Consider the following 46,501-nt stretch of genomic DNA (forward strand, 5'->3'; position numbering starts at 1 on the left):
GGGGCCGGCTGCGGCTGGCCTCGGGCGCCACGCTGCGCGCCAAGGGCCGGCAGATCGTGCCGGCGGGCGACCGGCTGGTTGTCGAGACGCCCGGTGGCGGTGGCCTCGGCGAGCCCTCGAAACGCGATCCGGCACTGGCGGCGCGCGACCTGTGCGAAGGGCTGGTGTCGCCCGAAGCCTCTGCTGCCCATGCGGGTGCCGCGCCGACCGAAACCGTCAGCGCCTGACTCTTCTTCTCTTTTTTCCGACCCTGTTATTCACATCATGTTTTTCTCGTCCCACTCATTCCCGATTCGCAGCGCCCTCCTCGCCGCGCTGCTTGCCGCAGGCCTGGCCGCGCACGCCGCACCGCCCAACCACAGCGGCACGCTCACGCTGCTGTCGACCAGCGAGCCGACCGCGCTCGTCACCATCGGCAACGTCGCCACGCCCATCCTGAGCGTGAGCGCCAAGGTCACCGAAGGCCTGCTGAAGTACGACTACGACGTCAACCCGCAGCCGCAGCTGGCCACCAAATGGGCGATCAGCCCCGACGGCCTGACCTACACCTTCACGCTGCGCCAGGGTGTGAAGTGGCACGACGGCAAAGACTTCAGCTCGGCCGACGTCGCCTACTCGATCGAGCTGCTGAAGAAGATCCACCCGCGCGGGCGCAACACCTTCGCCAACCTCACCGCCATCGACACGCCCGACAAGTACACCGCCATCCTGCGGCTGTCGAAGCCCGCGCCGTACCTGATCCGCGCGCTGGTGGCCACCGAGACGCCGATCGTGCCCAAGCACATCTACGAAGGCACCGACCCGGCGAACAACCCGAACAACAACGCGCCCATCGGCACCGGCCCGTTCAAGTTCAAGGAGTGGGTGCGCGGCAGCCACATCGTGTACGAGCGCAACACCGACTACTGGGACAAGCCCAAGCCCTTCGTCGACCAGCTCATCGTGCGCTTCGTGACCGACCCGGCAGCAGCAGCGGTGGCCTTCGAGACCGGCACGGTCGACCTGGGTTACCGCACGCCCGTGCCGCTCGCGGACCTGGAGCGCCTGAAGAAGGTGCCCGCGCTGCGCTTCGAGACCAAGGGCAACAGCTACTCGTCAAACGTGACGCGGCTGGAGTTCAACCTGGACAACGAGTACTTCAAGAACGAGAAGGTGCGCCAGGCCGTGGCCCACGCCATCGACCGGAACGTGATCGTGAAGGTCGTGAACTACGGCTACGGACAGGTGAGCTATTCGCCGATCGCGCCCGGCCTCAAGGCCTTCCACGATCCGGCGCCCTCGCCCTACGCTTTCGACGTGAAGAAGGCCAATGCGCTGCTCGACGAAGCGGGCTTCCCGAAGAAGGCCGGCGGCGTGCGCTTCAGCGTACCGCTGGACTTCAACCCCATCGGCGCCGACGGCCCGCGCCTGGCGGACTACCTGCGCTCGGCGCTGGCGCGCATCGGCATTGCCGTGACCGTGCGCGCGCAGGACCCGAGCGCCTTCATCAAGCGCATCTATACCGACCGCGACTTCGCCTTCACCCACAACGGCGCGAGCAACCTGTTCGACCCGACCGTGGGCGTGCAGCGGCTGTACTGGTCGAAGAACTTCATCAAGGGCGTGCCCTTCTCCAACGGCACCCATTACCAGAACCCGGTGGTCGACAAGCTGCTGGAGGACGCGGCCGTGGAGAACGACCCGGCCAAACGGGTGAAGCTCTTCAAGGACTTCCAGGACACCGTGGCGCGCGACGTGCCCGACCTGAACCTCTACCAGCCGGTGTTCATCACCATCGCCAACCAGCGCGTGCATGACCACTCGCTGACGGCGGATGGGGTGGAGTCGAACCTGGCTGACGTGTGGGTGGACGAAGCGAAGAAGTAGCGCCCTTCCTGCATCGGCACGCGCCTGAATGCGCGGCGCCGATGACCCCCATTCAGATCGACCTGCGCATGCAGGGGTCTCGAGGCAACAGTGCGGCTCAGGCCGCCTTGCGCTGCTCCACCCCCGGCACCGCCGCGATCAGGCTGCGCGTGTACGGATGCTGCGGCCGATCCCAGATGTCGCGGTGGCTGCCGGTCTCCACGATCTGGCCCTTGTTCATCACCATCACGCGGTCGGCGATGTAGCGCACCACCGAGAGGTCGTGCGAAATGAAGAGGTACGAGAGGCCGAAGTCTTCCTTCAGCTCGACCAGCAGGTTCAGGATCTGCGCCTGCACCGACACGTCGAGTGCCGACACGGGTTCGTCGAGGACCACCAGCGAGGGCCGCAGCACGAGGGCGCGTGCGATGCCGATGCGCTGCCGCTGCCCCCCCGAGAACTCGTTGGGAAACCGCCGCCCCGCATCGGCCGGCAGGCCCACGCGCTCCAGGATGGCCGCGATGCGGTTGCGCCGCTCCGCGCGGTCGGTCACGCCGTGCACCTTGAGCACCGATTCGAGGATGTCGAACACGTTGCGGCGTGGGTTCAGCGACGCATATGGGTCTTGAAACACCATCTGCACGCGGCGCCGCCATGGCTTGAGCGCTTTCTCGGACAGCGGCGCGATGTCAGTCCCGTCGAACACGATGCGGCCCGACGCTGGATTCACCAGCCGCAGCAGCGTGCGCGACAGCGTGGACTTTCCGCAGCCCGACTCGCCCACCAGCCCCACGGTCTCGCCCGCGCGAATGTCGAAGGACACGCCGTCCACCGCGTGCAGCACGCCGCCGCCGCGCTTGGGGTAGTCGGTGCGCAGTTCCTGCACCGACAGCAACGGTTCGCCGGCCGCGGCGCGCACGGGCAAGGCGCGCACGGTCGAGGTGGGCACACGAACATGCAAGGCGAAGGTGCGCACGCCGGTGACGGGGTCGAGGCGCGTCTGGATCTCGGGCAGGCGCGCATCCGCGTAGTGCAGCGCGCTGCCCGCGTGCAGCGACGCACCCAGCAGGCCCTGGGTGTAGGCGTGCGACGGCGCGGCGAAGAGCTTCGACGTGGGCGCTTCCTCGACCTTCTCGCCGCCGTACATCACCGCCACGCGGTCGGCCCATTGGGCGACCAGGCCAAGGTCGTGCGTGATCAGCAGGAGCGCCATGTCGAGCTCGCGGCGCAGGCCGTCGAGCAGCTCGAGGATCTGCGCCTGGATGGTCACGTCCAGCGCGGTGGTGGGCTCGTCGGCCACGAGCAGGCGCGGCTTGCAGGCCACGGCCATGGCGATCATCACGCGCTGGCGCTGGCCGCCCGAGAGGTTGTGCGGATGATCGTCGATGCGCTGGTGCGGCTCCAGAATGCGCACGAGGTCGAGCAGTTCGATGGCGCGCTTGCGGGCCGCGAGGGCCGAGAGCTTTTCATGCCGGAGCAGGGTTTCCTCGATCTGCGCGCCGATGGTGTGCACCGGGTTCAGCGAGGTCATCGGCTCCTGGAAGATCATCGCGATCTCGCGGCCGCGCACCTCGCGCAATTGCGCCGGCGACAGCGCGAGGATGTCGCGCCCGTCGAAGTGGATGTTGCCGCGCAGCACGGAACCGGGCGCGAGCAGGCGCAGCAGCGCGAGCGCGGTGGTCGACTTGCCGCAGCCCGACTCACCGACGAGCGCAAGCGTCTCGCCGCGTTGCAGCGTGAGGTCGAGCCCGCGAACGGCCTGAATGGGACCGTTCGATCCGTGGAAGAAGACGTCGAGGCCGCGCACATCGAGCAGCGGCGGGGTGGGGGTGACCTGGCCGAGCGTCATCTCATTGCCCCCTCAGCCGCGGGTTGAACGCATCGTTGAGCCCATCGCCCACGAGGTTGAGCGCGAGCACCGTCAGGACGATAGCCGCACCCGGCAACGCCGTGAGGTACCACGCCGTGCGCAGCAGCTCGCGGCCCTGGCCGATCATGCTGCCCCAAGACACCGCATTCGGGTCGCCCATGCCGAGGAAGGACAGCGCCGACTCGATGAGGATCGCGCTGGCCACCAGCACCGAGGTCGTCACGATCACCGGCGGCAGCGCGTTGGGCAGCATCTCCTGGAAGATGATGCGTGCATGGCTGAAGCCCTGGCTGCGGGCGGCCAGAACGAATTCGGTTTCGCGCAGCGCACGGAACTCGGCGCGCACCAGCCGCGCGATCACCGGCCATGAAGCCAGGCCGATGGCGAACACGATCACCGGCACCGAGGGCTGGCCGATGGCGACCACCACGATCACGAACAGGAACGACGGCATCGTCTGGAACAGCTCGGTGATGCGCACCAGCACGTCGTCGATGCGACCGCCGAAATAGCCTGCGGTGGCGCCCACGAGCACGCCGATCACCAGGCTCAGCACCGCCGCCACCACTCCCACCGCGAGCGACACGCGGGCGCCATGCGCAATGCCTGCAATGACGTCGCGGCCCAGCGAATCGCTGCCGAGCGGATACGCCGCGTCCTGGCCGGGCCACAGCAGCGGCGGCGCCACCATGTCGAGCGGGTCGCCAGGGTAGAGCCAGGGTGCCAGCAGCGCCAGCACGAGCATGAACACGAGCAGCGCCACGCCCGCCACGGCGGCCGGGTTGCGCAGGAAGGCGCGCAGCGCGGCGTGGCGGCTGGAGACGGGCCTGGTGTCCACTGCGGCTTGGGCGACCTTGGCAACAGGTGCGGCCGGTACAGCCGGCGGCTCGGGGCGACGGGGCGCGACGGGCGCCGGCGGGTGGGTCGACGGATTCGCAATCGCGGAATCGAGTGTGAAAGGTGTGGACATCGCGCGCTCTGAAAGCCTGGATTTTCGAGAAGAGAAGAGAAACCGAAGGCGCGCCTCAGCGCACCTGGATGCGCGGGTCGAGCCACGCGTGCAGCAGGTCGACCAGCATGTTGGCCACGATGACCAGGAGCGAGGACATCAGCAGCACGCCCAGCAGCACGGTGTAGTCGCGGCCCGCCACCGAATCGAAGGCCAGCCGGCCGAGGCCGGGCCAGCTGAAGACGGTCTCGACCACCACCGCGCCGCCCAGCAGCGTGCCAAAGTGCATCCCGGCCACGGTCGTGACCGGAATCAGCGCGTTGCGCAGGATGTGGCGCAGGTTGACACGCCACGGGTGCAGCCCCTTGGCCTCGGCCGTGCGCACGAAGTCCTGCCTCGCCACCTCGAGCATCGCAGCGCGCGTGAGGCGCGAGAAGATCGCGATGTAGAAGCCCGCCATGGCCAGCGCCGGCAGCACCAGGTGCCGCGCCACATCGACCGCGTGCGTCCAGCCCGTGTAGCCCGCGCCGATGCTCTCGCTGCCGCCCGTGGGCAGCCAGCCCAGGTGCACCGAGAAGAGCACGATGGCCATCAGGCCCAGCCAGAAGCCTGGCGTGGAATACAGCAGCAGCGCCAGCACAGAGAGCGTGCGGTCCTGCCAGCGGCCCACGCGGGTGGCCATGAGCGTTCCCGCCGCGATGCCGGTGGCCAGCGCGAAGGCCAGCGCCGTGACCATCAGCAGCAGCGTGTTGCCCAGGCGCGCGCCGATCAGCGTCGCCACCGGCATGTTGTAGCGCGGCGAAACACCCAGGCTGAGGTGCGCCAGGTTGTTGAGGTAGGCGCCCAGCTGATGCAGCACGGGCAGGTCCAGGCCGAAGTGCGCGCGCAGCTGCGCCATGCTTTCGACGGTGGCGGAGCCCGACTCGGCCGCCACCACGTCGGCGGCGTCGCCCGGAATCCATTGCATCAGCACGAAGTTCAGAAGGATCACGCCGATGACGGTCGGCACGGCCTGCCATGCGGTGCGCACCAGCGTGCCGCCTGCGCTGGGCAGGTTCATGAAGCCACCGCCTCGCTCGGCTTGACCAGGCGGATGCCCACGTCGCCTTCACGCTCCAGTTGCGCCACGAGGCTGATCTCCCAGTCGAGATACTGCTTGAACCCCTCATCGCGCTTGGCCAGGTCGACGTGCGCGTAGGGGCTATACCAGTGGTCGTCGTCGCCGGTGAGCACGCCTTCGGGGCCGGAGGCCGTGGGCAGGCGCGCGTCGACCCAGGCCTGGGTGCCACCCGCAATGGCGCGCACGCTGCGGCCGGTGCGTGCCGCCAGCTCGGCCGCCACGGTGCGTGCAAGCACGCCGTCGGACGACGTGAGCACGATGGCCTGCGACACAGGCAGGTCGGCGATGAACTCCTGCAGCCGGTCGGGCACCGCGAAACGGGCACCCGCGACATGCCGCCGCTCGTAGGCCGCGCGGCGCTCGACGTCGAACACCACCGCGGTGCCGGCCCCCAGGGCCGGGGCCGCCTTGCGCGGCGCGATGTCCGGCGCTGACGCACGCAACGACAGCACGCGCACCGGCTCGGGCCCGAGCACCAGCACGGGCAAGGCGGGCGGCGACAGCACGAATACCTCATGTCCGCCGAGCTGCGCAAGCCATGCGCCGGTGGTCAGCGCGCGCACGCCGTCCCAGTCGGCCAGCACGATGCGCGCGCGCCGGGTGCCCACGTACTCGTCGGTGGCCTGCACCAGCTGGCCGCCCGGCGCCCAGCGCCAGCCTTCGAGGTGGCCGGCTTGGTATTCCTGGCGGGTGCGCACGTCGAAACGGTAGAGCGAGCGTTCGTCGGACTCGACCTCGAAGCGCGTGAGCGTGGCCGCGTCGATACGGCGCACGCCGGCGCGCGCAGCCACGTCCTCGGCGCGTGCGCGGGCGCTCTGCCGCGCCTGCTCGCCCGGCTCGGGCAGCGGCGCGGCGCGGCCATGGGCCAGCTCGCGGCCCGCCAGCAGCCAGGCCATGGTGCCGTCCTTGAGCGACACCACCTTGTTGGGAATGCCCGCGTCGATGAGCGTCTGCGCACCCACGATACTGCGCGTGCGGCCGGCGCAGTTGACCACAACCAGCGTCTCGGGTCGCGGAGCGAGTTCCTGGATGCGGTAGACGAGTTCGGCGCCCGGGAGGCTGTGGGCGAACGGCAGGCTGAAATCGGCGAACTCCTCGGGCGTGCGGCTGTCAACCACCACGATGTCGTCGCCGCGCTCCACGCGCTGGTGCAGTTCGTCGACCGAGATCCATGGCGTGTGCTTCTGGTGCTCGATGACCTCTCCGAAGGCCTTGCTCGGCACGTTGCTGCCGCTGAAGAGCTCGTAGCCCGCAGCCGCCCAGCCTTGCGTGCCGCCGGCCAGCACGGACACATTGCGCCAGCCCAGGCGCACCAGCTTGGCTGCGGCTTCGTGCGCAAGCGATTCGTCGGCATCGGTCAGCACGATGCGGGTGGTGCGGCGTGGCACCAGGCGGTCGATCTGCACCTCCAGACGCCACAGCGGCGCCGAGACGGCCAGCAGAATGTGGTTGCGCACGAAGACGCCGGTTTCGCGCACATCGAGCAGCGCGATTTCGTCACCGTCAGAAAGCGCCGTCTTCAGCGCCTGCGGCGTGATGGCCGGATGGCGGATGTTCTTCGGCGGCGCGAAGTAGCGGAAGCTGCCGCCCTCCTTGCCTTCGAACACCACGCGCTGGTCGAGCAGCTCGAGCGCGCGGCCGTAGAAATGCAGGTGGCGCCCGTCCAGGCCGTCCACGAGCTCGATGGTGTGCACGTCGGTCGGCGAGAGCACCACCGCCGAGCCGGCCGCGACGTCGACGGTGCGCTGGTGGACGAGCGTGTCGTGTGCCGGGTCGCTCGTCTTCTCGCGGCGGAAGAGCGCGTTGCGCTCGTTGCCTTCCACGCCGGCGATCACCGCCCAGGTCGTGTGGTCATGCGGCGGCTGCGCCTTGCCCGCGAGACCGGCCGACAGGTAGAGCGCGAAGCCGCCGTCGGCGTCCTCGGCCAGTCGGTAGACCTGCGAGGGGCGCTGGACATCGACGGGGAAGTGGGCGGCCGGGAACAGCGACCGGTGCTGACCGAGGCTGACCAGCGCGTCGGCGACCGCCTGCAGGGCGTCATCGCTCGCGCCGGCGCCCGGTTGCAGCAGGCCACGGGCCTGGGCCAGGAAGGCGTCGACGACGCGCGCACGGGCGCTGGCAATGTCGTTTCCCGCGGTGTCGACGGGAAGATCGGTGAGGTTCATGGGGGACTTTCGGGGAAAGAAGAAGGCAATCCTGCGGTCAGGGTACGCAGCCGCCCGCGCGCGCCAAACGAAGTTTTTCTTCTACGCATATCCGATTTGCTTCGTTCGCCCGGGCCATCGTGGTGCCACCGACTTCCGCAGCTACCTGGCGCGCGCCCATCCAGACAGCAGGCATCACCCTGCCCTGATCCAGCGCGGGGCCGGTACTGTTCACGCTCAGGCCGCGAGCCGCTGGGTGCCGGCCTGCCAGACGGCACTGGCATAGAGTTCGTCGCCGAAGTCCGGCGGCACGTCGGCACGCGTGCGCGCCTCGTGCAGCGCAAGGTCGGCCAGCAGCAGGTCTTCGCTGATGCGGCGTACCACCGCGGGCACGTAGCCGCGGATGCTCGGCACGTCGCCCAGTGGCAGGCCGGTGCTGGCGAATCCGCCCGGGTTGTAGGTGTGGATGTCGCGCAGCCAGGGTGCGGCGCCTGGGATCTTCTCCAGGTATTCGAGCCCGGCGCCGAGGTAGGGCGCTGCACCCAGTTCATCGTCGCGCTCATGCACGGGCGGCGTGAAGCGGTCGCGCCAGCGCAAGACCTGCTCGGCGATGCCGGCCAGCACCGGCCGCTGCGAGAGCTCGTGGGTGTAGCCGGTGCCGGCGACCACAAAGTCGAAATGGAAGGTCTCGTCGTGCACAGAGGCCACCACCTGGCCGTCGCGCACCTGCGCGCCTTGCCACGGCGCCGCCAGATGCAGGTGGAAGTTCGGAAACCCCAGCGCCCGCTGCACCGAGTCGGCCGGCGGCGTGGTGCCCAGGCGCCGGTAGCGCGCCGCGTGGTGCCAGCGCGTGGCGTCGGGCAGCGCCAGGTAGTTGTCGTACAGGCCCGGGTACCCGCGTACCCGCGCCACCGGCGTGGCGGCCAGGCGGTCGCGGCGCGCGAACAGGTGCACGGCGGCGGCACCGCTTTCGAGCGCGACGGCGGCCGCGTCGAAGGCCGAAGCCGCCGCGCCGATCACGGCCACGGTCTTGCCGGCGAGCACCGCGAAATCGATCGCATGGCCGGTGTGCGCGGCAAGGCCCTTGTCCACGGCGGTGTGCAGCAGATCGGGAATGAAGGGCGCGCCGCTACCGGCCACGCCGTTCGCGAAGATCAGCTTGCGCGCTGTTTCCGTGCGCGGCTGTCCGTCCACTTCGAGGTGCAGCCTGAAACGTTGCACCGCCCCGCCCGGCACGGGTTCGAAGCGCAACAGCCGCGTGCCGTAGCGCACCGTGGTGCCCGTGATGCCACGAAACCAGTCCAGATAGCTTGCCCAGTCGGTGCGCCCGATGCGGTCGATGGCGGCATAGGCTTCTTGGCCGTGTCGCGATTCGTACCAGGCCTGGAAGCCCAGCGCCGAGACCGGGCCTTCGGGCCCCACGAGGTTCTTCAGCGTCCGCAGCTTGTGCATACGCGCACGCGTGAGCCACACGCCGGATTGCGAGGCATCGACCGCCGCATCGATCACGCTCACGCCGCCGATGCCCGCGCGCTGCAGCGCGAAGGCGAAGGCACTGCCGATCTGGCCGCCGCCTACGACAAGCACGTTGTGATCGACGCCTTCGTGCGCGGGTACCCAGTTGGCGGGGGCGGGGCCGAGCAGGCGCAGGGCTTCGCGGGCGGCGTGATCAGGATGAACGGTGGGCAAGGAACTCATGGGCAGCAGTTGTCGGGTGGAGATGTGCGGGTGAAATCGAAAGAAGCATCAGGCCTTCCGGCGCGCAGCGACCTCGTCCCGGCGCGCCGCGCCCTCACGCAGCAACGGCACAAGCGCACGGCCGTAGTCCTGCGCATCGGTGCGCGGGTCGAAGCCGCGGAACAGGAAATTGCTCACTCCCACGTCGTAGTAGGCGAGCAGCGCCTCGGCCACCTGCTCGGGCGTGCCGACGATGGCGGTGGTGTTGCCGGGCGCATTGGTGGCCGCGGCCACGCCCATGAAGAGACGCTCGTCGAGCACCTCGCCCTTCTTCACCAGGGCGAGCAGCCGGCGCGAGCCTTCGTTCTCCGCGGTTTCCGACGGTGGCTCCACGCCTGCGAACACCTTCGACTTTCCGCTCCACAGGCCCACCTCGCGCGTGGTCTGCGCGATCTCGCGGGCCTTCTTCCATGCTGCATCCTCGGTGTCGGCCACGATGGCGCGAATGGAGATGCTGAAGCGCGGCGTGCGCCCGTGGCGGGCCGCTTCCGCGCGTGCGCGCGATACCAGCTCCCGCGTTCCGTCGAGCGTCTCGCCCCACAGCGCATACAGGTCGGCGTGCTTCGCGGCCACTTCAATGGCGGATTCCGAGGCCCCGCCGAAGGACACGGGAACGTGCGGCTTCTGCAGCGGCTTGAGCTCGGAGAAGGCCGATGCGAAGCGGTAGTGCTCGCCCTCGTGGTCGATGGGTGTGTCGCTGGTCCAGATGCGACGCAGGATGTCAAGGTACTCGTCGGTGCGTGCATAGCGGGCGTCGTGCGTGAGGTAGTCGCCGTCGCGCCGCTGCTCGGCATCGCGCCCGCCGGTGATGATGTGCACGCGCAGCCGCCCGCCGGCGAAGTGATCGAGCGTGGCGAGCTTGCGCGCCGCCAGCGTCGGCGACACGAAGCCCGGGCGATGCGCCAGCAGGAACACCAGGCGCTGCGTGACGCCTGCAGCGCGCGCCGCCGTCAGAAAGTTGTCGGCCCAACCCGCGTTGTGCGGCAGCAGCACGCCATCGAAGCCCGCGTCTTCATGGGCCTTGGCGGTGCGTTCGATGTGCGCGATGTCGAAGGCCGGCCCTTCGGCCGGGATCGTCTCCGAGAAGAGACGCGGATACAGGGTGCCGTAAAGCTCGATGGTCATGGGGTTTCCTTGGGCAGGCACTCACCCTCGAAAGCAACAGCGGAGATTGTTCTGGCGTTCGCCACCCATGCGAAGCACGAAATTCGCATACGTTGATCCGGTTTTGTTCTTTGGGTTCTGCGACGGCGAGCGATAGCCTGCGCGCATCCCCTCAGACAGGGAGCCCCCGGACCACGCATTGGAAAGCCTCGCCACCATGTCCCACGTCTTCGACAACCTGCCGCTGCCGACGGCCACGAGTGCCGGTACTGCCAGTACTGGCGGCACCGTCGACACCGCGCCAAGAAAACCCGCGCCACGCGCGCTGTCGCGCAACAAGCTGCTGCTCATCTCCTGGCTGGTTCCCGCTTTCGTGCTCGTGGTGTGGGAACTGGCAGCGCGCGCAGGCTACCTGTCGATCCACGTGCTGCCGGCACCCAGCAAGGTGGCCGCCACCGCGTGGCGGCTCATTCAAGAGGGCCGCCTGATCAGCGACATGGGCACCAGCCTGCTGCGCGCGGCCACCGGCTTCGTGATCGGCGGCTCGATCGGCTTTGCGCTGGGCACGATAGTGGGCTTCTCTCGGCTGGCCGAAGCGCTGCTCGACCGCAGCATCCAGATGATCCGCGCCATTCCCTTCCTTGCCATGCTGCCGCTGGTGATCGTCTGGTTCGGCGTGGACGAAGGCGGGAAGATCTTCCTTGTTTCGCTGGGTGTGATGTTCCCCATATACATCAACACCGTGCTCGGCATCCGCCAGGTCGACCCGAAGCTGGTGGAGCTCGGCCGGGTCACCGGGCTGAGCAACGCCACGCTGATCCGCCGCATCGTACTGCCGGGCGCGCTGCCCTCGATCCTCGCGGGCGTGCGCTATGCGCTGGCCGTTGCGTGGCTGGCGCTGGTGATCGCCGAGACCATCGCCACCAGTTCGGGCATCGGCTACCTGGCGCTGGATGCGCGCGAGTTCCTGCGCACCGACGTGATCGTGCTGACCATCGTGGTCTACGCGACCATCGGCGTCGCATCCGACGCGGTGGCGCGCCTGCTCGAACGGCGGCTGCTCGCCTGGCACCCCAACTACGCGGCGGGAGGCCGAAAATGAGCGCGCACGAACGACAGGCACCGCACCTGCACGAAGCGCCCGCCGTGGTCGTGCGCGGCTTGCGCCGCCGCTACGGCGAGCGCACCGTGATCGGCGGGCTCGACCTGCGCATCGCACGCGGCGAATTCGTCGCCCTGCTCGGCGAAAGCGGCTGCGGCAAAACCACCCTGCTGCGGGCGCTCGCCGGGCTGGACGCGATCGACGGCGGCCGCATCGATGGTCCGAGTCAGCCGGCCGTGGTGTTCCAGGAGCACCGGCTGCTGCCCTGGGAATCGCTCTGGCGCAACGTATCGCTTGGCCTGGACGACCGCACCGGCAAGACGCTGGCGCAGGCCGCGCTCGCTGAGGTCGGGCTCGGCGACCGCCTCGAGGACTGGCCGCGCAACCTGTCGGGCGGGCAGGCGCAGCGCGTGGCCTTGGCGCGCGCGCTGGTGCGCGAACCCCGGCTGCTGCTGCTCGACGAACCCTTTGCCGCGCTCGACGCGCTCACCCGCATTCGCATGCACGGCCTGGTGAAGGAACTGGTGCACCGGCACCGACCCGGCGTGCTGCTGGTCACCCACGACGTGGACGAAGCCATTGCGCTCGCCGACCGCGTGCTCGTGATGCGCGACGGCGCGATCGCGAGCGAATACAAGGTGTCGCCCCAAGCCAATGCCCGGCGCACCCATCCAGATGCCGCGGCCCTGCGCGAGGCCCTGCTGGCCGAACTGGGCGTGGCGGCCGAGAGCGCCGACGTCTGATCCGCCCGTTGCTTCTCTCCTTTACCGAGCTCTCCCCTTTTCATTGTCAGGCCTCTCTCCCATGACCGCTTCGTTCTCCGCAGCCTCGCGCCGCAGCTTCCTGCAAACCGCCTTGGTCGGCGCGGGTACCCTCGCCTCGGGCCTGGTCCAGGCTCAAGCCACCGGCAGCGCCAAGCCCACGCGCAACACCGACACCGTGCGCCTCACCTGGGGCCGCGGCGGCCTGCCCGCGCTGGCCAAGAACCGCGGCGAGTTCGAGAAGCTGCTGGCCAAGGACGGCATCAAGGTGCAGTGGATCGGCCCTTTCCCCAACCATGCGCCGTCGCTGCAGGCCGTCACCGGCGGCAGCGCCGACTTCGGCTTCGGCGGCAGCACCACGCCTGCGCTGGCGGCGATGCTCGCGGGCTCACCGCTGGTGTTCACGCAGTTCGCCATCGTCGAGCCGCGCAGCACCGCGATCATCGCCAAGGACGGCTCGGGCATCGACAAGGTGCCGGACCTGGTGGGCAAATCGGTGGCGGTGAACCGCTCGGGCCTCGGCGAGTTCCTGCTCGTGGCGGCGCTCGAGAAGCACAACATCGACCGCAGCAAGGTGAAGTTCGTGTACCTCAATCCGCCCGACGCCGGGCCGGCCTTCGCACAGGGAAAGATCGACGCCTGGTCGATGTGGAGCCCGGGCGTGGACATCGCGCGCAGCGAGTACAAGGCGCACGACGTCTTCTTCGAAGGCCGCGACCTCGACTTCGTGATCGACTTCAATTCCTACGTGACGCACCGCAAGTTCTCGGAAGAAAACGCGGCCATCGTGCGCGCGGTGAACGCGGCCTATTCGGCCGAGGCCAAGTGGGTCACCGAGCACCCCGTGGAGGCCGAGACGCTGAATCAGCAGGACGCGGGCTACAGCGACGCGGTGCGCGACACGCTCGTGAAACTCAAGCGGCGCTGGGACGTGCACGGCGTGCAGGACACGAAGTTCATCCAGGAATTCCAGAAAGCGGCCGATTGGCTGTCGGACCGCAAGATCTTGCCGGAAAAGGCCAAGGTCACCGACTACCTGGCGCGCATCTGAACGCGCGCCTGAACATCTGACGCCTTGCACATGGGTCTCACATCGACGCACTGGGGCGTGTATCGACCCATTGTCGAGGGCGGCCGGCTCACCGGCATGCGACCGGCCGCATGGGACACCGACCCCTCACCTATCGGCCAATCGATACCGGGCGCCATCGATTCCCCGACGCGCGTGCGGCGGCCCGCGGTGCGCCGCGGCTTTCTCGATGCGGCCACGCGCCATTCGAGCCGCACGCAGCGCGGCCTGGAGCCGTTCGTCGAAGTGCCATGGGACGAAGCGCTCGACCTGGTCGCGCAGGAGTTGCATCGGTGCAAAGATGCCCACGGCAACCGCGCGATCTTCGGCGGCAGCTACGGCTGGTCGAGCGCGGGGCGCTTCCACCATGCGCAGAGCCAGCTCCACCGCTTCCTGAACGGCTTCGGTGGCTACGTGTACAGCAAGGACAGCTACAGCCTCGGCGCGGGCCGCGTGCTGCTGCCGCACATCGTCGACGACATGGATGCGCTGCTGCAGAACCATACCGCGTGGGACGTCTTGGAACAGCACTGCGAACTGTTCGTCGCGTTCGGTGGCCTGCCGCTTCGCAATACGCAGGTGAGTCCAGGAGGGGCGAGCGACCATGGCGTCGGGCGCGCGCTGCGGCAAATGGCCGCGGCGGGCCGCACCGCATTCATCAACGTCAGCCCGATGCGCGGCGACCTCGACGCCGTGCCCGGCGCGGAGTGGCTGCCAGTGCGTCCCGGCACCGACACGGCGCTGATGCTGGGCCTGGCCTTCGTGCTGATCGACGAGCGGCTGCACGACGAGGCCTTCTGCCGCAGCCACGCGGTAGGCTTCGACGAGGTGCGCGACTACATCCTCGGCACGTCGGACGGCGTTCCCAAGACGCCCGCTTGGGCCGCGGAACGCACTGGCATCGAGGCAGGCGCCATCGCGGCGCTGGCACGGCGCATGGCCGCGCATCGCACCACGATCAACTGCACCTACTCGCTTCAACGAGCACGCCACGGCGAGCAACCGTTCTGGATGACGGTGACGCTCGCGGCGCTGCTCGGCCAGATCGGCCTCCCCGGCGGCGGCTTCGGCCTGGGCTACGGCTGCATGAACTACGTCGGCAGCGGGTACGGCAGCTTCTCGGGCGCTCGACTGCCGCAGGGCACCAACGCCGTGAAAGACTTCATTCCGGTGGCGCGCATCGCCGATATGCTGCTGCACCCCGGTACCTCCTTCGACTACAACGGCGGCCGGCACCGGTATCCCGACGTGCGCTTCGTCTACTGGGCGGGTGGCAACGTGTTCCATCACCACCAGGACCTGAACCGCACCATCGAGGCGTGGCGCAGGCCCGAGACCATCGTGACGCACGAGCAGTACTGGACCGCCCAGGCGAAGTATTCCGACATCGTGCTGCCCGCCACCACTGTGCTGGAGCGCGACGACATCGGCAGCGCGGGCGGCGAGCGCTTCATGATCGCGATGCACGCGGCGATCGCCCCTGTGGGCGAGGCGCGCGACGACTACACGGTGTTCGCGCAACTTGCCGCACGGCTCGGGTTCGCCGAGACGTACACCGAAGGCCGTGATGCGCGGCAGTGGCTTCGGCACCTCTACGAAGCCTCGCGCCCCCGGGCGGAGGCCGAGGGCATCGTGCTGCCGGCGTTCGACGATTTCTGGCAGGCCGGACAGCTCGACGTGTCCCGCGCGAAGACAATGCCGGCCGACCCCGTGGTGCTGCTGGCGGCCTACCGATCCGATCCGCGGGCCCATGCGCTGCCCACGCCCTCGGGTCGCATCGAACTCCATTCGAAGCGCATCGCGGCTTTCGGCTACGACGACTGCGCGGGCCACGCGCGCTGGTACGAGCCAGACGCCTCCTCCTGGCCGATCCACCTGCTGTCGAACCAGCCGGCCACGCGACTGCACAGCCAGTACGACCACGGCCGCGTCAGCCGCGCGGCGAAGATCGCGGGGCGCGAGCCGATCACGCTGAACGCGCAGGACGCGCGGCGGCGCGGCATCGCCGAAGGCGACGTGGTGCGCGTGTTCAATGCGCTGGGCGCGTTCCTCGCGGGCGCGGTGCTGTCCGACGGCGTGCTCCCCGGCGTGGCGCAGATCGCCACCGGCGCCTGGTATGACCCGCTCGATGCCCACACGCCGGGCAGCCTGGAGAAGCACGGCAATCCGAACGTGGTGGCACCGGACATCGCAAGCTCGCGCCTCGGTCAGGGGTGCGCCGCGCAGAGCGCCCGCGTGGAGGTGGCGCTGTGGACCAGCCCGCTGCCGCCCGTGACCGCCTTCGAGCCGCCCGCGTTCGCGGTGCTCGACAGCGAGGCGGTGGCATAGGCTGCCCCTGTCCGCAAGCACGCACGCGCATGCCGCATATGCATGCGCGCTTTTCTTCGTTGCTGCGCGCCCAGGTGCTTCCTACGATTGGCGCTTCCCAACCAGTCCTGCGCTCCGCCCCCGGAGCCCGACACCATGCCCATCGAGACGCCCTCTTCCAGCCTCGGCGCCCGCGCTCTGCCTTCACGCCGCCTGGCGCTCAAGACCCTTGCTTCGCTTGGCGCCGCAGGCGGCCTCGGGGGCCTCTTGCTGGCAGGCTGCTCGCCCGGCGACAACCAGGGTGCTGCTGCCGGCGGCCCGGCGGTGGTCAAGAAAACCGGCGACAAGGTCGCCTTCAAGTATCCCGACAATCCCTCGTTCGACCTGATCTACCTGGCCGACCAACTCGGCTACTTCGAGGGCACGAACACGTACCCGCAGTACGTCGGCAAGATCGCGGCGCCACAGATCATTCCGCTGGTGGGCACGGGCGAGATCGACTTCGGCAGCCGCATGGTGCCGCTGGTGATCTCGGCCATCGCCTCGGGCGCTGACCTGAAGGTGATGGCTGCCGGCGGCAAGACGCTGCAGGAGGCGCCGCACATGAAATACTTCGTGCGCAAGGATTCGGGAATCCGCAAACCGAAGGACCTCGAAGGCAAGACCATCGGCTTCAACAGCTTCGGCGCCTGCGCCGAGTTCGTCACCAAGAAGTACCTGCGCCAGCATGACGTGGACGTGAGCAAGATCAACTTCGTGGTCATTCCTGACGAGCAGGCGGAGCAGACGCTGGTGACGCGCAACACCGACCTGGCCATCATCCACGCCCCTTTCTCGGGCCGGGCCGAGAACGCGGACCAGTTGCTGCGGCTGTGGAGCGATTTCGACCTTGACGGCGGGCTCGGCGGCATGGCGCCCTACAGCGCCCACGGCCGCTTCATCCGCGAGCACCCCGAGTCCGTGCGCGACGTGGTCACCGCGCTGGCGAAGGCGGGCAACTGGGTCAATGCCAACCCGGAAGAGGCGCGCAAGCTGGTGGCCAAGCGCATCGGCATGGACCTGAAGAACGTTGATCGCTATGCCTATGTGGAGGACCTGGTGGTGACCGAGCCGCCGATCCAGTACTACGTCGACATCCTGCAATCCGAAGGGAAGATTCCTGCCGGCAAGGTGTCCGTGAAGGAGGTCTACACGAACGAGTTCAACCCCTTCGCGCAACAGCAGCAACAGCAACCGGCGAAGACCTGACGCGATGGGCATCAAGATCTCGGCCCGCGAGGTGCGGATGGACTATGCGGCGCGAGGCGCCAGCGAACGCGTGTCCGTGCTCGAGGGCTTCGACCTCGATGTGCGCGAGGGCGAATTCCTGTCGGTACTCGGCCCGTCCGGGTGCGGCAAGTCGACCTTCCTGGGCATCCTTGCCGGGCTGACCGAACGCACCGGCGGGCGCATCACGATCGACGGCCAGCCGATCGCCGGCATCAACCGCAACCAGGGCGTGGTGTTCCAGGGCTATGCGCTCTTTCCATGGCTGTCGGTGCTCGACAACATCGCCGTGGGCCTCGAGATTCGCGGCCTGGGCAAGGCGGCGCGGCGGCGCACCGCACAGGAGTACCTGGAGTTGGTCGGCCTGCACGGGTTTGGCGAGCGCTACCCGCACGAGATCTCCGGCGGCATGAAGCAGCGCGTGGCCATTGCCCGCTCGCTCGCCTACGAACCCGATGTGCTCTTGATGGACGAGCCCTTCGCCGCGCTCGACGCGCAGACACGCGAAGTGCTTCAGGGCGAACTGCTGCGCATCTGGGAGCAGCACCGCAAGACCATCGTCTTCATCACGCACAGCCTGGAAGAAGCGGTGTACCTCTCGGACCGGGTGGCGGTGATGACGCAGCGGCCGGGCCGCATCAAGGACATCATCGACATTCCGCTCGCTCGGCCACGCTCGGCCGAGCTGCGCCACACGGCGGAGTTTGCCGCCCTGCGGCATCGCGCCTGGGAGGTGCTGAAGGATGAGGTCCAGCTCGGCCTGCGGCCGAAGTCCCTGCAAGGGGTGGTGTCGTGAGCGCGGTGCTCGACGCGCCGGTGGTTCGCCCACCCAGCCGCATCTTCCGCATCGCGCGTAGCGCCGGCCGCTGGGCCGAGCGCGGCATCGGCATCGTGCTCTTCCTGTTGCTGTGGGAGGCCCTGCCCCGCCTGGGCATCGTGAGCGACGCGTACCTGAGCCCGCCGTCGGCCGTGTTGACCAGCATCGGCCAACTGCTGGACAACGGACAGTTGTGGAAACACGTCGCGGCCAGTCTGCAGCGTTCGCTGTGGGGACTGGTGCTCGCCAGCAGCGCGGGCGTGGTGCTGGGCCTGCTGATTGGCGGCTTCAGGCGCCTGGCCGCCATCGTCGATCCGGTGCTGCAGCTCTTTCGCCAGACCTCGGCCTTCGCGCTCTTCCCGGTGTTCATCCTGTTCCTGGGCATCGGCGAGCTCTCGAAGGTGGCGATCATCTTCTGGGCCTCGTTCTGGCCCGTGCTGCTGAGCACCGTGAGTGGCGTGAAGCAGGTCGACCGGCTGCTGGTGAACTCGGCGTTGTCAATGGGCGCGTCACGCGGCTTCATCTTCTTCAAGGTGGTGCTGCCGGCCTCGCTGCCGTCGATCTTCACGGGCGTGCGGCTGGCCGGCGCGTACAGCATCACCGCGCTGGTGGCGGCCGAGATGATCGGCGCGCACTCCGGCCTGGGCTTTCTCACGCTGAATTCGCAGGAGACCTTCCAGATTCCGACCATGTATGCGGGCATCCTGATGCTGGCGGTGCTCGGCCTGCTGCTGAACTATTTGCTCGCGCTGTTGGAGCGCCGGCTGCTGCGCTGGCGCAAGGGGTTGAGTCTCGATGAATGAACACAAGCAGCATGCGCAGACACGGACCCGGGCCGCCGCCGGCACGGTTCTGGCGGTGACCGTCGCCCTGGCCGCGCTCGGCAGCATCGGCGGCTCGTGGTCGTTCGCGGACCCTACCGACCCGGGCTTGCCCGCATCGCCGACATGGCTGCGGCGGCTGCTGGAGACCGCACCGCCGCTTGCCCATCTGCCGAAAGGGCCCGTGCTGAACCGTGCGGTGGCAAGCGGTGTATTGGTCGTCGGCGTGCGACGCTATCCGCGCCCCGCCCCGCCAGAAGCACCCACGCCGCCCGAGCCTGACGCCTTCGACGCCACGCTCGCGCGCCAGCTTGCGGACGCCCTCGGCGTGAAGCTCAGGCTGGTCGGCCTGGCACCTGATGAGCGGGAAGCCGCATTGCGCGACAGACGTATCGACTTGTTGATTGCCGGCGTGGCGAAGGAGGAAGCGCCGCAGCAGGGCATCGCTGCGGCGCCAGGCAGCTACGACACGGGCCGCGGCCTCTTGGTGGCCCTGCGGCGCGGCCGGCTGCAGGACGAGGCCGGCCTGCGCGGCGCTTCGGTCTGCGTCGGCGAAGGCTCCGGCTACGCGGGCGCGGTGGCGCAACGCTACGGCGCACAGCCGCGCAGCTACCCGTCGTCGGTGCATGCGGCCTCGGCCTTCATGGCGGGCGAATGCTCGGCACTGGCCGAAGACAGTGAAGTGCTGGAACGGCTCATGCGCAACGAGGAGTGGCGATTCTACAAACCACTGGTCCAGGGCCTGCAAGCGCGCTCGGACGCATCGGTGCGACTGGCCGATGGCGATGCGCTGTCGCGCGACTACGTGGCCACGGCGCTGCGCCAGTGGCGTGCCGACGGCACCCTGGCAAAGGCGCGCGTTGCGCGCGCGGGCAATCTGCAGTTCGAGATCACGCTGCTCAAGGACGGGCTGGTCTGTCACTCCTGAGCGGATGGTGACATTCAGGCGTCGTTCACGCGCCACTGCGCGAGTTCGAAGTCGCGGCTCACGAGATTTTCGGTCAGCAGGAACTTCTTGACCTCATCGAGCAGCGCCATCCCTTCGGCGGGGTAGGCCGGTTCAGGGAACTGCGACAGTGGGTGCGAGACTTTCACCACCTCCAGCGGGAAGCCGCTGACCTCCGCGTGGAAGGCGTAGTAGGCCGCGCTGTCTCGGCGGATCTCCTGCAACGCGGTGCGACGCGCGCGGGTCCATGCGGCGGCGAGCCCTGGCGCAGCCGCGAGCACCTTGTTCGAGGCCACGATCACCGAGGTGCCACGCAGCGTGGGATGCCGCTCGGCCTCGTCGATCACGGGGTAGCCGCGCGAGGCCAGCAGCGGTCCCACGTCGATCTGCGCCGCAAAGGCGGCAATGGATGCCTGGTCGAGCGCCGCTTCACCGTCGCGCGGGAACATGTGGATCACCTTGACCGACTTCTGCAGTCCGTTCTCCTTCAGCAGGCCCAGCACGTAGCGGTGCATGTAGGAGCCGCGGGCCACGCCGATGGACTGGCCTTCGAGCTCCTTCACGCTGCGCACGCCGTTGCGCGGCGTGAGCAGCCAGACGTTCATGCCTACCGCGTCGAAGCCGATGAGCTGGCTTTCGAGGCCGCGCGAGCGCGCGACGATAGCGGGCGTATCGCCGTAGATGCCGACGTCGAGCGCGCCCGCGAGAAAGGCCTCGTTCAGGTCCGGCCCGTTCGGGAAGTTGCGGGTCGTCACGTCCTTGAAGCCCAGCGACGCAAGTTCGCGCTGCAGATGGCCTTGCCGCAAGGCCCAGCCGGTGGCATTCGCGGGCTTCTTGCCGGGGCCGATGTAGCCCAGGCGCAGCGGCTGGCCGGCGCCCTGGGCGATGGAAAAAGCGGGTAGTGCACCGGCGGCGGCCGCAGCCGCGGCGCCAAGCAACAACCGGCGGCGGCCAGAAAGATCGGACATCGAAAGACCTACAGAAAAAGAAGGGGGGAAGGAATGGATCAGTGCGCGCGACGCAGCAGTTCGAAGCTCGCATCGGAGGAAGCGGTCGACTGGCGCCCTTTGCCCCATCCGATGGCACTGCGGTAGCTGCCCATGAGGGCTTCGGCAGCGGCATCGCGCTCTTCGGCGGTTGCGCTGCGGTCGGCGATGGGGGCGACGTACAGCGCATCTTCCGGGCAGTACAGCTCGCACATGAAGCAGGTCTGGCAGTCGTCCTGCCGCGCGATGCGGGGCGGCCCACCGGGGACAGCCTCGAACACATTGGTCGGGCAGGCGTTCACGCAGATGTTGCAGGCGGTACAGCGTTCGGCGCTGATGACTTCGATCATGCGACCACCTCATCGCGCACAGCGTGGTGCTGAACCCACACCTCGTCGAGTCCGCCGCTGAGCAGGCGATGGCGTTGCGCGGGGTCGAGCCCGCCGTGCTCGCGTCGCCGGTGCATGCCGCGCGTTTCGGTGCGCTGTAGTGCGCTGCGATACATCCAGCGCGAAGTGGCGAGCATGGCGGCCGCCTCGCGCGCGCGCACGGCCTCGGTGGCCGTGGCTACCGGTGCGCTGGTGCGCAGCCGCGCCCACAGCGCGTCCAGCCGGCCGAGGGAATCGCGCAACACGTCACCCTCGCGGAACCAGTTGCGCTCGTAAGGAAAGACCTCGGCTTGCACCGCGCGAATTGCCTCCTGGCTGTCGAACGGCGTGACGCCGCGCGATGACAGCGCAACGCCTCCCGCGCGCCAGGCCGTGCGATGCGCCCGGGCGCGCGCATTGCGACCGAACGCCGCCGCACCCGCACCGGCCCAGAAGCCCGAGGACAGCGCCCACGCCGCGTTATGACTCCCGCCGCCCGTGAAGCCGCCGCAGATCAGCTCCCGCGTGGCCGCATCGCCCGCCGCATAGAGACCGGGCACCGAGGTCGCGCAGGAGCCATCCACCAGATGCAGACCGCCCGTGCCGCGCACCGTGCCTTCGAGCCGCAGCGTCACCGGGAAATGCTGCGTGAACGGGTCGATGCCCTGTCGGTCGAAGGACACGAAGAAGTTCGGCTGGGCCGTGCGCATCCATGCGCGGATCTGCGCGTCGGCGCGGTCCAGGCAGGCGAACACGGGCTGCGACTGAAGGGTCTGCGCGATCACGCCGCGCCCCTTCGAAGAGCCGGCGCCTTCGATTGCCGCGCCATCGGCCGTGTAGAAGGTGGCCCAGTTGTAGAACAGCGACTTGGTGACCGACGAAAAGGCCGGGCCCAACCCGTAGGCGTTGGAGAACTCCATGCCGGAGAGGGCGGCGCCCACTTCGGCCGCCATCAGGTGGCCGTCGCCGGTGAGCACGTTGCAGCCGAGCGCGCGGCTCAGGAAGGCGCAGCCGCCGGTCGCGATGACCACAGCGCCAGCGCGCACCACCCAGGATTCGCCGCTCTGGCGGTTCACGCCGGTGGCGCCGCAGACGGTCCCATGGGCGTCCACCAGCAGTTCGAGAGCGGGGCTATGGTCGAGGATGCGCGCGCCCGATTCCTTCACGCGCTTGCGCATCAGGCGCATATATTCGGGGCCTTGCAGCGATGTGCAGCGCAACGCGCCCTGGTCGTCGACTGGAAACGGGTAGCCCCAGTCCTTGAGCCGCTCGACGTTGTCCCAGGTCTGCTCGAGCACGCGGTCCATCCATGCGTGCTCGGCCAATTGGCCGCCCATGGCGAAACGGCTCGCCTTGGCCTCCTCGCGCGCCTTGCCCTCGGGCGACACGTGCCACAGGCCGGTGCCTGAAGGTGCCGTAGCCCCGGATGTGCCGCAGAAGCCCTTGTCGACAAGCACGACGCGCGCGCCCTGCGCCGCCGCGCTCACCGCGGCCCAGGCTCCGGCAGGTCCGCCGCCGATCACGAGCACGTCAGCCTGGTGCTGGATGGAGCCGTCAGCCCCTGACAAAGCCTGCCGTTCGAGATCTCTGGCGCCCATGGTCGATTGCCCCGCAATGCAAAGAGAGCGACCGTACCAACGCGCGGTGTCGGACACAAAGAAGAAAAACGCGAATCGATATGCAGCCGCGGGGGGCCGCTCAGGCGCGGTCCCAGCGCATTCAACCATCGCGCGATCCAGTACAGCAGATGGCCGAAGGCCCCGCGCGCGAGCATCAGCCAGTGCGGAGCCATCGCCAGGGCGTCTGATTCGGCGACGGCGCCAGCGTATATCCATAGGCGCATTTCTTCTTTGGTCGCTCATCAGCGCACGGCCCACACTCGGCCTAGACATGAACTTTCAGCAATTGCGATCCGTGCGCGAGACCGTGCGCAGCGGCTTCAACCTGACCGAGGCGGCACAGACGCTGCATGCCTCGCAGTCCGGCGTGAGTCGGCAGATCCGCGAGCTCGAACAGGAGCTCGGCATCGCACTCTTCGTGCGCGCGGGCAAGCGGCTGACCGGTCTCACCCCGCCCGGCAACCACCTGCTGCCGTTCATCGAGCGCGTGCTGGCCGAAAGCCGCAACCTGCGCGAGGCGGGACGGAACTATCTCTCGCAGCAGTACGGCGTGCTCTCGCTGGCCACCACGCATTCGCAGGCACGCTACGCATTGCCCGCGGCGGTGCAGGACTTCCGCCGCAGGTTTCCGGGCGTCACGATGCAGTTGCACCAAGGCTCGCCCAAGCAGATCGCGCAGAAGCTGCTGGACGGCGAGGTGGACGTGGGCATCGCCACCGAAGCGCTCAGCGACTACCCTCAGTTGCTGGTGCTTCCCTGCCGATGCTGGAGCCACGTGGTCATTGCACCCACCGGCCATCCGCTCCTGCTGGATGCGCCGCTCACGCTCGAGCGGCTTGCGGCGTGGCCGCTGATCACCTACGACAACGGCCTGACCGGCCGCTCGCGCATCGACGACGCCTTTGCCCGCGAAGGCATCGCCACCGACATCGTTCTCGCCGCCATGGACGCGGATGTCATAAAGACTTACGTCGCGCTCGGGATGGGTGTGGGCATCGTGGCCGACCTGGCCTATGACGGCGCTCGCGACACGCACCTTCGCGCGCTCGACGCGAGCCACCTCTTCGGCGAGAACCAGACCATGCTGGCGGTTCGCCGCGGCGACTACCTGCGCAGCTACGTGTATTCGTTCATCGAAGCGTTCGCGCCGCCCTTGTTGCATCGGCCCTTCGACCGAACGCTGCCTCCACCGACGTCTCACCACTGCGGGTGAACCGGCCGGAAGATCGGTCGCAACAAGTAGCGTCGCGCGATCTCGGCGTAGCCGCGATAGTAGAAGTTGCCGTTGGCGGCCAGCACAGCGGCGCGGTTGCGGCGGAAGTGCCCGGGAATCTCATACCACGGCATCGTTGGCGAGCGATGATGCACATGATGGAGGTTGTTGTAGAGGTAGAGCAGACCGAACAAGGCATTCGACTCGACAATGGCCACGCGTTCGTGTGGCGAATGGCCCCAGCGGTGCTCGGTAAAGGAGCGCAGCGCTCCAAGCATCATGCTCGGGTAGATGAAGTAGAGCAGGTACTCGCCCAGGCTCATGTCGCAGACCCGCGTCACGTACCAGAGAATTGGTGCGACGCTCGCCGCATGCACGAGCCAGATGGCGGCATGCGAAAAGTCACCGGCGGCCAATCGGCCCAACTCCGAGCGCCCCAGTTTGTACAGGCGAAGCCAAGGACCCACCGTCACCCGGAATGCGAGCGTCTGGTTGGTAGCGAGGATCGCCCGCCGCAGAGGGCCGTAGGTACCCCACGCGGACGCTGAGTGGTAGACGCTCTCCGTATCCTTCTGAGGGTGCGTGAGGTGGAAATTGACATGGTGACTGCTGTGACTGCTGTGATACAGCGGATAAGGGAGCCAGAGGTTGAGCGGTGGCCAGACCAGGGCCCATCGCAGTACTTTCGGAATGTGGCGCATGGCGTGGATGGCTTCGTGCTGCAACGAGAAGTGCAGTTGCCCAAGGTAGCCCCCAAGCACGAACAGCAACACGCCGGGCACGGCGGCATGCCAGCGGACCAGCACCGCCCATGCGGCATAAAGCAGAACCGCAAGAACGAGTGTCGGCGCTTCGGAGCGCCGCCACCAACGCACGCGGCCGATGGCGTCTGCGGAAGACGAACGAGCGAGAGTGGTCATCCGGGCATGTGAAGGAATCTGCGCGCAATACTGCCGCCGTCCGACCCATCCGCTTGCTCCCATTGCGCATGAGTACATGCGCAAACCTTTGTTGGTCGCGGCTTGCCGCGAACCTACAGTCGCAGACGCCGGACGGGCTAAACGAACTCGCCTCCTCACGACTGGAGTGGCGACATGGCTGCCGCCCGCTCATTGCCGCCCACGTCCACACACTGCACATGACTTCCTCCCTCCGCCGCTTCCTCCCCGTGCTGCGTGTCTTCGCGTGGGGCGCTGCAGAGGTCTATCGGACGAAGTCGATCCGCGGCATCCCTGCGAACTGATTCGATGACCGGACATTCATCGCTCATTGCGCCGCAGGCGCTCCAGGATCTGCTGCTGGGCCGCCAGGAACTCGCATTGCTCGACGTGCGCGAGGCGCGCGCCTATGTCGGCGGCCACCTGAATCTCGCGCGTCTCGCCCCGCTGTCGACGCTGGAGCTCGAGGTCCGGGCGCTGGTGCCGCGCCTCGGCGCGCCAGTCGTCCTGGTCGACGCCGGGGACTCGAACGGGCCGACCGCGCGCGCGGCGGCACTGCTCCGTCGCCTCGGCTACACGGATGTGCGGGTGCTCTCCGGCGGAACCGCCGCCTGGCAGACCGCAGGGTTCCAGTTGATCGACGGCTATGGGACCCTGGTCAAGGCCTTTGGCGACCGCGTGCGCGAGCACTACGCAACACCGACCCTGAGTGGCGACGCGTTGCGGGAACGCCAGGCCTCGGGCCTCCCCGTGACGCTGATCGATGCGCGGCCAGCCGGGGAATTCGCATTCCTGAGCCTGCCGGGCGCCAGCAACCACGCCGGCACCGAACTCGCGCTGCGCCAGTGGTCCGCCGACGCACACGCCCCAGCCTGGGCGATCAACTGTTTCAGCCGCACGCGCGGCATCATTGGCGCCACCACGCTGCACCTGCTCGGCCATCGCGACGTGCGCTTTGTCGAAGACGGGGTGATGCGATGGGCGCTGGATGGTGCACCGGTCGTGCAGAACGCAGGGCCCGACGTCGACCTTCCCCAGGCCAATGACGAGGAGTTGCACCAGCGGGCCGACGCGCTGATCGTGCGCCACGACTTGCCGGTGCTGCGCCCCGACGCGCTTGTGCGTCTGCGTGCCGAAGCCGACGAGCGGACGCTCTACGTCTTCGACCTGCGCCCGACGGCCGGAGCCGACGATCCTATCGCTGGCGTTCGCGCCGTACCCGGCGGCCAGTTGCTGATGCATTTCGAGAACCTGGTCGGCACCCGCCACGCCCGGATCGTGCTCCTGGACGATCCGCACCGCCTGCGCGCGGCGGTCACAGCCTTCTGGCTGCTCCAGCTCGACCAGGCCGAGGTGCTTATCCTGGACGGTGAACTGCCAGCCGAATGGCGCGCCGAAACCGGTCTTCCTGACGACCCGGTCTCACTCGCCGGGCGCGGCCTGTTGCCGGCCCGGCTGGCCACGCTGCTGCGTGATGAACCCGAACGCATCCACGTCGTCGACGTGGGCCCGAGCGCAGATTTCGAGCGCGCGCACCTTCCGCGCTCGCACTTCCTGCTGCCCTTCACGCTGGAGCCGCTGGCAGCGCTGCTGCATGAAGGGCATCGCATCGTCTTCAGCTCCCCTCAAGGTCGCGCTGCGCGGCTGGTGGCACGCGACGCGCGCGAACGCTGGCCGGACAGCGAGATCGACTGGCTCGCCGGCGGCACGCTGGGCTGGCAGGCGGCGGGACTGCCCGTCGAGCAGGCTTGGGAGCCCTCGCAGATCCTCACGCCCTTCGAGGATGACTGGGGCTCCGTCATGCGCGTGCCGGCGTCGCGCCGTGACCGCGCATGGGCCGACTACCTCGCGTGGGAGCGCGGCCTGAGCGCACGCGTGGCGCGCGACCCCGCCGTCCGGTTTCGATTCTTCTGAGAGACAACTCGATTTGGCACGCCGGGAACTACTGCTCAACGCGTTCGACATGAACACGGTCGGCCACCTCGCCCATGGGCTGTGGCGTCACCCGCGCGATCGGGCCACCGACTACAAGGACATCGCCTACTGGCAGGATTTCGCGCGTACGCTCGAGCGCGGCCTGTTCGACGGCCTCTTCCTGGCCGACGCCTCGGGCGTCTACGACGTGTACGGCGGCAGTGCAGACGCAGCCCTGCGACAGGCAATCCAGCTGCCGGCCAATGATCCGGCCGTCCTGGTACCGGCCATGGCCGCGGTGACCAAGCACCTGGGCTTCGGCATCACGGTCAACCTGAGCCACGAGACGCCCTACCTGTTCGCGCGCCGCATGTCGACCCTCGACCACCTCTCGCGCGGGCGCCTCGGCTGGAACATCGTGACCGGCTTCCTCGACAGCAGCGCGCGCGCCACGGGCAGCTCGGCGCTGACCGGCCACGACGCGCGCTACGAGCGCGCCGACGATTTCATGGACGTCGTCTATCAGCTGTGGGAGGCGAGCTGGGACGACGATGCGGTCGTGGCCGACTCGGTGCGCGGCGTGTACGCGGAGCCCTCGCGCGTGCACAGGGTGAGCCACGACGGCCCGCACTACCGGATCGACGCGATTCACCTGAGCGAGCCGTCGCCGCAGCGCACGCCGCTCCTCTACCAGGCCGGCGCCTCTGCGCGCGGCATCGCCTTCGCGGCCAAGCACGCGGAATGCCTGTTCATCCCCAACCAGGGGCGGGCAGCCACCGCTGGCTTGGTGAAAACGCTGCGCGAACGCATCGCCGAGGCCGGGCGCGACCCCGCCTCCGTGCGCATTCTCACGAGCCTGGAAGTCATCGTCGGGCAGACCAGGACCGAGGCGAACGACAAGCTGGCCGACTACCGTCGCTACGCCGAACCGCGCGCGGCACTGGCCCAGTTCGCGAGCGCCACCGGCATCGACCTGTCGCGCTACGAACCGGACGAGCCGATCCGTCCCATGGGCGGCGACGCGATCCAGTCGGCGCACGATGCGATCACCCGCGGCAGCGCCAGTGGCGCCTGGACGGTCAACCGACTGCTGGCCGAGATGACACTCGGCGGGCGCTTCACACCGATCGTCGGTGCACCCGCACAGGTTGCGACCGAGCTCATCGACTGGGCCGATGCGACCGGCGTCGACGGCTTCAATCTCGTGCGCACCGTGACACCCGAGGGTTTCGCCGACATTGCCGACCTGCTGGTGCCCGAGCTGCAGGCGCGGGGGCGATTCAAGCGCGCCTACGCGCCCGGCACGCTGCGCGAAAAGATGCTGGGTGGCCCCGCCCGGCTCGCCCTCCCGCATCCCGGTGCCGCATGGCGCCGCAACGCGCCGCGCGCCTGACATCGCCACCCACCGCGTCCACTCGAAATCTCAGAAAGACACCGTGTCCGCTCTCCCCTCCCACGCCACGGCCGAAGCGCCGACCGCCACCCTGATCCGCGACGACGCGCATGCGCTCGACGTGGCGCACCAACTCGCGGCCCGCTTCGCTCCCGGAGCTGCCGAGCGCGACCGGCAGCGCACCCTCCCCTTTGCCGAGATCGAACTCTACGCACAGAGCGGCCTCTGGGGCCTCACCGTGCCGCGCGCCTTCGGCGGACCGGCGGTGTCCCACCTGACGCTGTCCGAGGTGACGGCCATCATTTCCGAGGCGGATCCGGCGATCGGCCAGATCCCTCAGAACCACCACTGCCTGGTCGATGCGATCCGATGGGTCGGCACCGCGGAGCAACAGCATTTCTTCTTCGCCGAAGCGCTCGCTGGACGCCGCTTCGGCAATGCGGTGTCGGAGACCGGTACGGCGAATGCTAAGGTGGTCAGGACACGCCTTGCGCGCACTTCCGACGGCCTGCGCCTCAATGGCCGAAAGGCCTATTCGACCGGCGCGCTGTTCGCACATTGGGTACCGGTGGCGGCGCTCGACGACGACGACCGACAGGTGCTCGTGTACGTCGAACGCCACGCACCGGGCCTCACGGTCGAAGACGACTGGAATGGCTTCGGCCAGCGCACGACGGCAAGCGGCACTGTGATCGCCGACAACGTCGCCGTCATGCCGCTGCAGGTCGTGGCACGGCACCGTCTGTTCGAGCCGCCCACGATCCATGGCGCGTTCGCCCAACTGCTGCACTCGGCCTCACGCTGTCGCGCATCGGCGAGCTCGTGATACGGCTGCACGCGGCCGAGCTGCTGCAGGAACGAGCAGCACGTCATCTCGACGCGGCGCGTGACGACCCGACCTCGGTTCGCGTCACCGAAGCGTCGATCGCGGTGGCAGAGGCGAAGGTGTCAACCACGCAAATCGCGCTCGACGCGAGCAGCACGCTGATCGAGCTCGGCGGCACGCAGTCGACGCTGGCCGAGCACAACCTCGACCGCCACTGGCGCAACGCCCGCACCCACACAGTGCACGACCCGCTGCGCTGGAAATTTCACGCCATCGGCGACTTCTGGTTGAACGGGACCGAGCCGCGCCGCCACGCCTCGCTCTGAGCCAGGCCCATCCTTCACCCGCTTGATGGAACATCCCATGCAACGACGTCATCTGCTCCAGGCCGGCTCCGGCGCAGGCATTCTGGCCGCCCTGCCCGCCACCCTTCCTCTCGCCCACGCACAGCCCAGAAAGGAAACCGTGCGCGTGCTTGCCGAAGGAACCCCCAACTCGCGCGACCCGCACGGCGAGGGCGTGAGCCGGGAGTCGCTCGGTACCTTCACCAACATCTACGACCGGCTGATCAACTTAGACCGGGTCAAGCTGCCTTCCGGCGTTTACCGCTACGACTACTCGCGCTTCAAGGGCGAACTGGCCGAGACCTTCGAGCAGTCGACCGACGGCAAGACGCTCACCTTTCACTTGCGTCGCAACGCCACGTTCCACGACGGTTCGCCGGTGACCGCGAACGATGTCAAATGGTCGCTCGACCGGGCCGTCAGCCTGCCGGCCTCCAAGCGCCAGCTGGGCACCGGATCGCTGACCGATCCCGCGCAGTTCATCGTCGTGGATGCACACACGCTGCGCATCACGCTGCCACGCGCGGACCGCTACACGCTGCCCAATCTGGCGCTCAGCTTCGCCTCGGTGCTGAACGCCGAGCTTGCAAGGAAGCATGCGACGGCCACCGATCCGTGGGCGGCCGAGTGGGTGCGCAACAACGCCGCCGGCGGTGGTGCCTACCGGATCGAATCGTGGACGCCGGGCCAACAGGTCGTCTATGCCCGCTTCGACGACTGGAAAAGTGGCACCTTGCCCTACGTGCGCCGCGCGGTGTTCCAGACCGTGCCCACCGCGGCGACACGCTCGGCAGCCCTGCAGCGCGGTGACGCCGACGTGGCGCTGCAGCTGCCGCCCAAGGACATCGACGCGCTCGCCGAGCGCAAGACGCTGCAGGTGGTGTCGGTACCGGTCACCAATTCTTTCCGCTTCATCGCCTTCAACACCCGCGCCAAGCCATTCGACGACGTGCGCGTGCGCCAGGCCGTGGCCTATGCGCTGCCCTACACCAGCCTGTTCCGCGGCGCCAGCTTCGGCCACGGCCAGCCGCTCTTCGGCGCCCCGTCCGCCAAGCCGACGAGCAGCGCGTTTCCGCAACCCTACCCCTACGACACGCAGTTGCAGAAAGCACGCGAACTGCTCGCCGCGGCCGGCTATCCGCAGGGTTTCCAGACCAGCTTCAGCTACAACGTCGGGGACGCCACCATCGGCGAACCGGCAGCGCTGCTGGTGCAGGAGGCCTTGTCCCGGATCGGCATTGCCGTGACCATCGAGAAGGTGGCCGGAGCCCAATGGGGAACCTTGCAGACCGAAAAGAAGCTGCCCTTCTACATCGATACATCCTCGGCCTGGTTCAACGACCCCGACTACTTCTTCCGCATCTTCTTCCAGGGAGACTGGCGCTGGAACTTCGGCTCTTTCGAGAATCCTGAACTCGCCAAGCTGGTCGAGCAGGCGCGCTGGGAGACCGACAAGGCGAAATACGATGCGTTGATCCGCCAGGCGATCCAGATCGTCTTTCGAGAACTGCCGATCGTCCCGTTGTGGCTGCCTTCCTACGACATCGCCCTGCAGCCCGACCTCGCGAACTTCACCTACTACATCCACGGCCAGGTCGACTTCCGGCCGCTCACGCGGACGTGAAGCGGCCTTCTTCGCCATGATCGTGAGGCGCATGCTGGCCACGCTGCCGATCGTGCTCGGCGCCGCGGTGTTCACCTTCCTCCTCACGCGCGTGTTGCCCGGCGATGCAGCCTCATTCCTCGCGTCGGGGCAGGCCACGCCGGCCGAGATCGCACAGCTGCGCCAATCGCTCGGACTCGACCGTCCGCTCCCCGAGCAACTGCTGCACTACCTGGCTCAGCTTGCGCGGGGTGACTGGGGGCAGTCCTTCACCACCGGCCAACCGGTCACGGCCGACCTGCTGCAGCGGCTGCCGGCTTCGCTGGAACTCACCTTCTTCGCCTTCGGGCTGGCACTGATCACCGGGATCCCGCTGGGCGTGGCCGCGGCCMCGCGGCCGGGATCCTGGATCGACCACCTGTGCCGCGCGATCGGCACGGCCGGCAGCTGCGCGCCGACCTTCGTCGTCGGGCTGCTGCTGATCTACACCTTCTACTTCCTGCTGGGCTGGGCGGCCGAGCCGATCGGGCGCATCGACGCGCTGGTAGCGCCACCGCCGACGCGCACCGGCTTCCTGCTGATCGATGCGCTGCTCGCGGGCGACGGCACCGCCTGGCGCTCGGCGCTGTCGCACCTGATGCTGCCCGGCATCTCCATGGCCTTGTTCTCGGTGGCACCACTCGCGCGCATCACGCGCTCGGCGATGCTCTCTGTGCTGGCCAGCGACTTCATGCGCACCGCGCGTGCGCTGGGTCTTCCACGCACTCGCGTGCTCTTCGGCTACGCGCTTCGCAATGCCCTGCTGCCGGTGCTCACGACGCTGGGCATGGTCTTCTCATACATGCTGGGTGCCAACGTGGTGATCGAGAAGCTGTTCGCGTGGCCGGGCGTCGGCAGCTACGCGCTCGATGCGCTCATGGCATCGGATCCAGCCCCGGTGCAGGGCTTCGTGCTGCTGATCGCGACGCTCTTCGCGCTGGTCAACCTGTTGGTCGATCTGGCAGGTGCTGCCGCTGACCCGCGCTTCTCGACCGCGCGATGAAGCCGCTCCGCCATGTCCTCCACCGGCTGAAAAGCGCGCACCGCTGGTTGCCGCTGTTGCCGGCGACGGCATTGCTTCTGCTGGCACTCCTGGGCCCGGCCATCGCGCCGCAGGACCCGTTCGCCACCGACGTGGCAATCGGCCTGCAGCCGCCCTCGGCCGCGCACCGGTTCGGCACCGATCAGCTCGGGCGTGACGTCTTGAGCCGGGTGATCGCGGCCACGCGACTCGACATGGCCATCGCGTTCTCGGCCGTGCTGATCTCCGCCATTGCCGGCACCCTCGTGGGCGCCACCTGTGGCTTCCTGGGCGGCGCGCTGGATCGCTGGGTCGGCCGGCTGGTCGACGTGCTGATGGCCTTCCCGCTCTTCGTGGTGGCCATGGCGCTGGTCGCCGCCCTCGGAAATTCGGTGGCTAGCGTCATCTACGCCACCGCGCTGATCAACCTGCCCTTCTACATTCGGCTCTCGCGCGCCGAAGTAGCGGTCCGGCGCCATGCCGGCTATGTACTGGCCGCACGCCTCGGCGGCGCGGGCGACGCCCGGTTGCTGTTCGGCGTGCTGCTGCCAAACGTCCTGCCGATGCTGGCCGTCCAGGTGTCGCTCAACCTGGGATGGGCGATCCTCAACGGTGCCGGGCTGTCCTTCATCGGCCTGGGCGTACGCCCGCCGACGCCCGAATGGGGCGTGCTGGTGAGCGAAGGCGCTCAGTTCATCCTCACCGGCCAGTGGTGGGTCGCACTCTTCCCTGGCCTGGCGCTGTTTGCGGCGGTCTACGCGTTCACGCTCGCAGGCGATGCGCTGCGCGACCGACTCGACCCGAGGCAACGCACGTGACCGCTTCCGGGGAATTGCTCGAAGTGCGGGGGCTGTCGGTGCGGTTCCGGCGCCGTGACGGCGCACACGTGCATGCGCTGGACAACGTCACTTTCGAGTTGTCCGCGGGCGAGACGCTGGCACTCGTCGGCGAGTCGGGCTCCGGAAAATCCGTCACGGCGCTCGCGCTCGCCGGCCTGCTGGATCCGGCCGCCGAGATCCTGGGTGGCAGCGTGCGGCTGCAGGGCCGCGAACTCCTGGGGGCCGGCGAGCCGGCGCTGAAGTCCGTCCGCGGCAGTTCGATCGCGCTGATCTTCCAGAACCCGCGCTGCTCGCTCAACCCGATCCGTCGGGTCGGAGATCAGATCGCGGATGCACTACAGGCCCGGCGCGCCCGGCCGTCCCGGCAGGCGCATGCGCGCGCGATCGAACTGCTGGCGCAGGTCGGCATCGCCGACCCCGAGGCGCGCTCGCGCGCCTATCCATGGCAGTTGTCCGGTGGCATGTGTCAGCGCGTGATGATTGCGCTGGCCCTCAGCGGCGAGCCGGCTCTGCTGATGGCCGACGAGCCGACCACCGGACTGGACGTGACGACGCAGGCCGCCGTGATGGCGCTGATCGCGGCGCAAGCGCGGGCGCGCCGCATGGCCACGCTGCTGATCACGCACGACCTGGCGCTTGCCTCCGAATATTGCGACCGTGTCGCCGTGATGCATGCGGGCCATCTGGTCGAGGTCGCGCCGGTGCGGCGACTCTTCGATGCACCCGCCCACCCCTATACCCAGCACCTGATCGATGCCACGCCCCGGCACGGCTTGTCGCTGCAGGCATTGCGTCCCGTGCCGGGTGAACTGCCCGACCTCGCGCGCGGCGATCTCCCGGCCTGCCGCTTTGCAGAACGCTGCGAGCGACGCATCGACGGCGACTGCGACCAGCCTCCACCGATGACACGCGTTGCCACCGGACATCAGAGCGCATGCTGGAACCCGCTGTGAGAGAACCGCTGCTCGAAGTGCGCCACTTGCGCAAGAGCTTCCCCGTACCCGGCAAGGCGCCGGCGCGCTGGCTGTCCCGTGCGCGCACGGCACGCCTGCAGGCCGTCGATGACGTGAGTTTCGAGATCGGCCGTGGCGAGGCGCTCGGGCTGGTCGGCGAGTCCGGTTGCGGCAAGTCGACCGTCGCCGGCCTCATCGCCCGCCTCGACGATCCCGACAGCGGCGAGATCCGCTTCAAGGGGGAGGACCTCGCGCGCTGGCCGGCTCGAAAGGCCGCGCATGCGCCATGGCGCACCGACATCCAGATGGTGTTCCAGGATCCAGGCGACAGCCTGGACCCCCGGCTGAACGCCTTCGATGCGATCGCGGCGCCGCTGCGCCGGCTCAAGGGCCTGGCAGGAGACGCACTGCGCCGGCGCGTGCATGCAGCCGCCGAGCACGCCCGCCTGCCTGCCGCGCTGCTGGCGCGGCGGCCGCACCAGCTGTCGGGCGGCCAGGCTGCGCGCGTGGGCATCGCGCGCGCGGTGGCGCTGGAGCCGGCGCTGCTGATCCTGGACGAGCCGACCAGCGCACTCGACGTCTCGATCCAGGTCGGCATCCTGCGCCTGCTCGACGAACTCAGGCGAGAGCTCGGCATCGGCTATCTGTTCGTCTCGCACGATCTGCAGGTGGTGCGACTGCTGTGCCAGCGCGTGCTCGTGATGTACCTGGGTCGCCTCGTCGAGGCCGGTGAAACGGCGCAAGTACTCGACCACCCCGCGCACCCCTACGCTGCGGCGCTGGCATCGGCGGCCCCGCTGTTCCGCGGCCCAGCCGGCGCGCGGCCGGTGCCGCTGGCGGGCGAGCCGCGCAGTCCGATCGATCCCTCGCCCCAGGTCTGTCGCTTCGAGAACCGCTGCCCGTGCGCCGATGCCGAATGCCGGCTCCGCATGCCGCAGCTGCAACCGATCTCCGCGCAGCAGGCGGTGGCCTGCCATTTTCCGCTCTCTCGCGTGCCGCTCTGCTGATCGAGCAGCGCGACGCATGCGCGCGCCTACATCGCGGCGTGCGCCCGCAGCTCGGAGTGGATCCGCGCCGTCAGGTCGACGACTGACTTGCTCCGGCGCAGCAGCAGGTGTCCCGCATCCGTGAGGCTCACCGCGCGCGTGCTGCGGTTGAGCAGTTTCACGCCGACCTGGCTTTCGAGCTCGGTCATGTACTTGCTCACGGTCGACTTGGAAAGTCGAAGCGCCGAGGCAGCCAAGGTGAGGTTGCGGTGCTTCGCGACCTCACGGAAGGCCCGAATGTGTTCGAGAGTGAAGAGGCACTGCGGGGCGGACGGCCGCAACAGATCCAACGGAGGGTTCATGAAGAGCGAGAGACACAGGGAGCCATGGCAGGAGCCGGAATGCTATGCGCGCAGCGGCTGCGATGCCAACTCGCCGAATCCATATGGATATGCGGAAAGCAGCCGCGCAACAGGTGGGTCGCGAGGCGCTCGCGTCGATATGCAGCGCACACCTAAGCAAGCGCAAAAACCTTCCTTGGGCGCCGCAGATCGCCCACTTAACCTGCGGCAGACATTCATGCCACCTCCAAGGAGACTTCTGTGAACGACCGATTGAGCCCTGTGCGCGCATCGCGCTCCGCTGCCCTGAAGGCCGGCCTCCGGCACCCGGTGATCGACACCGACGTGCATGTCAACGACTACGCACCGGCCCTCGAGGACTACATCCAGCACTACGGCGGCAACGCCCTGGTGGATGCCCTGCGCAAGGCATTGGGCGGACGCTTCGTGACGCGCAGCAGCGGCGGCAAGGACTGGTATCAGCAGACGCCCGAGGAGCGCCAGTACCACCGCACGCTGAGAGCGCCGTGGTGGGCTCGTGTGACGCGCAACACCTACGACCTCGCGACCTATACGCTGCCCGCGCTGCTGCACGAGCGGCTGGCCGAGCAGGGCTCCGACTACTCGGTGCTGTTCCCGAACGACGTGCTGTCGCCGGCCGCGGCAGGCAGCGAATTCCGCCAACCGCTGCATCGCGCCATCAACCACTTCCACGCCGACCAGTACCGCGCCTATGCCGACCGCCTCACGCCGGTCGCCGGCATCCCGCTGCACACGCCGCAGGAGGGCATCGAGGAACTGGAGTTCGCGGTCAAGACGCTGGGCCTGAAGGTGATCAACATCGCCGGCGGCGTGCGCCGGCCGATCCGCGCGATCGCGGACAAGTACCCGGCCAAGGAGCACCCCGAGATCGCGAAGCAGACAGGCTACATCGACTTCTATGGCATCGACAGTGAATACGACTACGACCCGTTCTGGGCCAAGGTGGTGGAACTCGGCGTACCGGTGACCACGCACTACGGCAGCCAGGGCTGGACCGGGCGCCAGTCGATCAGCAACTACATGAACAACCACATCGGCCACTTCGCCGACGGCTCGCAGGCCTTCGCCAAGGCGCTGTTCTTCGGTGGCGTGACCCGGCGCTTTCCGGGCCTGCGCGTGGGGCTGCTCGAAGGCGGGGCCGATTGGGGTTCGCACGTCTACACGCACCTGGTCGATCGCTTCGAAAAGCGCAATCGCATCGCGGTGCGCAACGACGATCCGGCAGAAGCCGATGTCGAGCTGCTGGCGTCGCTGTTCGAACGCTATGGCGGCGACCTCATCAAGGGTCGCGCGATCGACAAGTCGACCCTGCTGCGCGACAGCCTCGGCATCTCGGCGCTGCCCCACAGCCGCGAGCCCAACGAAAACGAGATCGACGACTTCGCGCTGTCCGGCATCGAGCGCGTGGAAGACATCCGGGATCGCTGGGTGAACAGTTTCTACTTCGGTTCCGAGGCCGACGACCGGACCGTGGCGGCGGCCTTCAACGACCGCGTCAATCCGCTCGGCGTGAAGATCAACGCCATCTGGTCGTCCGATGTCGGTCACTGGGACGTACCGGAGTTCACCGAGCCGCTGGCCGAAAGCTGGGACCTGGTCGAACAGGGGGTGATCACCTCGGCCGACTTCAAGGCGCTGGTGTTCGACAACCCGCACCGCTTCTATACCGAGGCCAATCCGCGCTTCTTCGAGGGAACGGAGGTCGGGCGCAAGCTGAGCTCGCCCGCTTCGCCGGCCCAGGCCTGACTCCGTTGGATCCCTGTCCGAGGAAAAGAATGATGAACCCCACCCGTTCCCTGCGCCGCTGGGCGTCTTCGCTGGCGAGCCTGGCGCTGCTCGCGCTCGCCGCCCTGCCGGCGCAGGCCGCGCCAGAGGTGATCCGCATCGGCGTGGCAAGCGCGGGCGGCGGCGATCCCGTCACCTTCGGCGGCTCGCCCGGCGGCCTCGTTCGCGTCAACAACTGGCTGGAGGAGGAGTTCAAGTCCTCCGGCATCCAGGTCGAGTGGCTGTTCTTCAAGGGCGCCGGCCCGGCGGTCAACGAGGCGCTGTCGAACAAGCAGATCGACTTCGCCTACCAGGGCGACCTGCCGCAGATCGTCGGGCGCTCCAACGGCCTGAAGACCAAGCTGCTGGCGGTCAGCGGTGCGCGCAACAACCTCTACGTGGTGACGCCCAAAGACTCGCCGGTCCGTTCGATCAAGGACCTGAAGGACCGCAAGGTCTCGATCTTCCGCGGCACCAACGGCCATCTCGTGGCCATCAACGTTCTGGCTGCCAACGGCCTGACGGAACGCGACCTGAAGGTTGTCAACCTCGACGCCGGCAGCGCACAGGCGGCGCTCGTCTCCAATGGCGTGGACGCGGCCTTCGGCGGCTACGAGTGGTTCAAGGTGCGCGACGCGGGACTGGCCAACATCGTCTATTCGACACAGGGACAGGACCCGGCCCTGACCCGCCAGGCCTCGCTGCTGGTGCGCAGCGAATTCGAGGAGGCCAACCCGGCGGAGGTGCAGCGCGTGGTCGACGTGTTCGTGCGCGCCGCCCATTGGGCATCGGAAGAAAAGAACCGCGACGAGCTCTTCAGGATCTGGTCGCGCAGCGGCGTGCCCGTCGCCTCCTGGGCGGCGGAGTTCGACAAGCAGTCGCTCGCAACCCGCAATTCGCCGCTGGTGGACGAGTTCATCCTCGGCCGCTACAAGGCCGTCGTGGCCGATGCGCTCAAGCTCAAGCTGATTCGCCACGCCGTCACCGTGGACGACTGGTTCGACACCCGGTACCTGCGGAACTCGCTCAGGAAGCAGGACCTGGAGAACTACTGGACCGCCTACGACGCCAAGGGCCAGCCGAAGGCCAATCCGCAGCAGTCGGTGGCGGCGGTCAATGGCCGCTGAGCGCGCGGCCATCGCCGCCGGAGGCGGCCTGGATGCGGCGCGGAGCCGCCCGGTCGCGCGGCGCGGGAAGCCGACGCTTGCCGCCGACCCGGGGCCGCGCTGGCGGCGCATGGTCGACGGCCTGCTCCCCTGGCTGCTTCCCGCCGCCCTGCTGGCGCTGTGGACCGTGGGTGCCGAGCAAGGCTGGATCTCGCCGCAGGTCCTGCCCTCGCCGCAGTTCGTCTACGAGACACTGCGCGAACTCGCGATCAGTGGCGATCTCTGGCTCAACGTGAGTGCCAGCCTGCAGCGCGTGCTTGTCGGCTTCGCGGGTGGCGCGCTGCTCGGGCTCCTGCTGGGCTCGGCCATGGGCCTTTCGCGCCGCTTCGAGACCTATGTGCTGCCGACCTTCAATGCACTGGTGCAGATCCCGGTGCTCGGCTGGCTTCCTTTCGTGCTGCTGCTCGTGGGCATCGGCGAGCCGCTCAAGTACATCCTGATCGCCAAGGCCGCGATGGTGCCCGTGGCGCTCAACACCCTGCAGGGCTTCCGGCAGACCCCCACGGCCCTGCGCGAGGTAGGCCGGGCCTATGGCTACAGCCGCCGCCAGCAGGTGCTGGAGATCGTGCTGCCGCATGCGATTCCCACGCTGTTCACGGGCCTGCGCCTGGGCTTCACCAAGGCCTGGCTGTCGCTCGTGGTGGTCGAACTCGTGGCGTCCAGCGAAGGTCTCGGCTACCTGATCGTCTACGGGCGCCAGCTGTTCCAGCTCGATCTCGTGATGGCCGCGGTCATCGTGGTCGGCGCCATCGGCTATGCGATCGACCGGCTGCTCGATGCCGTCGAGCGCGTTGCCAACCGCCGTCGGCCGGGGGCGGCGCGATGAGTGCGCAGGGTGCAGGCCGGATCTCGCGCGATGCCGCCGAACTGGCCACCATCCAGCCGCTGCGCCCGGTCGACACCAGCCGCTGGCGCGGCCTGCTGTTGCCGATCGCCGCCATCGCGCTGTGGTGGCTGGCCTCGCAGCTCGACCTCGTAAACTCGGCGCTGCTGGTGTCGCCCGGCAAGGTCCTCTCGACCGCGTTCGACCAGATCGCCAGCGGGCGCCTCTGGCGCGCCCTGGGCGCCAGCCTGACGCGCGAGGCGACCGGCTTCGCGATCGGCACCGTGCTGGGCCTGTTGCTCGGCGCGCTGTTGGGCCTGTCGCCGCTGTTCAACCGCGTCGTCGGCCCGAGCTTCAACACCTTCAAGCAGATCTCGCTGTTCGCCTGGATCCCGCTGATCTCGGTGTGGTTCGGGCTCGGCGACGTGGCCAAGGTGGCGTTCCTCTCCCTGGCCGCCCTCGTGCCGGTGGTAGTGAATACCTGCGACGGCATCCGCACCACGCCGCCGGGGCTGCTCGAAGTGGCGCGGGTCTACGGCTACACGCGGCGGCAGACCATCCTGCAGGTGGTGCTGCCGGCGGCGCTGCCCGCGATCTTCACCGGCGTCTACCTGGCGCTGATCTATTCGTGGCTCGCCACGATCGGCGCCGAATACCTGCTGGTGGCCGGTCGCGGCATCGGCAACCTGCTGATCGAGGGCAGCGAGCATTTTCAGATGGACCTGGTGATTTTCGGCATGTTCGTGATCGGCCTGGTCGGCTGGCTGATGAACGCCTTCGCGCGCCGGCTGGAACGGCGGCTCTCGCGCTGGACCGGTCGCACCTGAAACTTCTGCAAGGAATATGCATGACTGAGATTGCGACGCCCTCCTCCAAGGAACTCGACATCCGCGGCGTGGGCAAGCGCTATGCGAGCAGCCAGAGCGCCAACGGCGAACTGCAGGTGCTCGAAGGCATCGACCTGCACGTGCCCGCGGGCCGCTTCGTGAGCATCGTCGGCGCCAGCGGCTGCGGCAAATCCACGCTGCTGCGGCTCGTGCTCGGGCTCGACGACCAGTACGAGGGCCAGATCCTGCTCGACGGCCAGCCGATTTCCGGAACCGGTCCCGAGCGCGGCATCGTGTTCCAGGACCACCGCCTCTTTCCCTGGCTTTCGGTGGAGCAGAACATCGCCGTCGGCCTGCGCAATGCGCCGTTCACGGCCGCCGAGAAGCGCGCGCTGGTGGCCGAGCACGTGGCGCTCGTGGGCCTGCAGGGATTCGAGAAGTCCTGGCCGCACCAGATCTCCGGCGGCATGGCGCAGCGCGTGGCGATCGCGCGCGGCCTGGTCAACCGTCCGCGCGTGCTGCTGCTGGACGAGCCCTTCGGTGCACTCGATGCGCTGACCCGCTCGCGTCTGCAGAACGAGCTGCAGCGTATCTGGCAGAAGGAGCGCATCACGATGCTGCTGGTCACGCACGACGTGGAAGAAGCGGTCTTCCTCGGTGACCAGGTGGTGGTGATGCAGCCCTCGCCGGGGCGCATCCGCCGCATCGTCGACATCGATCTTCCGCACCCGCGCAACCGCAGCGACCCGCGCTTCATCCGGCTTCGCGACGACGTGCTCAGCGACTTTCTCGACGTCGAGACAGAGCCCCTGCCCGCGCCGGCGCAGCTCGCGCCCCGCTGGCCGTCCGCCATCGGACCGGCCGGCCTGCAGCTCGCCTGGTGAGCCCTGTCCCCGATGCCTTCGCTCCCTCCCTCCAAGACTCATTTCCTGGACCACAGACCATGACCTCTTCCACGCGCCAGATCAAACTGGGCGCCTTTCTCATGCAGACCGGCCACCACATCGCCGGCTGGCGCCATCCCTACGCGCAGGCCGATGCCGGCAGCAACTTCCGCCACTATGTCGATCTGGCGCGCAAGGCTGAAGCCGCCAAGTTCGATGCGATCTTCCTCGCCGACGCGGTGGCCGTGCGCAGCACCAATCTCCCCTCGCTCTCGCGCACCGCGCGTGCCGACCACTTCGAACCGCTGACGCTGCTGTCCGCACTCGCCGCGGTAACGGATCGCATCGGCCTCATCGCCACCGTCTCCACCTCCTTTAACGAACCTTTCAATGTGGCGCGCAAGTTCGCTTCGCTCGACCAGATCAGCGGCGGGCGTTCGGGCTGGAACCTCGTGACCTCCAGCGGTGGCGCCGAGGCGCAGAACTTCAACCGCGACGAGCATCTCGAGCACGCGCTGCGCTACGAACGCGCAGCCGAGTTCCACGACGTCGTCACGGGGCTGTGGGACAGCTGGGAAGACGACAGCTTCCCGCGCGACCAGGACAGCGGCATCTACCTCGACCCCGACAGGCTGCACGTGCTTGGCCACAAGGGCAAGCATTTCTCGGTGCGCGGGCCGCTCAACGTCTCGCGCTCGCCGCAGGGCCGGCCGGTGGTGGTGCAGGCCGGTGCCTCGGAGGCCGGCAAGGACCTGGCCGCGCGAACGGCGGAGGTCATCTTCGTCGCCCATCAAACCTTCGACGAGGCCAAGGCGTTCCATGCCGACATCAAGGCTCGCGTGCGGCGCCATGGCCGCAGCCCCGATGACGTGAAGATCATGCCCGGCATCTTTCCCGTGGTCGGCCGCACGCAGGCCGAGGCTGACGAGAAGTTCCAGCAGTTGCAGGACCTGGTCCATCCGACGGTCGGCCTGGAGCTCTTGTCCACTGTGGTCGGCGGTTTCGATCTCTCGGGCTACCCGGTGAATGGGCCGCTGCCCGAACTGCCCGAGACCAATGGCCCGAAGAGCCGCCAGCGGCTGCTGGTCGATCTCGCGCGCCGCGACAAGCTCAGCATCCGCGACCTGTACCTGCACATCGCCGGTGCGCGTGGACACCAGCAGGTAGTCGGCACGCCCGAGCGCATCGCCGACCAGCTGCAACAGTGGTTCGAGGAAGGCGGCGCCGACGGCTTCAACATCATGTCGCCGTGGTTCCCCGGCGGCCTGGACGATTTCATCGACGGGGTGTTGCCTGAACTGCGCCGTCGCGGCCTGTTCCGCACCGAGTACCAGGGCCGGACCCTGCGCGAGCACCTGGGGCTGAAGCGGCCGGTGCACCCTGCGCAGGCGGCTGTGGCGGGCTGACCATGAGGCCCGTCAGGGCTTGCGCGCATAAGCAGACTCGAATCCCTTCTATCGCCGAGTCCCGATCGGTCGAACAATCCAGGCCTCCCCGCGCCTGTCGCGTTCCTACCTCGACCCGCCATGACCCACTCTTCGACACTCGACGTCGCCCGGCCAGCCCAACCGGCTTCCGACCCTTCGCGCCAACCGGCGGCCTTTCGCATCGCGCCACTGCAGGCCGCGCTCGGCGCGGAAGTGACAGGCCTCGACGGCACCCGGCCGTTGCCTGCGGCCCAGGTGCTCTCGCTCAAGCAAGCGCTGCTCGAGCACCACATCCTGATCATCAAGGACCAGCGCCTCGAGGACGACGCGTTCGCCCGGCTCGCGAGCTACTTCGGCAGTGTCTTCCACCCGCCGGCCAACGTGCCCGTGCTCGGGTCGGACCCCTATGGCGGCAACACGCCGGACATCGTGCACGTGTCCAACCTTGCCGGCGGCGTGCTCGGCCATGACGAGCTCTCCGCCCATGCCGACCATCACTGGACGCCCACGCCCTCTTCCGGCTCGCTGCTCTATGCAGTCGAGGTTCCTTCGGTCGGCGGCGACACCACCTGGTACAACCTGGCCGACGCCTACGACGAACTCGACGCCGGGACACGGCGCGAAATCGACGGGCTCCGGCTGATCACCTACAACCCCTTCCTGCGCAAGCTCAAGCCGCTCGCATCCGGCTTCCCGCTGTACCGCATACCGGACATCGAGCCGCTGTCGCCGTTCGAGGTGCATCCGCTCGTGCGCACGCACCCGGACAGCGGCCGACGCATCCTGCACCTGGGCGCGCGCACCGAGGTCGAGATCGTCGGCGTCGATCCGCAGTACGGCGCGGCGCTGATTGCCCGCCTGCGCGAGCATTCGCTGCAGCAGCGCTACGCGTACACGCATCGCTGGTCGGTCGGTGACATCGTGTACTGGGACAACCAGGCCACGCTGCACGCCCGCAACGCCTTCGACAACGGGGAACGCAGGTTGCTCAAGCGCATCAGCCTCGCCGGCAGCAGGCCCTTCTGATAACCCCTATATGACCCTGAACCCTCCTGCCGCACTCGACCATCCCTGGGGCGCCCCTCCCACGAGCCGCTATGAAACGCTCGCCGGACGCTTGCGCCCCGTGTTCGCACGCATCCGCGCGGGGGCGGTCGAGCGCGACCTCGCCCACCGACTGCCGCATCAAGAGATCGGCTGGCTCAGAGAGGCCGGCTTCACCCGGCTGCGCCTGCCAACCGAACTGGGTGGAGCGGGCGCCAGCCTGACCGAATTGTTCGCGCTGTTCATCGAGCTCGGCGCGGCCGATACCAACGTCGTGAACGCATTGCGGGCGCACTTCGGCTTCAAGGAAGACGTGTTGCTCGCCGCAGACTCGCCCTGGCGCGCCCAGTGGCTCGACCGCCTGTCGACCGGCGACCTGCTCGGCTCCGGCTTCTCCGAGACGGGCGACGCCAAGGTCGGTGCCTTCTCGACCCGGCTGCGCCGCACCGGCGAGGGCTTGCGCTTGTCGGGTCGCAAGTTCTACACCACGGGATCGCTGTTCGCCGACTGGATCAATGCAGTGGCCGACAACGACGAAGGCGAGCCGGTGATGGTGGCGGTGCCGCGCACGGCCGCTGGCGTGGAAGTGCTCGACGACTGGGACGGCTTCGGCCAGTCGCTCACTGCCAGCGGAACGGCGCAGTTCGACAACGTCGCCATCGATCCGCTGTGGATCAACCCGAATTCCGCCCGATTTCCCTATGCCTCGGCCTACTACCAGATGGTGCACCTGGCCTCTCTGGCGGGCATCGGACGCGCTTTGGCGGAAGACCTGGCCGAGCGCGTGCGCCAGCGGGATCGCACCTACAGCCATGGCAATGCGGCCCGTGTCGCCGACGATCCTCAGATCCTGCAGGTGGTCGGCCGCGTGCGCGGCGCAGCCTACGGTGCTGGCGCCGCCGTGTTGCAGGCGGCGGCCGCGCTGCAGCGCGCGCACGACACCCACCTCGAAGCACAGGCCACCGAGCAGGCGCGTACCACCTCTGCGCTCGCCGCCCATGTCGAGGTGGACCAGGCCGTCTCGGTGGTCACCAGCCTGGTGCTGGACGCGAGCACGGTCCTGTTCGACGCGCTCGGTGCATCGGCCACGCTGCGCACGCACGGGCTCGACCGCTACTGGCGCAATGCGCGCGTCATCTCCTCGCACAACCCGCGCATCTACCGCGAGCGCCAGGCCGGAGCCTTCGCTGTGAACGGAACGCCGCCGCCGACTTTCTACCGGGTCGGTACCGCCTGACTGGGGACTTGCTGCCCCATCGTCCTCTCGACGACCGCGCGCGTATGTCGCCCGACTATTCGTCGGCTGCGTGACCGGTCAGCTCCAGCATCGTCTCCACGAACGCGTCGAGCGAAGGCAAGCCCGGATCGCCCTCGACCCCAGTGCCTGGTCGGATATTGCCGACAGGCGCCGACAGCACCAGCAGGTCGAGGTCGGGCGCTTCACCAGCGTCCCGTGCATACCGCAAGCCGGCCGGAATCGCCAGCCATTCTCCGGCCTCGCAGAGCACGCCCAGATACCCGCTGTCCGTCTGGAGATAGATCACCAGCGTGCCTTCCAGTACCCAATGCACCACTGACCCGTCGAGTGCGTGCAACCGTTGCCATTCACGCCGGCGATCCGGCCAGCCGGGCGCCTCTGGCAACAGACGAATGCGATCGACCGATTCGGTGCCGAAACGCTGGTGCAGTTGCGCGAGTTCCATGCGCCGAGCGTCGAGCAACCCGGCCAGCGAACCATCGGCCGCCCAGGGCGTCTGGACGTTCCATCGGCCCCACGTCGCGCCCAGCCGCTCGAGGTTTCCCAGCACCAGGCTATCGCACACATGGGTCTCGGCCCAGGTTGCTTGTGCATCGAATGTTGCGAGTACACCCATGTTGTGACGGCCTCCAGGCTGGCGAGTATGCAGACAAAGCCCCGCAAAGGGGAAAGACGCATTCGGAACGTGCTTATGCACGATTCGAGCAAGCCTCTCGCCGCTGATTCATCCATGCGCACCGTATAAGGTTGCTCGTTTTCATTCGTTCCGGAACCGATCGTCGGCAGGCACAGTCGCGCTTTTTTCATACGACATGCCCACCATCATGCTTCCTACCCGCCGCCGCGCCGCGATGATCGCTGCGTTGTCTCTTGCCTCCGCGACCCTTTTCACCACCGGCGCACTGCACGCGCAGGACAAGAAGATCCTCAAGGTCGGCGTCTCCGTCGGCAGCGGCGAGCAGATCTGGGAAGTCGTCAAGAAGGCGGCGGCGCGCGACGGGCTGGCCGTCGAGGTCGTCGTCTTTAACGACTACCAGTTGCCCAACGCCGCGCTGGCGGCCGGCGACCTCGACGCCAACGCCTTTCAGCACCAGCCCTTCCTCGACAACCAGAACAAGTCGCGCGGCTTCGACATCGTGCCGGTCGGTCTCACGATCACGGCGCCGCTGGGCTTCTACTCGCGCAAGATCAAGTCGATCGACGCACTGCCCGATGGTGCCTCGGTCGGCATCCAGAACGATCCATCCAATGGCAACCGGGCCTTGCTGCTGCTGCAGGAGTCCAAGCTGATCACGCTCAAGCCGGAGGCCGTCAAGAACAACAATGCGACCCCGCTCGACGTGGTGTCCAACCCGAAGAAGCTGAAGCTGGTGCCGCTCGATGCCGCGCAGCTGCCGCGCTCGCTGGACGACCTGACCATCGCCTCGATCAACAACGACTATGCCGAAAAGACCGGCCTGACGCTCGCCAAGGACGCGGTGATCAAGGAGTCGCCGAAGGGCCCGTACGCCAACCTCATCGCGGTGCGGCGTGCCGACAAGGACAAGCCGTGGGCGCAACAGCTCGTCAAGGCCTACCACTCGCCGGAGGTGAAGAGTTTCATCGAGACGAAGTTCAACGGCGCCCTCGTGCCTGCTTTCTGAAAGAACCCACGATCCAACGTCCCTCGCTACAAGCCTTCCTCGCGATCGGTGAATCCGACCGCATGACGCTGCGCTTCGTCAAGCGATAGGCGGCGAGCCGATCCAGGCGCTCACGCGGATCCCGCGCGCGAGATGTCAGATCCGCGCCAGCGCCTGCGCCAGATCTTCCCGCAGATCCTCCACCGCCTCGACACCCACCGACAGCCGCACCAGCGTGTCGCCGATGCCGAGCCTTGCACGGGTCTCGGCCGGGATCGTGGCGTGGGTCATGATCGCCGGATGCTCGATCAGGCTCTCCACGCCGCCGAGGCTCTCGGCCAGGGAGAAGATCTTCACCGCCTCGAGGAAGCGGCGGGCGCCGGCCAGGTCGCCGTGCAGGTCG

At 68.3% G+C, this 46,501-nt stretch carries 39 protein-coding genes and 2 pseudogenes; 28 read left to right on the forward strand and 13 right to left on the reverse strand.

Annotated features, from left to right (window positions below; all coding sequences use genetic code 11):
• Together AC1DYD_RS32385 and AC1DYD_RS32390 are read left to right on the forward strand one after the other, a co-directional pair.
• A pseudogene (locus tag AC1DYD_RS32385) lies at positions 1-227 on the forward strand (hydantoinase B/oxoprolinase family protein); the annotation flags it as partial.
• 37 nt (positions 228-264) lie between these two features.
• Positions 265-1,866 (forward strand): ABC transporter substrate-binding protein, encoded by a 1,602-nt coding sequence (locus AC1DYD_RS32390; RefSeq protein WP_478176841.1) that lies wholly within the window; start codon positions 265-267, stop codon positions 1,864-1,866.
• Between the two features lie 97 nt (positions 1,867-1,963).
• Here AC1DYD_RS32390 and AC1DYD_RS32395 read toward each other — a convergent pair whose 3' ends face one another.
• The 6 genes from AC1DYD_RS32395 to AC1DYD_RS32420 all read right to left on the reverse strand — a co-directional run bounded on the left by AC1DYD_RS32395 (position 1,964) and on the right by AC1DYD_RS32420 (position 10,790).
• A complete protein-coding gene (locus tag AC1DYD_RS32395; RefSeq protein ID WP_478176842.1) occupies positions 1,964-3,694 on the reverse strand; it encodes an ABC transporter ATP-binding protein in 1,731 nt (576 codons plus the stop codon).
• 1 nt (position 3,695) lies between these two features.
• Entirely contained in the window at positions 3,696-4,685 is a 990-nt protein-coding gene (locus AC1DYD_RS32400; RefSeq protein WP_478176843.1) for an ABC transporter permease, read from the reverse strand.
• 55 nt (positions 4,686-4,740) lie between these two features.
• Positions 4,741-5,724, reverse strand: a complete 984-nt coding sequence (locus AC1DYD_RS32405; RefSeq protein WP_478176844.1) for an ABC transporter permease — start codon at positions 5,722-5,724, stop codon at positions 4,741-4,743.
• Complete coding sequence (locus tag AC1DYD_RS32410) at positions 5,721-7,949, reverse strand: rhodanese-like domain-containing protein (RefSeq protein ID WP_478176845.1); 2,229 nt, start codon at positions 7,947-7,949, stop codon at positions 5,721-5,723. Before AC1DYD_RS32410 ends, AC1DYD_RS32405 begins: the two co-directional genes overlap by 4 nt.
• A gap of 216 nt (positions 7,950-8,165) precedes the next feature.
• Positions 8,166-9,626 carry a SidA/IucD/PvdA family monooxygenase gene (locus tag AC1DYD_RS32415; RefSeq protein ID WP_478176846.1) on the reverse strand — a complete coding sequence of 487 codons (1,461 nt, stop codon included), beginning with the start codon at positions 9,624-9,626 and terminating at the stop codon, positions 8,166-8,168.
• Positions 9,627-9,674: 48 nt separating this feature from the next.
• The gene (locus tag AC1DYD_RS32420; protein ID WP_478176847.1) at positions 9,675-10,790 is read right to left on the reverse strand and encodes an LLM class flavin-dependent oxidoreductase; all 1,116 of its coding nucleotides are present in this window, start codon (positions 10,788-10,790) and stop codon (positions 9,675-9,677) included.
• 196 nt (positions 10,791-10,986) lie between these two features.
• On the opposite strand from AC1DYD_RS32420, the gene AC1DYD_RS32425 reads away from it, so the two are divergent.
• From AC1DYD_RS32425 to AC1DYD_RS32460, 8 genes are all read left to right on the forward strand, one after another.
• The gene (locus AC1DYD_RS32425) at positions 10,987-11,871 is read left to right on the forward strand and encodes an ABC transporter permease subunit (protein ID WP_478176848.1); all 885 of its coding nucleotides are present in this window, start codon (positions 10,987-10,989) and stop codon (positions 11,869-11,871) included.
• Complete coding sequence (locus AC1DYD_RS32430; RefSeq protein WP_478176849.1) at positions 11,868-12,614, forward strand: ABC transporter ATP-binding protein; 747 nt, start codon at positions 11,868-11,870, stop codon at positions 12,612-12,614. Before AC1DYD_RS32425 ends, AC1DYD_RS32430 begins: the two co-directional genes overlap by 4 nt.
• A gap of 61 nt (positions 12,615-12,675) precedes the next feature.
• Positions 12,676-13,683, forward strand: coding sequence for an NrtA/SsuA/CpmA family ABC transporter substrate-binding protein (locus tag AC1DYD_RS32435; protein WP_478176850.1), 1,008 nt, complete (start codon positions 12,676-12,678; stop codon positions 13,681-13,683).
• 30 nt (positions 13,684-13,713) lie between these two features.
• Positions 13,714-16,029, forward strand: coding sequence for a molybdopterin-dependent oxidoreductase (locus AC1DYD_RS32440; RefSeq protein WP_478176851.1), 2,316 nt, complete (start codon positions 13,714-13,716; stop codon positions 16,027-16,029).
• A gap of 135 nt (positions 16,030-16,164) precedes the next feature.
• Positions 16,165-17,256 carry an ABC transporter substrate-binding protein gene (locus AC1DYD_RS32445; protein WP_478176852.1) on the forward strand — a complete coding sequence of 364 codons (1,092 nt, stop codon included), beginning with the start codon at positions 16,165-16,167 and terminating at the stop codon, positions 17,254-17,256.
• Between the two features lie 4 nt (positions 17,257-17,260).
• A complete protein-coding gene (locus AC1DYD_RS32450; RefSeq protein ID WP_478176853.1) occupies positions 17,261-18,070 on the forward strand; it encodes an ABC transporter ATP-binding protein in 810 nt (269 codons plus the stop codon).
• Entirely contained in the window at positions 18,067-18,894 is an 828-nt protein-coding gene (locus tag AC1DYD_RS32455) for an ABC transporter permease (RefSeq protein ID WP_478176854.1), read from the forward strand. The genes AC1DYD_RS32450 and AC1DYD_RS32455 overlap by 4 nt, the downstream gene beginning before the upstream one ends.
• A complete protein-coding gene (locus AC1DYD_RS32460; RefSeq protein ID WP_478176855.1) occupies positions 18,887-19,840 on the forward strand; it encodes a substrate-binding periplasmic protein in 954 nt (317 codons plus the stop codon). Before AC1DYD_RS32455 ends, AC1DYD_RS32460 begins: the two co-directional genes overlap by 8 nt.
• Positions 19,841-19,854: 14 nt before the next feature.
• Here the strand turns inward: AC1DYD_RS32460 and AC1DYD_RS32465 are convergent, their stop codons facing one another.
• Genes AC1DYD_RS32465 through AC1DYD_RS32475 form a run of 3 tightly spaced genes read right to left on the reverse strand, consistent with a single transcriptional unit; the run spans position 19,855 to position 22,810 of the window.
• A complete protein-coding gene (locus AC1DYD_RS32465; protein ID WP_478176856.1) occupies positions 19,855-20,826 on the reverse strand; it encodes an ABC transporter substrate-binding protein in 972 nt (323 codons plus the stop codon).
• Positions 20,827-20,864: 38 nt separating this feature from the next.
• Positions 20,865-21,194 (reverse strand): 4Fe-4S binding protein, encoded by a 330-nt coding sequence (locus tag AC1DYD_RS32470; RefSeq protein WP_478176857.1) that lies wholly within the window; start codon positions 21,192-21,194, stop codon positions 20,865-20,867.
• Complete coding sequence (locus AC1DYD_RS32475; protein WP_478176858.1) at positions 21,191-22,810, reverse strand: FAD-dependent oxidoreductase; 1,620 nt, start codon at positions 22,808-22,810, stop codon at positions 21,191-21,193. Before AC1DYD_RS32475 ends, AC1DYD_RS32470 begins: the two co-directional genes overlap by 4 nt.
• A 292-nt stretch (positions 22,811-23,102) precedes the next feature.
• On the opposite strand from AC1DYD_RS32475, the gene AC1DYD_RS32480 reads away from it, so the two are divergent.
• Entirely contained in the window at positions 23,103-24,044 is a 942-nt protein-coding gene (locus AC1DYD_RS32480) for a CysB family HTH-type transcriptional regulator (RefSeq protein WP_478176859.1), read from the forward strand.
• On the opposite strand, the gene AC1DYD_RS32485 is transcribed toward AC1DYD_RS32480, so the two are convergent.
• The gene (locus AC1DYD_RS32485; protein ID WP_478176860.1) at positions 24,029-24,964 is read right to left on the reverse strand and encodes a fatty acid desaturase; all 936 of its coding nucleotides are present in this window, start codon (positions 24,962-24,964) and stop codon (positions 24,029-24,031) included. The two genes, AC1DYD_RS32480 and AC1DYD_RS32485, sit on opposite strands and share 16 nt — an antisense overlap.
• Positions 24,965-25,291: 327 nt before the next feature.
• On the opposite strand from AC1DYD_RS32485, the gene AC1DYD_RS32490 reads away from it, so the two are divergent.
• The 8 genes and pseudogenes from AC1DYD_RS32490 (at position 25,292) to AC1DYD_RS32525 (ending at position 34,921) form a co-directional block, all read left to right on the forward strand.
• Complete coding sequence (locus tag AC1DYD_RS32490) at positions 25,292-26,896, forward strand: rhodanese-like domain-containing protein (RefSeq protein ID WP_478176861.1); 1,605 nt, start codon at positions 25,292-25,294, stop codon at positions 26,894-26,896.
• Between the two features lie 49 nt (positions 26,897-26,945).
• Complete coding sequence (locus AC1DYD_RS32495; RefSeq protein ID WP_478176862.1) at positions 26,946-28,289, forward strand: LLM class flavin-dependent oxidoreductase; 1,344 nt, start codon at positions 26,946-26,948, stop codon at positions 28,287-28,289.
• A gap of 43 nt (positions 28,290-28,332) precedes the next feature.
• Positions 28,333-29,441, forward strand: a pseudogene (locus AC1DYD_RS32500) (acyl-CoA dehydrogenase family protein).
• Between the two features lie 37 nt (positions 29,442-29,478).
• Positions 29,479-31,083: an ABC transporter substrate-binding protein gene (locus tag AC1DYD_RS32505; RefSeq protein ID WP_478176863.1), complete on the forward strand. Its 1,605-nt coding sequence runs from the start codon at positions 29,479-29,481 to the stop codon at positions 31,081-31,083.
• A 16-nt stretch (positions 31,084-31,099) separates the two neighbouring features.
• Positions 31,100-32,104, forward strand: coding sequence for an ABC transporter permease (locus tag AC1DYD_RS32510; protein ID WP_478176864.1), 1,005 nt, complete (start codon positions 31,100-31,102; stop codon positions 32,102-32,104).
• Positions 32,101-32,940 carry an ABC transporter permease gene (locus AC1DYD_RS32515; RefSeq protein ID WP_478176865.1) on the forward strand — a complete coding sequence of 280 codons (840 nt, stop codon included), beginning with the start codon at positions 32,101-32,103 and terminating at the stop codon, positions 32,938-32,940. The genes AC1DYD_RS32510 and AC1DYD_RS32515 overlap by 4 nt, the downstream gene beginning before the upstream one ends.
• Complete coding sequence (locus tag AC1DYD_RS32520) at positions 32,937-33,914, forward strand: ABC transporter ATP-binding protein (RefSeq protein ID WP_478176866.1); 978 nt, start codon at positions 32,937-32,939, stop codon at positions 33,912-33,914. Before AC1DYD_RS32515 ends, AC1DYD_RS32520 begins: the two co-directional genes overlap by 4 nt.
• Entirely contained in the window at positions 33,911-34,921 is a 1,011-nt protein-coding gene (locus tag AC1DYD_RS32525) for an oligopeptide/dipeptide ABC transporter ATP-binding protein (protein WP_478176867.1), read from the forward strand. Before AC1DYD_RS32520 ends, AC1DYD_RS32525 begins: the two co-directional genes overlap by 4 nt.
• A gap of 26 nt (positions 34,922-34,947) precedes the next feature.
• Here AC1DYD_RS32525 and AC1DYD_RS32530 read toward each other — a convergent pair whose 3' ends face one another.
• Entirely contained in the window at positions 34,948-35,262 is a 315-nt protein-coding gene (locus AC1DYD_RS32530) for a LysR family transcriptional regulator (RefSeq protein ID WP_478176868.1), read from the reverse strand.
• 240 nt (positions 35,263-35,502) lie between these two features.
• Here AC1DYD_RS32530 and AC1DYD_RS32535 point away from each other — a divergent pair, with 240 nt between their 5' ends.
• The 8 genes from AC1DYD_RS32535 to AC1DYD_RS32570 all read left to right on the forward strand — a co-directional run bounded on the left by AC1DYD_RS32535 (position 35,503) and on the right by AC1DYD_RS32570 (position 44,455).
• Positions 35,503-37,029, forward strand: coding sequence for an amidohydrolase family protein (locus tag AC1DYD_RS32535; protein ID WP_478176869.1), 1,527 nt, complete (start codon positions 35,503-35,505; stop codon positions 37,027-37,029).
• Between the two features lie 32 nt (positions 37,030-37,061).
• Positions 37,062-38,174: an ABC transporter substrate-binding protein gene (locus AC1DYD_RS32540; protein WP_478176870.1), complete on the forward strand. Its 1,113-nt coding sequence runs from the start codon at positions 37,062-37,064 to the stop codon at positions 38,172-38,174.
• Entirely contained in the window at positions 38,164-39,039 is an 876-nt protein-coding gene (locus AC1DYD_RS32545; protein ID WP_478176871.1) for an ABC transporter permease, read from the forward strand. The genes AC1DYD_RS32540 and AC1DYD_RS32545 overlap by 11 nt, the downstream gene beginning before the upstream one ends.
• Positions 39,036-39,863: an ABC transporter permease gene (locus AC1DYD_RS32550; protein ID WP_478176872.1), complete on the forward strand. Its 828-nt coding sequence runs from the start codon at positions 39,036-39,038 to the stop codon at positions 39,861-39,863. The genes AC1DYD_RS32545 and AC1DYD_RS32550 overlap by 4 nt, the downstream gene beginning before the upstream one ends.
• 20 nt (positions 39,864-39,883) lie before the next feature.
• On the forward strand, positions 39,884-40,747 hold the full coding sequence (locus tag AC1DYD_RS32555) for an ABC transporter ATP-binding protein (protein ID WP_478176873.1): 864 nt from the start codon (positions 39,884-39,886) through the stop codon (positions 40,745-40,747).
• A 59-nt stretch (positions 40,748-40,806) separates the two neighbouring features.
• Positions 40,807-42,153 carry an LLM class flavin-dependent oxidoreductase gene (locus AC1DYD_RS32560; RefSeq protein WP_478176874.1) on the forward strand — a complete coding sequence of 449 codons (1,347 nt, stop codon included), beginning with the start codon at positions 40,807-40,809 and terminating at the stop codon, positions 42,151-42,153.
• Positions 42,154-42,273: 120 nt separating this feature from the next.
• Positions 42,274-43,200, forward strand: a complete 927-nt coding sequence (locus AC1DYD_RS32565; protein WP_478176875.1) for a TauD/TfdA dioxygenase family protein — start codon at positions 42,274-42,276, stop codon at positions 43,198-43,200.
• Between the two features lie 10 nt (positions 43,201-43,210).
• Positions 43,211-44,455: an acyl-CoA dehydrogenase family protein gene (locus tag AC1DYD_RS32570; protein WP_478176876.1), complete on the forward strand. Its 1,245-nt coding sequence runs from the start codon at positions 43,211-43,213 to the stop codon at positions 44,453-44,455.
• A gap of 55 nt (positions 44,456-44,510) precedes the next feature.
• On the opposite strand, the gene AC1DYD_RS32575 is transcribed toward AC1DYD_RS32570, so the two are convergent.
• On the reverse strand, positions 44,511-45,092 hold the full coding sequence (locus AC1DYD_RS32575) for a cupin domain-containing protein (protein WP_478176877.1): 582 nt from the start codon (positions 45,090-45,092) through the stop codon (positions 44,511-44,513).
• A 196-nt stretch (positions 45,093-45,288) separates the two neighbouring features.
• On the opposite strand from AC1DYD_RS32575, the gene AC1DYD_RS32580 reads away from it, so the two are divergent.
• A complete protein-coding gene (locus tag AC1DYD_RS32580; RefSeq protein WP_478176878.1) occupies positions 45,289-46,119 on the forward strand; it encodes a MetQ/NlpA family ABC transporter substrate-binding protein in 831 nt (276 codons plus the stop codon).
• 135 nt (positions 46,120-46,254) lie between these two features.
• Here AC1DYD_RS32580 and AC1DYD_RS32585 read toward each other — a convergent pair.
• Positions 46,255-46,501 (reverse strand): PLP-dependent transferase (locus tag AC1DYD_RS32585; protein WP_478176879.1); only part of this gene is annotated, 247 nt, incomplete at its 5' end.

The organism is Variovorax sp. P4_B11 (genome assembly GCF_056402355.1).

Coding starts and splice junctions, on each gene's coding strand:
- AC1DYD_RS32390 (WP_478176841.1), top strand. CDS start 265: ATGTTTTTCTCGTCCCACTCATTCCCGATTCGCAGCGCCCTCCTCGCC.
- AC1DYD_RS32395 (WP_478176842.1), bottom strand. CDS start 3,694: ATGACGCTCGGCCAGGTCACCCCCACCCCGCCGCTGCTCGATGTGCGC.
- AC1DYD_RS32400 (WP_478176843.1), bottom strand. CDS start 4,685: ATGTCCACACCTTTCACACTCGATTCCGCGATTGCGAATCCGTCGACC.
- AC1DYD_RS32405 (WP_478176844.1), bottom strand. CDS start 5,724: ATGAACCTGCCCAGCGCAGGCGGCACGCTGGTGCGCACCGCATGGCAG.
- AC1DYD_RS32410 (WP_478176845.1), bottom strand. CDS start 7,949: ATGAACCTCACCGATCTTCCCGTCGACACCGCGGGAAACGACATTGCC.
- AC1DYD_RS32415 (WP_478176846.1), bottom strand. CDS start 9,626: ATGAGTTCCTTGCCCACCGTTCATCCTGATCACGCCGCCCGCGAAGCC.
- AC1DYD_RS32420 (WP_478176847.1), bottom strand. CDS start 10,790: ATGACCATCGAGCTTTACGGCACCCTGTATCCGCGTCTCTTCTCGGAG.
- AC1DYD_RS32425 (WP_478176848.1), top strand. CDS start 10,987: ATGTCCCACGTCTTCGACAACCTGCCGCTGCCGACGGCCACGAGTGCC.
- AC1DYD_RS32430 (WP_478176849.1), top strand. CDS start 11,868: ATGAGCGCGCACGAACGACAGGCACCGCACCTGCACGAAGCGCCCGCC.
- AC1DYD_RS32435 (WP_478176850.1), top strand. CDS start 12,676: ATGACCGCTTCGTTCTCCGCAGCCTCGCGCCGCAGCTTCCTGCAAACC.
- AC1DYD_RS32440 (WP_478176851.1), top strand. CDS start 13,714: ATGGGTCTCACATCGACGCACTGGGGCGTGTATCGACCCATTGTCGAG.
- AC1DYD_RS32445 (WP_478176852.1), top strand. CDS start 16,165: ATGCCCATCGAGACGCCCTCTTCCAGCCTCGGCGCCCGCGCTCTGCCT.
- AC1DYD_RS32450 (WP_478176853.1), top strand. CDS start 17,261: ATGGGCATCAAGATCTCGGCCCGCGAGGTGCGGATGGACTATGCGGCG.
- AC1DYD_RS32460 (WP_478176855.1), top strand. CDS start 18,887: ATGAATGAACACAAGCAGCATGCGCAGACACGGACCCGGGCCGCCGCC.
- AC1DYD_RS32465 (WP_478176856.1), bottom strand. CDS start 20,826: ATGTCCGATCTTTCTGGCCGCCGCCGGTTGTTGCTTGGCGCCGCGGCT.
- AC1DYD_RS32470 (WP_478176857.1), bottom strand. CDS start 21,194: ATGATCGAAGTCATCAGCGCCGAACGCTGTACCGCCTGCAACATCTGC.
- AC1DYD_RS32475 (WP_478176858.1), bottom strand. CDS start 22,810: ATGGGCGCCAGAGATCTCGAACGGCAGGCTTTGTCAGGGGCTGACGGC.
- AC1DYD_RS32480 (WP_478176859.1), top strand. CDS start 23,103: ATGAACTTTCAGCAATTGCGATCCGTGCGCGAGACCGTGCGCAGCGGC.
- AC1DYD_RS32485 (WP_478176860.1), bottom strand. CDS start 24,964: ATGACCACTCTCGCTCGTTCGTCTTCCGCAGACGCCATCGGCCGCGTG.
- AC1DYD_RS32490 (WP_478176861.1), top strand. CDS start 25,292: ATGACCGGACATTCATCGCTCATTGCGCCGCAGGCGCTCCAGGATCTG.
- AC1DYD_RS32495 (WP_478176862.1), top strand. CDS start 26,946: ATGAACACGGTCGGCCACCTCGCCCATGGGCTGTGGCGTCACCCGCGC.
- AC1DYD_RS32505 (WP_478176863.1), top strand. CDS start 29,479: ATGCAACGACGTCATCTGCTCCAGGCCGGCTCCGGCGCAGGCATTCTG.
- AC1DYD_RS32515 (WP_478176865.1), top strand. CDS start 32,101: ATGAAGCCGCTCCGCCATGTCCTCCACCGGCTGAAAAGCGCGCACCGC.
- AC1DYD_RS32530 (WP_478176868.1), bottom strand. CDS start 35,262: ATGAACCCTCCGTTGGATCTGTTGCGGCCGTCCGCCCCGCAGTGCCTC.
- AC1DYD_RS32540 (WP_478176870.1), top strand. CDS start 37,062: ATGAACCCCACCCGTTCCCTGCGCCGCTGGGCGTCTTCGCTGGCGAGC.
- AC1DYD_RS32545 (WP_478176871.1), top strand. CDS start 38,164: ATGGCCGCTGAGCGCGCGGCCATCGCCGCCGGAGGCGGCCTGGATGCG.
- AC1DYD_RS32550 (WP_478176872.1), top strand. CDS start 39,036: ATGAGTGCGCAGGGTGCAGGCCGGATCTCGCGCGATGCCGCCGAACTG.
- AC1DYD_RS32555 (WP_478176873.1), top strand. CDS start 39,884: ATGACTGAGATTGCGACGCCCTCCTCCAAGGAACTCGACATCCGCGGC.
- AC1DYD_RS32560 (WP_478176874.1), top strand. CDS start 40,807: ATGACCTCTTCCACGCGCCAGATCAAACTGGGCGCCTTTCTCATGCAG.
- AC1DYD_RS32565 (WP_478176875.1), top strand. CDS start 42,274: ATGACCCACTCTTCGACACTCGACGTCGCCCGGCCAGCCCAACCGGCT.
- AC1DYD_RS32570 (WP_478176876.1), top strand. CDS start 43,211: ATGACCCTGAACCCTCCTGCCGCACTCGACCATCCCTGGGGCGCCCCT.
- AC1DYD_RS32575 (WP_478176877.1), bottom strand. CDS start 45,092: ATGGGTGTACTCGCAACATTCGATGCACAAGCAACCTGGGCCGAGACC.
- AC1DYD_RS32580 (WP_478176878.1), top strand. CDS start 45,289: ATGCCCACCATCATGCTTCCTACCCGCCGCCGCGCCGCGATGATCGCT.